This is a genomic window from Mangrovibacterium lignilyticum, assembly GCF_010882175.1.
GTDB lineage: Bacteria > Bacteroidota > Bacteroidia > Bacteroidales > Prolixibacteraceae > Mangrovibacterium > Mangrovibacterium lignilyticum.
Genome location: NZ_WKLH01000002.1, coordinates 1 through 57,671 on the forward strand (window position 1 = coordinate 1; position 57,671 = coordinate 57,671).

The 57,671-nt window shown below is 41.7% G+C and carries 48 protein-coding genes and 1 tRNA gene (1 of these 49 running past the window's edge); 26 read left to right on the forward strand and 23 right to left on the reverse strand.

Annotated elements, in window-relative coordinates:
• The first annotated feature begins 116 nt into the window (after positions 1–116).
• The 6 genes from ltrA to GJV22_RS07550 all read left to right on the forward strand — a co-directional run bounded on the left by ltrA (position 117) and on the right by GJV22_RS07550 (position 8,566).
• On the forward strand, positions 117–1,376 hold the full coding sequence (gene ltrA / locus GJV22_RS07525) for a group II intron reverse transcriptase/maturase (protein ID WP_205461783.1): 1,260 nt from the start codon (positions 117–119) through the stop codon (positions 1,374–1,376).
• A gap of 165 nt (positions 1,377–1,541) precedes the next feature.
• Complete coding sequence (locus GJV22_RS07530) at positions 1,542–1,946, forward strand: hypothetical protein (RefSeq protein ID WP_163711159.1); 405 nt, start codon at positions 1,542–1,544, stop codon at positions 1,944–1,946.
• Positions 1,947–2,382: 436 nt separating this feature from the next.
• Positions 2,383–3,501, forward strand: coding sequence for a serine hydrolase domain-containing protein (locus GJV22_RS07535; protein ID WP_163711162.1), 1,119 nt, complete (start codon positions 2,383–2,385; stop codon positions 3,499–3,501).
• Between the two features lie 193 nt (positions 3,502–3,694).
• The gene (locus GJV22_RS07540; protein WP_163711165.1) at positions 3,695–4,189 is read left to right on the forward strand and encodes a nuclear transport factor 2 family protein; all 495 of its coding nucleotides are present in this window, start codon (positions 3,695–3,697) and stop codon (positions 4,187–4,189) included.
• 645 nt (positions 4,190–4,834) lie between these two features.
• A complete protein-coding gene (locus GJV22_RS07545; protein ID WP_163711168.1) occupies positions 4,835–6,325 on the forward strand; it encodes a TlpA family protein disulfide reductase in 1,491 nt (496 codons plus the stop codon).
• Between the two features lie 648 nt (positions 6,326–6,973).
• Positions 6,974–8,566 carry a hypothetical protein gene (locus tag GJV22_RS07550; RefSeq protein WP_163711170.1) on the forward strand — a complete coding sequence of 531 codons (1,593 nt, stop codon included), beginning with the start codon at positions 6,974–6,976 and terminating at the stop codon, positions 8,564–8,566.
• Positions 8,567–9,011: 445 nt separating this feature from the next.
• On the opposite strand, the gene prmA is transcribed toward GJV22_RS07550, so the two are convergent.
• The 9 genes from prmA to GJV22_RS07595 form a co-directional block, all read right to left on the reverse strand.
• On the reverse strand, positions 9,012–9,842 hold the full coding sequence (gene prmA / locus GJV22_RS07555) for a 50S ribosomal protein L11 methyltransferase (protein ID WP_163711173.1): 831 nt from the start codon (positions 9,840–9,842) through the stop codon (positions 9,012–9,014).
• Positions 9,843–9,857: 15 nt separating this feature from the next.
• On the reverse strand, positions 9,858–10,592 hold the full coding sequence (locus tag GJV22_RS07560) for a TerB family tellurite resistance protein (RefSeq protein ID WP_163711175.1): 735 nt from the start codon (positions 10,590–10,592) through the stop codon (positions 9,858–9,860).
• Positions 10,585–11,172: a dephospho-CoA kinase gene (gene coaE, locus GJV22_RS07565; protein ID WP_163711178.1), complete on the reverse strand. Its 588-nt coding sequence runs from the start codon at positions 11,170–11,172 to the stop codon at positions 10,585–10,587. The genes GJV22_RS07560 and coaE overlap by 8 nt, the downstream gene beginning before the upstream one ends.
• Positions 11,165–12,121: a YbbR-like domain-containing protein gene (locus tag GJV22_RS07570; protein WP_163711181.1), complete on the reverse strand. Its 957-nt coding sequence runs from the start codon at positions 12,119–12,121 to the stop codon at positions 11,165–11,167. Before GJV22_RS07570 ends, coaE begins: the two co-directional genes overlap by 8 nt.
• Before the next feature lie 117 nt (positions 12,122–12,238).
• Positions 12,239–12,553, reverse strand: coding sequence for a preprotein translocase subunit YajC (yajC, locus tag GJV22_RS07575; protein WP_163711183.1), 315 nt, complete (start codon positions 12,551–12,553; stop codon positions 12,239–12,241).
• A 10-nt stretch (positions 12,554–12,563) separates the two neighbouring features.
• Entirely contained in the window at positions 12,564–12,989 is a 426-nt protein-coding gene (locus GJV22_RS07580; protein ID WP_163711185.1) for a DUF1573 domain-containing protein, read from the reverse strand.
• Positions 12,986–13,948 (reverse strand): transcription antitermination factor NusB, encoded by a 963-nt coding sequence (gene nusB, locus GJV22_RS07585; protein WP_163711187.1) that lies wholly within the window; start codon positions 13,946–13,948, stop codon positions 12,986–12,988. The genes GJV22_RS07580 and nusB overlap by 4 nt, the downstream gene beginning before the upstream one ends.
• A 70-nt stretch (positions 13,949–14,018) precedes the next feature.
• The gene (locus GJV22_RS07590; protein ID WP_163711189.1) at positions 14,019–14,759 is read right to left on the reverse strand and encodes a rhomboid family intramembrane serine protease; all 741 of its coding nucleotides are present in this window, start codon (positions 14,757–14,759) and stop codon (positions 14,019–14,021) included.
• Complete coding sequence (locus GJV22_RS07595; protein WP_163711191.1) at positions 14,760–15,785, reverse strand: threonine aldolase family protein; 1,026 nt, start codon at positions 15,783–15,785, stop codon at positions 14,760–14,762.
• Between the two features lie 224 nt (positions 15,786–16,009).
• Here GJV22_RS07595 and GJV22_RS07600 point away from each other — a divergent pair, with 224 nt between their 5' ends.
• A complete protein-coding gene (locus GJV22_RS07600; protein WP_163711194.1) occupies positions 16,010–17,317 on the forward strand; it encodes a cryptochrome/photolyase family protein in 1,308 nt (435 codons plus the stop codon).
• A 90-nt stretch (positions 17,318–17,407) separates the two neighbouring features.
• On the opposite strand, the gene GJV22_RS07605 is transcribed toward GJV22_RS07600, so the two are convergent.
• Entirely contained in the window at positions 17,408–19,249 is a 1,842-nt protein-coding gene (locus GJV22_RS07605; protein WP_163711195.1) for a YgiQ family radical SAM protein, read from the reverse strand.
• A gap of 181 nt (positions 19,250–19,430) precedes the next feature.
• Here GJV22_RS07605 and GJV22_RS07610 point away from each other — a divergent pair, with 181 nt between their 5' ends.
• The 7 genes from GJV22_RS07610 to GJV22_RS07640 all read left to right on the forward strand — a co-directional run bounded on the left by GJV22_RS07610 (position 19,431) and on the right by GJV22_RS07640 (position 28,870).
• Positions 19,431–21,221, forward strand: coding sequence for a GNAT family N-acyltransferase (locus GJV22_RS07610; RefSeq protein ID WP_163711198.1), 1,791 nt, complete (start codon positions 19,431–19,433; stop codon positions 21,219–21,221).
• Positions 21,222–21,302: 81 nt separating this feature from the next.
• Positions 21,303–22,172 carry a hypothetical protein gene (locus tag GJV22_RS07615; RefSeq protein WP_163711201.1) on the forward strand — a complete coding sequence of 290 codons (870 nt, stop codon included), beginning with the start codon at positions 21,303–21,305 and terminating at the stop codon, positions 22,170–22,172.
• 4 nt (positions 22,173–22,176) lie between these two features.
• The gene (locus tag GJV22_RS07620; RefSeq protein WP_163711203.1) at positions 22,177–23,514 is read left to right on the forward strand and encodes an NAD(P)-binding domain-containing protein; all 1,338 of its coding nucleotides are present in this window, start codon (positions 22,177–22,179) and stop codon (positions 23,512–23,514) included.
• A 58-nt stretch (positions 23,515–23,572) separates the two neighbouring features.
• The gene (locus tag GJV22_RS07625) at positions 23,573–25,156 is read left to right on the forward strand and encodes a cytochrome C (protein WP_163711205.1); all 1,584 of its coding nucleotides are present in this window, start codon (positions 23,573–23,575) and stop codon (positions 25,154–25,156) included.
• Positions 25,135–26,376 (forward strand): cytochrome c3 family protein, encoded by a 1,242-nt coding sequence (locus GJV22_RS07630; protein WP_163711208.1) that lies wholly within the window; start codon positions 25,135–25,137, stop codon positions 26,374–26,376. Before GJV22_RS07625 ends, GJV22_RS07630 begins: the two co-directional genes overlap by 22 nt.
• A gap of 80 nt (positions 26,377–26,456) precedes the next feature.
• Positions 26,457–28,052, forward strand: a complete 1,596-nt coding sequence (locus GJV22_RS07635) for a hypothetical protein (RefSeq protein WP_205461784.1) — start codon at positions 26,457–26,459, stop codon at positions 28,050–28,052.
• Between the two features lie 101 nt (positions 28,053–28,153).
• Positions 28,154–28,870 carry a GW dipeptide domain-containing protein gene (locus GJV22_RS07640; protein ID WP_163711213.1) on the forward strand — a complete coding sequence of 239 codons (717 nt, stop codon included), beginning with the start codon at positions 28,154–28,156 and terminating at the stop codon, positions 28,868–28,870.
• 438 nt (positions 28,871–29,308) lie between these two features.
• Here the strand turns inward: GJV22_RS07640 and GJV22_RS07645 are convergent, their stop codons facing one another.
• Positions 29,309–30,547, reverse strand: coding sequence for an S-adenosylmethionine:tRNA ribosyltransferase-isomerase (locus GJV22_RS07645; protein ID WP_163711216.1), 1,239 nt, complete (start codon positions 30,545–30,547; stop codon positions 29,309–29,311).
• Between the two features lie 140 nt (positions 30,548–30,687).
• On the opposite strand from GJV22_RS07645, the gene GJV22_RS07650 reads away from it, so the two are divergent.
• Positions 30,688–31,749: a Smr/MutS family protein gene (locus GJV22_RS07650; protein WP_163711219.1), complete on the forward strand. Its 1,062-nt coding sequence runs from the start codon at positions 30,688–30,690 to the stop codon at positions 31,747–31,749.
• Between the two features lie 66 nt (positions 31,750–31,815).
• Here GJV22_RS07650 and GJV22_RS07655 read toward each other — a convergent pair whose 3' ends face one another.
• The 8 genes from GJV22_RS07655 to GJV22_RS07690 form a co-directional block, all read right to left on the reverse strand.
• Entirely contained in the window at positions 31,816–32,790 is a 975-nt protein-coding gene (locus tag GJV22_RS07655) for a glycoside hydrolase family 5 protein (protein WP_163711222.1), read from the reverse strand.
• Between the two features lie 31 nt (positions 32,791–32,821).
• Positions 32,822–33,940 carry a glycoside hydrolase family 26 protein gene (locus tag GJV22_RS07660; RefSeq protein WP_163711225.1) on the reverse strand — a complete coding sequence of 373 codons (1,119 nt, stop codon included), beginning with the start codon at positions 33,938–33,940 and terminating at the stop codon, positions 32,822–32,824.
• A gap of 39 nt (positions 33,941–33,979) precedes the next feature.
• Positions 33,980–34,552, reverse strand: coding sequence for a DUF4369 domain-containing protein (locus GJV22_RS07665; protein ID WP_163711228.1), 573 nt, complete (start codon positions 34,550–34,552; stop codon positions 33,980–33,982).
• A gap of 134 nt (positions 34,553–34,686) precedes the next feature.
• Complete coding sequence (locus tag GJV22_RS07670) at positions 34,687–35,571, reverse strand: hypothetical protein (protein WP_163711231.1); 885 nt, start codon at positions 35,569–35,571, stop codon at positions 34,687–34,689.
• Between the two features lie 40 nt (positions 35,572–35,611).
• Positions 35,612–37,258, reverse strand: coding sequence for a RagB/SusD family nutrient uptake outer membrane protein (locus GJV22_RS07675; protein WP_163711234.1), 1,647 nt, complete (start codon positions 37,256–37,258; stop codon positions 35,612–35,614).
• 18 nt (positions 37,259–37,276) lie between these two features.
• Entirely contained in the window at positions 37,277–40,675 is a 3,399-nt protein-coding gene (locus GJV22_RS07680; protein WP_238480297.1) for a TonB-dependent receptor, read from the reverse strand.
• A gap of 211 nt (positions 40,676–40,886) precedes the next feature.
• Entirely contained in the window at positions 40,887–41,930 is a 1,044-nt protein-coding gene (locus GJV22_RS07685) for a FecR family protein (RefSeq protein WP_163711237.1), read from the reverse strand.
• A 102-nt stretch (positions 41,931–42,032) separates the two neighbouring features.
• Positions 42,033–42,608 carry an RNA polymerase sigma factor gene (locus tag GJV22_RS07690; protein WP_163711240.1) on the reverse strand — a complete coding sequence of 192 codons (576 nt, stop codon included), beginning with the start codon at positions 42,606–42,608 and terminating at the stop codon, positions 42,033–42,035.
• Positions 42,609–43,007: 399 nt separating this feature from the next.
• Here GJV22_RS07690 and GJV22_RS07695 point away from each other — a divergent pair.
• The 7 genes from GJV22_RS07695 to GJV22_RS22145 all read left to right on the forward strand — a co-directional run bounded on the left by GJV22_RS07695 (position 43,008) and on the right by GJV22_RS22145 (position 49,802).
• Positions 43,008–43,092, forward strand: a tRNA-Leu gene (locus tag GJV22_RS07695).
• A gap of 482 nt (positions 43,093–43,574) precedes the next feature.
• Positions 43,575–45,488, forward strand: a complete 1,914-nt coding sequence (locus GJV22_RS07700) for a transglutaminase-like domain-containing protein (RefSeq protein WP_163711243.1) — start codon at positions 43,575–43,577, stop codon at positions 45,486–45,488.
• A 5-nt stretch (positions 45,489–45,493) separates the two neighbouring features.
• Positions 45,494–47,683, forward strand: coding sequence for a hypothetical protein (locus GJV22_RS07705; protein WP_163711246.1), 2,190 nt, complete (start codon positions 45,494–45,496; stop codon positions 47,681–47,683).
• A gap of 272 nt (positions 47,684–47,955) precedes the next feature.
• Positions 47,956–48,198 carry an N-6 DNA methylase gene (locus GJV22_RS07710; protein WP_205461785.1) on the forward strand — a complete coding sequence of 81 codons (243 nt, stop codon included), beginning with the start codon at positions 47,956–47,958 and terminating at the stop codon, positions 48,196–48,198.
• Positions 48,199–48,331: 133 nt separating this feature from the next.
• Positions 48,332–48,514: an AlbA family DNA-binding domain-containing protein gene (locus GJV22_RS22380; protein WP_394367547.1), complete on the forward strand. Its 183-nt coding sequence runs from the start codon at positions 48,332–48,334 to the stop codon at positions 48,512–48,514.
• Positions 48,454–48,675 (forward strand): AlbA family DNA-binding domain-containing protein, encoded by a 222-nt coding sequence (locus GJV22_RS22140; protein WP_205461895.1) that lies wholly within the window; start codon positions 48,454–48,456, stop codon positions 48,673–48,675. The genes GJV22_RS22380 and GJV22_RS22140 overlap by 61 nt, the downstream gene beginning before the upstream one ends.
• A gap of 236 nt (positions 48,676–48,911) precedes the next feature.
• Positions 48,912–49,802 (forward strand): ATP-binding protein, encoded by an 891-nt coding sequence (locus tag GJV22_RS22145; RefSeq protein WP_205461787.1) that lies wholly within the window; start codon positions 48,912–48,914, stop codon positions 49,800–49,802.
• A gap of 251 nt (positions 49,803–50,053) precedes the next feature.
• Here GJV22_RS22145 and GJV22_RS07720 read toward each other — a convergent pair whose 3' ends face one another.
• From GJV22_RS07720 to GJV22_RS07730, 3 genes are read right to left on the reverse strand one after another with little or no spacing between them, the layout of a single operon-like run.
• Positions 50,054–50,677, reverse strand: a complete 624-nt coding sequence (locus GJV22_RS07720; protein WP_163711249.1) for a carbohydrate binding family 9 domain-containing protein — start codon at positions 50,675–50,677, stop codon at positions 50,054–50,056.
• A gap of 6 nt (positions 50,678–50,683) precedes the next feature.
• The gene (locus GJV22_RS07725) at positions 50,684–51,850 is read right to left on the reverse strand and encodes an acyltransferase family protein (RefSeq protein ID WP_163711251.1); all 1,167 of its coding nucleotides are present in this window, start codon (positions 51,848–51,850) and stop codon (positions 50,684–50,686) included.
• Positions 51,851–51,865: 15 nt separating this feature from the next.
• A complete protein-coding gene (locus tag GJV22_RS07730) occupies positions 51,866–54,091 on the reverse strand; it encodes a glycoside hydrolase family 3 C-terminal domain-containing protein (RefSeq protein WP_163711253.1) in 2,226 nt (741 codons plus the stop codon).
• 103 nt (positions 54,092–54,194) lie between these two features.
• Between GJV22_RS07730 and GJV22_RS07735 the strand changes: the two genes are divergently transcribed.
• The gene (locus GJV22_RS07735) at positions 54,195–55,067 is read left to right on the forward strand and encodes an AraC family transcriptional regulator (RefSeq protein WP_163711255.1); all 873 of its coding nucleotides are present in this window, start codon (positions 54,195–54,197) and stop codon (positions 55,065–55,067) included.
• Positions 55,068–55,337: 270 nt separating this feature from the next.
• On the opposite strand, the gene GJV22_RS07740 is transcribed toward GJV22_RS07735, so the two are convergent.
• Entirely contained in the window at positions 55,338–55,700 is a 363-nt protein-coding gene (locus GJV22_RS07740) for a helix-turn-helix domain-containing protein (protein ID WP_163711258.1), read from the reverse strand.
• A gap of 101 nt (positions 55,701–55,801) precedes the next feature.
• Here GJV22_RS07740 and GJV22_RS07745 point away from each other — a divergent pair, with 101 nt between their 5' ends.
• The 3 genes from GJV22_RS07745 to GJV22_RS07750 all read left to right on the forward strand — a co-directional run.
• Positions 55,802–56,116, forward strand: coding sequence for a Rossmann-fold NAD(P)-binding domain-containing protein (locus tag GJV22_RS07745; protein ID WP_163711261.1), 315 nt, complete (start codon positions 55,802–55,804; stop codon positions 56,114–56,116).
• A gap of 57 nt (positions 56,117–56,173) precedes the next feature.
• A complete protein-coding gene (locus GJV22_RS22310; RefSeq protein WP_262888214.1) occupies positions 56,174–56,305 on the forward strand; it encodes a hypothetical protein in 132 nt (43 codons plus the stop codon).
• Between the two features lie 488 nt (positions 56,306–56,793).
• Positions 56,794–57,671 carry the start of a hybrid sensor histidine kinase/response regulator transcription factor gene (locus tag GJV22_RS07750; RefSeq protein ID WP_163711264.1) on the forward strand. 3,223 nt of this gene lie beyond the right edge of the window, so 878 of the gene's 4,101 nt are visible here — the first part of the coding sequence; its start codon is at positions 56,794–56,796; its stop codon lies beyond the right edge, outside the window.

The following is a 57,671-nucleotide window of genomic DNA, read 5'->3' on the forward strand; positions in this document are numbered from 1 at the left end:
GAATAGCGATGCAATGTACTGGGACGGACTGAGCCGTAGTAGTGATGAAGCTCTTGTAATGGGAGTGGAGCGAAGGGTTCAGGTTATACAGTCACATAACATTTAACAACTCAGGCATGAGGATGACTTTATGGGATGAGACAAAATCAGTACCTGTAAGCCGCGAAATGGTTTGGCTTGCTTACAAGAAGGTAAAAGCCAATGGCGGCAGTTCCGGCGTCGACCAATTGAGCATGGATATGTTCGATTTGGAGCGTTCGCCACAGCTCTATAAGCTATGGAACCGCCTGGCGTCGGGCAGTTATTTCCCGCCACCGGTTAAAGAAGTTGAGATTCCGAAGAAAGATGGCAAAGTTCGTCAATTAGGTATTCCAACCATTGCCGACCGTGTGGCACAGGAAGTGGTCAAAGCATATCTGGAACCAAGGTTCGAGAAGATCTTCCACGTCAATTCGTACGGTTACCGACCGGGCAAAAGTGCTCATCAGGCACTTGCAACGGTACGGGAGAACTGTAAGATGTACGACTGGGTAATCGACTTGGACATCAAAGGATTCTTTGACAACATCGACCATCAGAAATTGCTGTTAGCATTGAAGAAACATGTGCCGGAGAAATGGTGTTTAATGTACCTTGAACGCTGGCTAAACGCACCTGTTCTGAATAAGAAAGGTGAGTTGATCCTGAAGCAAGGGAAAGGAACACCGCAAGGAGGTGTAGTTAGTCCGCTTCTGGCCAATTTGTTTCTGCATTATGCTTTCGATGTTTGGCTAACCGGACTGAGCAATACAGTGCGATTTGTAAGATATGCCGATGATGCAATCGTACACTGTAAAAGCCAGCGACAAGCGCAATGGATCATGGCCCGATTAGAAGAGCGAATGCAAAGCTGTGGGTTAGAGCTGCATCCGGAGAAAACGAAAATTGTTTACTGTCGGGATTATCGCCGTAAGGAGAACTATCGCACCGTGAAATTCGATTTTCTGGGTTACAGTTTTCAGCCCCGCACATGTAAATCGAAGAAAGACGGAAAGTTATTCCTCGGTTATGATTGTGCAATCAGCACGAGCTCTAAGAAACGAATTGCTGATAAGATGGAGGAATTGAATATCATCGGGCTCACCCACAAAAGTATTGTAGGTGTAGCCCAATTCCTGAATCCGTTCATCCGTGGTTGGATAAATTACTACGGAAAGTTTAGGAAAGGCGAAATGAATCCGGTCTTTCATCTTTTGAGCAAGCGTCTGGTCCGTTGGGCACGTAAAAGGTACAAACGCTATAAAACCAATCCGCGCCGGGCTTGGCTGTGGTTTAACCGGGTTCGGGAACAATTCCCCGGCTTATTTTACCATTGGCAAGTGGGCATAACTGGTTGAAACGTTTAGATTTGTATAACAAGAGCCGGATGACGGGAGACTGTCAAGTCCGGTTCTGTGAGAGGCTTAGGGTGAAACTCCCTTTGCCTACTCGACCCGCCACCGTTACCGCAAATTTTGAACGCAACCATTTCGCAAATGAAAACATCTTGATGAAAAACGGAAATGAAAAAAGTTATAGTATTTATCTTTTCATTACTCATACTGAGTTGTCAGAAAGACGATTCAGAAATTGAATTTTCCTTGCCGATACCAGATGGACTAACCCATTGGGATATACTAAAAGTAGGGGGAGAAAATTCGGTTAACGTGAATGACACATTGGTACTTGATGTTTATTGTCCACGAAGTAGTAGTTGTGATTACATATCGCAATTATTGTCAGATGACTATGGAAATAAGATTCTTATTGAAGCTTTTGGGCATACGAATACAGAATCACCTTGTTTAATGTTCGCTCTTCCACAAGTGCTTGAATATGAATTTATCCCAAACAAAAAAGGTTTCTACAGCTTGGAATTTATTAAAAGAGATGAGACTAAAATTATTTTCACAGTAGATGTGAAATGACAAGAATTGACCAAGACAAAAAACTTGCGGTAACAATTAAGCGTTCGAGCCGCGCGCAGCGCAGCGCTTGAACGTCCCGATAGCTATCGGGATGGACCTGAACCTTGTCCGGCCACTGACGGAACCGGGATTAATAGCCAAACAAGTATTATGGGTTTTTCGCTTTGGAATAAGATATCGGGCTCGACCTCAGCGGTCGGGCTTTTTTGTTTTTGGCGGTTCTTACGCTTTTGTTTTGCTGTTTGAGGGATGGATTTGCTTTCGGTTGCGTGGTTCTCTGAACTGACTTTTATCCATTCGCTGAACTCCATAGAATTAACTATATTAGAAGAGCCGGATGACGGGAGACTGTCAAGTCCGGTTCTGTGAGAGGCTTAGGGTGAAACTCCCTTTGCCTACTCGACTACCAACCGTTACCATCAATTAACCTAAAGAAATGAATATAAAATCAAAGCTATTTGTAGTTGTTATTTCGATATTTTTATCGAACTGCAATAGTGTAGTTCAAAAATCAGATTCCTCCCTTGTCCAGTCAATTGACAATATTGTTGCGCCTTATATCAATTCTAATGGCCCAGGCTTATCGCTATTGGTGATTGAAAAAGGAAGTGAGTTGATTCGGAAAGGATACGGTTTGGCAAGTCTGGAACTAAATGTCGAAAATGATCCGGAGATGATCTATAAAATTGGCTCTTTGACAAAGCAATTTACAGCTACGGCTATTCTAAAATTGGAAGAAGATGGTAAACTGAGTATTAAAGATGACATTCGGAAATATTTGCCTGACTATCCCGATCATGGATATATAATAACCATAGAGAATCTTTTAAATCATACTTCTGGAATACCCAGTTTCACTAACCGTGCTGATATTTCGAATATTGAAAAGACAGAATTGACACCTGATCAGATCATTGCACTATTTAAGGAAGAACCATTAGAATTTCAAAGTGGTGAGAAATACTCCTATAGTGATTCTGGCTATATACTTCTTGGACTATTAATCGAAAGACTAAGTGGTGTTACCTATGAAGAATTCATAACTCAAAATCTATTCAGTATCGCAGAGCTCAACAACACATTTTGTGACAATCCGGAAAAACTTATTTTGAATCGAGCTTCTGGTTACACATTAGATTCTTTAGAATATAAACCAGCGCAGTATATGACAATGAAAGTTCCATATGCGGCCGGCAATTTAATATCAAATGTAAATGATCTATACAGCTGGACTAAAACATTACACAATGGAGGAATCATTTCAAAAGAACAGCTTTCAAAAATGTTCACATCGGCAAAATTATCCTCAGGAGAAAATACAGGTTACGGATTGGGAACATTTGTAAAAACATTTACTAACCAACCTGTTTACTTTCATGATGGTTGGATTTACGGTTTTATTAGTAGTCAATTTTATTTTCCTGAATCTGATATATTTGTTGTGGTGATGTCGAATAGTACATCAATAGATTCGCACGAAATTGCATCAAAAATCGTAGCAAAACTTTTTAACATTGAGACGTCATTGGCTGTTGATCAACTCAAATGGTACTAAAAATGACACAGATGGTAACAATATGTATGAAATTATAGCCGCACAACACCAACGCAAAATCCAAAGCTACGATTCATACACGAGCCGTTGGCGGTAATGCTGACAGACCAAAACACCTATGTTCGTTTAAAATCATACTAAACACAGGGAAGCCAAAAACTGAATAGAGTAGGCAATTCTAAATAGTCGAAAAATGAAAAAAATAATGAAGTCCTTTTATCTATTTGCTGTATTGCTACTGTTTCATAACAGTCATCTCTTTGCCCAAACGCAAAATGACTCTTTACAAATAAGAGAAACCGTACTCAATTATATAGAAGGCATGGAAACCAATGACCCCAAAAGAATTGAAAAAGCCATGCATCCCGATTTGGCTAAACGGACCATCGCCAAAAACAAAGAAGGGATAGAATATCCAGCAAATATGACCGCAGCAAGTTTAATAGGATACGCCAAAGATTTTGATTACACCCTCTTCTATAAAGGTGACGTTGACCCCAAAGAACCTTTAAGATCGGATGTGACCATTTATGATATATCCAATGGTATTGCCTCGGTAAAAGCGGCAACAAACAAGTTTGAATTTGTCGATTACATTCATCTGGGGAAATTAGATGGAGAGTGGAAAATTATAAACATCCTTTGGGCTTGGACAGGTAGTACCAATAAATGGATGAATAGAAAGTAAAGATAATAAACACTACCGCCAACAATTAAGCGTTCGGCCAGTGCGCAGCACAGTGGCTGAACCGGGTGTTGACGTGAACCTTGTCCGGCCACTGACGGACCCGGGATTGATGACCGAAACAAGTATTATGGGTTTTCCGATGGAAAGTAAGATATGTAGCCTGACCACGATGGTCGGGCATTTTTGTTTTTGGCAGATACTGCTCCTGTTTTTAACTGTTTGAGCGAAGGAACCAGCTTTCCGAATTTGTGTTTAGGAAACCGGTTTACGGGTTTTACTTCGCTACCGGGCATAGCTCCGCCAGGCCCCGCCAGTCAGGGCTTTTTTACAAGATTTATCAAATAGTTTAGGATGTCCGTATTCGGAGGTGGCCCGCGTGAGTTAAAGCGCCAGATGGTGACCAGCTTTCCTTTGCGGCAGGCCGGACACAGCAGATGCACATCGGGGCGTTCGGGAACAATTCCCCGGCTTGTTTTATCATTGGCAAGTGGGTATCACTGGTTGAAAATGTTTAGATTTGTATAACAAGAGCCGGATGACGGGAGACTGTCAAGTCCGGTTCCGTGAGAGGCTTAGGGTGAAACTCCCTTTGCCTACTCGACCAAGTGACCGTTATAGCACATAATGAAAAAAGAATTAAAGCACATGAAGATTATAAAAAACATTTTATTACTAACCATCTTTTTTATTTCTATATCCTGTAATCACAAGGATAAATTCACTGAGAAAAAACAAATTGTCGTTACAGGGAAAATACATCAGTATAACGGAGAAAATGCCAAGTTGTATTTTATTTATTCACAGCCAGGAGGAAAAGACTCAAAAGAATTGATTAATATTGATAGTGTCGGTAATTTTCAATACGCAATTGAAGGCTACATTCCCTTAGATGCAATGCTTTTAGAACAAACAACATTTGCAAACATCAATTTCATTTACCACCCCGGAGATAGTATTCATTTGGAATTTAAAACAAATGAAAAACAATTACCTCTATTAAAAACAGTTAAATTCAGTGGAGACAGGGCTGAGACGAATAATCATCTGATTAATTTTCAAATTTTGAGAGAAGAAAACAATCTTGGGTACGGTGTAATAAATCCAAATGAGGCATACAAAAAAAATACTGATGATTTCATAACTCAAATGGATTCTGTTAAAGAAAAACAATTAAACATTTACAATCAATTTATTTCAAAATACACACCGAACCAAGAAACAAAAAACTGGGCAATCTATTTTGCCAATGAAACCTATTTCTACTTTCTTGATGATTATAGTATTGGCAAAAACGACCTTCCCTTAAATTATTTTGATTACAACAAGCAAATACTTCCTTTAACCATAGACAAGCTCGTTAGTTGGAGAGTTTTGACTTCAAGAATAAATAGCTATTGGAGGAACATCACAAAACCAGCAATTGTGCAACAGTTTTCTGACAAAATGGAAGAAATAAAAAGTGGGTCGATAAATACCGATTCACTTATAATAAATTTTATAAATACCGAATCTCCTGATAAATTACTTTCCGAATTATTATTGGCACATTATTATTCGGGACAGTTTGGAGCTAATATAATTAATGGTTATCAACAAAACCAAACACTATTAAATTCAAGTTTAGACAATTTTTTTATAAAAGAAGTCTTAACTGAAAATTATCAAGCAACTTATGACTTTATCAATAAACCAAATGAATTCACTAATGAAATTTTAGGAAAAATAGATAATACCCCTATTGAGAAAACATTTGCTAAAATCCTAAATGATAACAGAGGGAAAATAATTTATCTAGATTGCTGGGCAACTTGGTGTGCCCCTTGCATAAAAGCAATGCCTGACTCTAAGAAATTAATGAAAAAATTTGAGGGAAAAGACATTGCTTTTGTTTATGTCTGCATCGAATCAGAGGAGGATTTGTGGAAAAGATTATTATCAGAATTTAATCTTGGTGGAGGACAGCATTATTTATTAAATAAAGAGCAAAGTGAATTTTTCAGAAACGCACTTGATATACAAGGTATTCCAAAATATTTTTTAATTGACAAAAATGGAAATATAGTGGAACAGGGGTCACACCTTCATCCAAGTGAAAAATTGGCAGAAGAAAAAATAGATAAATTAATGAAAGAATAAAATTACGTGCTATAATAATTAAGTGTTCGAGCCGCGCGCAGCGCAGCGCTTGAACGCGGTGTTGACGTGAACCTTGTCCGGCCACTGACGGAACCGGGATTGATAGCCGAAACAAGTATTATGGGTTTTCCGATGGAAAGTAAGATATGTAGCCTGACCACGATGGTCGGGCATTTTTGTTTTTGGCAGATACTGCTCCTGTTTTTAACTGTTTGAGCGAAGGATTTGCTTTCCGAATTTGTGTTTAGGAAACCGGTTTCCGGGTTTTACTTCGCTACCGGGCAAAGCTCCGCCAGGCCCCGCCAGTCAGGGCTTTTTTACAAGATTTATCAAATAGTTTAGGATGTCCGTATTCGGAGGTGGCCCGCGTGAGTTAAAGCGCCAGATGGTGACCAGCTTTCCTTTGCGGCAGGCCGGACATTGTAGATGCATATCGGGGCGTTCGGGAACAATTCCCCGGCTTGTTTTATCATTGGCAAGTGGGTATCACTGGTTGAAAATGTTTAGATTTGTATAACAAGAGCCGGATGACGGGAGACTGTCAAGTCCGGTTCTGTGAGAGGCTTAGGGTGAAACTCCCTTTGCCTACTCGACCAAGTGACCGTTATGCGCAATAAGGTGTGTAAACGGCATAAATATTATTAAAAAATGAAGCGTAAAAAATTTTTGATTATAGCAGTTTCAAGCCTGTTAGTATTTTTTATTGCTTTTGGGATTTTTAGGGCTGTTCAAGTAAAAACACTAGTAAAAGAACTCTTTAAGCTGAATAAACAATTGCAAAAAGAAGGCTATTACATGGCTGATTTTGAGTTCAGGGGGCTAGGATTCTCATACCTGTTGGATAAAGGGGAATATTTAAAATCTATAAATAATTTATTGAAATATCATTCTAAACTAAAGAACAGAGAAGGATTGCTGAAAATTCCGGATTTCAATAATAAACAAGAAGAAATAGACTTTTTTCTTAATCTGCAAAATCCAAAAACGGGAGCATTTATTGATGAATCTGTTCCTTATTGCGTATACTGGGAGATTTCGCAAAATATAATAAATCACTTGGAATCATTAATGGATTCAACATCTGCCCCTTTACAACTTAAATATCCATTAAAATTTCTAGATGATATTAATACACCCGAGAAACTCTATGTTTTCCTGAACGACATTTCCTATGTTGGTTGGAAAGCTTCTAAATTTCCCCAAACTACCTTTCATTTTGCGCGTAACTTATTGGATTGTGCAAAACAAGGCAATATTTTAGAAAGAAATAATTTGTACAGTTTTTCGCCCGAATGGAAACATGCTATGTTAAAATGGATGTATGATTTTCAAGATAGTACAAGTGGCATGTGGGGACCCAAAAGCAAAAGTACAGGTGAAATAATCAAATATGACCTCAATAATACAGCCTCAATACTAAAAGCATATAGGGACAATGATGGGAATGACTTATATGAAGACTTTCCATTACGATATACCGATAGATTATTTTTAAAATCTCTGCAAATTCTTTCAGAACCATATCCTGACGAAGATGAATTAGATGAAATCCATGAATGGAATCTAAAGAAAGTAAAAGGGTTTAAAATGATTTTACGATATCTGTGGAAAGATGCATCAAAACAAGATAGGCAAGCTACAGAGAATTTATTGGAAGATTTTGTAAAAATAAGCTTTGATAAATACTACGTAAAATCAGAAGGAGCATTTAGTTATTATCCCCAATCAAAACATGCATCAGTAGATGGATTTTCAAATATGATTTTTGATGATATTGGAGCATTTTCATACACAAAACAAAAGAAACTGTTTGGTGAATCCATTGATTCCATTCAGAATCACGGAAGTATATCAATTGAAAATTTTAAGCCTTTTATTCAGGAAATTTTGAAAGGTGATATGAAAATTAATTCACTCCGCTTTTATAAAACTAAACCTGACAGTTCGAAATTAACAGAAAATGTTTGGGCCTTATATTATCCAAATAATTCCGGTATTTTGGATGTTACAGAGTTAGTCCCCAATTTAGTTGCATGGGCTGATTCTACCACGCTTTCAGTAGGTAATTGGACATCGGTAGCAGAGAAAAAGAAAGAACTGGAAAAGTTACATATTAAAAAGCCCATAATTTTGTTGGAAAATAATATTGAAAATGTGCTTGAAGCTGAAGATAATGTGTATTGTATTGGATTTAATGTTCTTCAGATACCGAAATTTATTATAAAATGCAATTCAAAGTAAAAGCGCATAACAATTAAGCGTTCGAGCCGCGCGCAGCGCTTGAACGTCCCGATAGCTATCGGGATGGACCTGAACCTTGTCCGGCCACTGACGGAACCGGGATTGATAGCCGAAGCAAGTATTATGGGTTTTTCGATGGAAAGTAAGATACTTAGCCTGACCATGAAGGTCGGGCTTTTTCGTTTTTGGCAGATACTGCTCCTGTATTCTAAGCTTTGACCGCAAGATTTGTTTCCCGATTTCGTTTTCCGAAAGCCGGTTTTAGGTTTTTGCTTCGCTACCGGGCAAAGCTCCGCCAGGCCCCGTTGTCAGGGCTTTTTCACAAGTTGCATCATAAGCTTTAGTGTCTGAATATGTTTTGGTAGGGACACTGATAAGCTTCACAATAGCTGTGTTTATTGGAATCGGAAGTCGTGCAATATTGAAGTTTTGAGCGTTTTATAAGCTATTTTTCAAAAGAACAAGCCACCCAATTATTTTTTTCCTTCAAGATCAGTTTACGAAGAAATAGCTCGGATGCTTTACCTATAATATCTTCTAAATCGTCTTTGTAAAATCCGCTAACAATCAAAATGCCATCTTCATTCAGCACGTTAAAATACTTTTCCATATCCTGCATGATGATATTCTTCTGAATATTCGCTAAAATCAGATCGTATTTCTTGTTACCCAATAAGGAGGCGTCTCCAATAAAGGCTTCCATATTTTCAACTTGATTTAGACGACAATTCTCAACAACACTTTCAAACGCCCAGCTGTCTATATCGATTGCAGTAACATTTTCACAGCCTTTCATTGATGCAAAAATTCCGAGGATACCGGTTCCACATCCCATATCGAGCACAGTTTGTCCTTCGATATTTAAATCATTGAGATGCTCAATCATTAACGAAGTTGTCTCGTGATTACCGGTACCAAAAGCCATATTAGGCTCAATAACGATTTCATATTGCGACTGAGGATATTCGGTATGAAAAGGAGCACGAATCAAGCAGTTTGTTCCGATTAGAAGCGGCTTGAAATAGTTTTTCTCCCATTCTTCATTCCAGTTAATGTCGGGCATTTCTTCGGTTTGGAAAGAAACGGTAAACGGAATATCGTTAATCACTTGATTGATCAGTTCTGCGGAGACTTTTCCTATCGGAAAGAACGCATTGAGTGACTCTTCAGTTTCGTCGAAACTCTCGAAATCAAGCGCAGATAAATACGCGGTCAAAATTTCCCGATTAACTTCGTTGTCAGGATTTAGTGTGAAAATCGCTTTTGTGTATTGCATATAATGTAAGGGGGACTAAACCAGGTTTCTTTCTTTTTTCAGTTGGTTGTACGCTTCATTCACCTTTTGGAATTTCTCTTTTGCAGCATTTTGGAAATCTTCTCCCAGGTAGCTGACTTTATCGGGGTGATATTTCACGGCCATTTTGCGGTATGCTTTTTTAATTTCCTCGTCAGTTGCCGATGATTCAATTTCAAGAATTTTATAAGCAGCATCGGTGTTGGCGACAAACATTGATTTGATGGACTCAAAATCTTTGCTTGTAATACCCATATTTTGTGCGATATGGTCGATTAGCTCCAGCTCCGAAACATCAACTTTCCCGTCGGCCTGTGCAATTCCAAATAAGAAATGCAATAATTGCAGGCGAGAAGAATAATCCATGTTCTTCTGGATTTGATGGCAAACATCGGTTACCGGAATATTTTGATTCAGCAGATCCCGAAGCAGTTTTATCGCTTCCTGAGCAGAATCAGCTCCAAAAGTCCGGACAAAAAAAGCTTTCACATAATCTAATTCCGATTTCAGTACTTTTCCGTCCGATTTCATGACGGCTGCAACCAGAACCAGCAGGCTCATCACGTATCCTCCTGTCGTAGTTGAAGGACCGTGTCCTGTTGTTGTTTTTGTTGTTGTAAGTTGGCTGTTATCTTCAAACATCGAACCGACCACAAATCCTAAAATCCCTCCAATCGGACCTAGAAAGGCCCAGCCTAACCCGCCGGCTATCCATTTTGTAAATTTACCCATGACTTCTAAATCGTTTATCTAATGCTATTAATTGTGGAATAATTAATTCCTTGTTATCGTTTTTAATAATAAAACCAGCCAGTTCTGCTTTCTGTTCATCTGTCCATTGTTTTGCCATCCTGGCCTTCACACCTTCTTCCGTTGTATTTTCGCGTTCCATGACACGTTTGATGCGGTCTTGTTCCGGAGCGGTGACCAAAATGGTGTAATCCATCATTTTATAGAAACCACTTTCAAACATGATAGCGGCTTCGTGGACAACATAAGGCGATTTTTGCAGGGTGACCCATTTCTCAAAATATTCTCTTACTTCCGGGTGAATAATCCGGTTTACTTTATCCAGTAAAGTTGGGGAATTAAAGATCAGTCCGGCTAACTTTTTTCGGTCAATGCGCTGATTGGGCAGGTAAATGTCGCTTCCGAACTCAGCGATCAATTGATTTTTTATAGCCTCCGAACTATTAATTAGGTTTTTTGCTTCAACATCGGCTTCAAATACGGGAATGCCGAGTGTTTTGAAGAATTGGCAAACAGTAGATTTACCACTGCCGATGCCACCAGTAATTCCAACTTTAATCATCAGATTTTTTTTCAATTAGGTATTCAACGTTTTCAGGCGAAACTGAAATAGAGAGTATATTTAGCGGTTTAATTTTCAAAGTTACGTTCAATATTTCCTTCTTGGCAACAACATCAGAATAGGGGACCGTCAGATTGAAGTCTGCTTCCTTTATTTCAGAAAAATGACTCAGCCCAACAAGGAAACTCACTTTGGCTTTGTCTGGAAATAGTTTGATCGTCATATCATCCGGAACATCGGTGATTTGAATCGGCACAAGAAGATTCTTTTCAGTATATTCTTCCAACGGGATTTTAAGAATGACCCGTTTGGGCTCAATATCGATTTTCTTGTACGTCTCCAATAGAACATTCCGTTGAATATTTTTATCCAAATCTTTATAATGTTGTTGTTTCGTGAGAACAGACTGAATTGTGTCGATTGTAGACTCGGCTCCGGAAACAACAACAGAATCAGGATCGGTCGCTATATCGCCACTTAAGAAATACTGTTGTTTTAAGGTGTAAGTAATATTGGGCTTGACTTTTACCTTGCGTTGAATAATACGGTCGAATTCGAAATAGAGCGAATCGGGCTGTATTTCGATAATTTGGAGCTCGTTGCTTACCTGGCCGGATATGCGATTAATAAACTGTCGGGTTCCGATTCGAAATTTCGAGTTCTCGGAGGCCTCCATTTTTTTACCGGTAAAATCGTTCACATTGAAAACTAAAGGGGAGAATGCCATGCTTAGCTTATGGCGCAAAATAGTGAACCCAAAAGATTTGACCTTCAATGTAAAATGGTCGGGTGGGGAATTGGCTAGTATCTTATTTTTTGGCAGGTTGGTATATTTTACCGGGAAAGAAAGGTCGACAGTGTACTCCTTGTTTAAGGCATTTAAAAACCAAAAGACGGTAGCTATTGCAAGACAAATCAGAAAGACCACAACCCGTCTGTCGTCTTTCATTCGCAATGCTTTGTAAAGCGCTTTAATCTTATTGAGCCATTTTTTTTCCACGAAACCAAAGATAAAAAAAAGGGCAGACTATTATGCCGGCCCTTTCGTATTTCTGATAATGTCAATTTATTTTTGCTGTGGAACGTCCGACATGTCTTTTACAACAGCCGACTTGTCAACGCGAAGTTTTACATTGTCATCAACTTGTAACAACACGTAGTTTTCTTTAATATCTGCTACTTTACCGTAAATACCTCCGGTTGTAACAACCTTGTCGCCTTTAGCCAGGCTTTCGCGAAACTTCTTCAGATCTTTCTGTCTTTTCATTTGCGGTCTGATCATAAAGAAATAGAACACCACGATAATTAAAATCATGGGCAGGAACGTCATAATCGGATTCGCCTCGGTTCCCTGTTGGGGTGCCATTAATAAGTAGTTCATTGTCTTTTGTTTAATTATATATATTTATCAGCTCGTTATTTACCCTTGCTGTAATCATTAATTTTTCTGCTTCTTTGCCGGCATTTGAGAAAACCTGAATTTGCTTTACAACATTTCCAACTTCTCCCGATGAATTAAACAACACTTCAATAAAGTTGTAATCGCCAGCAGGTACTGGTTCTTGTGGGAATGTTATTTTCAGGCATCCGCACTCAACATCCACGCTGTCAATAATCAAATCTCCGTCGCCCTTATTTGTAAACTTGAAACTGTATGAAACCAGCTCTCCGGCTTGAACGGTTCCAAAATTATGGATTTCTTCTTGAATCGCAAATTTTGGATTCCCTTTTGCCTCTACCGCAGAATTGTTTGATTTTTTGGCGCTGTTGCACGATAGTAAACCCATTAAAAACAGTATGAAAGCGATTGGTCTCATCCTTCCGAACTTTCTTCACCAATTAGCCCACGTCCTGCTTTTAAAACCAAGTTATCTTTCTTCAGTGCTTTCAATGCTTTGTCCAAAATACCATTAATGAAGTTGCGGCTTTTTTGAGTACTGTAGTATTTCGACAGCTCAATGTATTCATTTAGTGTTACTTTGGTTGGTATTGACGTGAAATGCAGGAACTCGGCAATCGCCATTTCCATAATCAGCTTGTCAATAAAAGCAATTCTTTCCACATCCCAGTTCTCGGTGTGTTGCTCAACTACTTTTCCTAAATCGTCGTGATTTAGCACACATTTGCGGAAAAGGTTCTTGACAAAGTCACTGTCCTCCTCGTCTTTAAACATGGGCATCAGCGCTGAATTCTCGTTGGAATAATCTTTGAATTTTTTGATTGTCTTGATAATCATGCTGACAACGAAGTCCAAATCATCGTTCCAATAAATACTTTCTTCTTCCAAAATAGAAGATAAGTCTTCCGATTGAAGGATAATCTCTGCCATCAGCAGTTCAAGTACTTTTTTGTCGTCCTGGTAATTTCTTTCCGGTTTTGTCATATACTCGGCGTAGAAATCAGCATTGATAAGTTCAGTGTACAATTTCTTGACCAATTCAGGCTCGTTTGACCAACTTAATTTCGACTGTTCGAGTTGTTTCAAAAGTGCTTTGTTGTGCCGAATTTGGAAAATCACTTGATTATTTACAAACCGTGTGTTTGGATTTAAATCTTCTGCAGTCGGGAAGTGTTTTTTCTTGCGGAGTTCGATGATCGAGTTGGCATGATCAGCAATTTCAACAACTAACTGTAATAAATAGTGGTAAAGGTCGAACGTTTTCTGAATACTGAAAAATAGTTCTTTCTCGGTACCATTGATTGATTTTTCCGGTGACGTATAATGGGCGTACAGTACCTGTAATACTTTAATTCGGATAATTCTTCTGCTAATCATTTTATAGAACTTGTTATCTTTTTAGAGGGGGCAAAGTTAAAAAATTTATTTACCGCCAATCATATGGGAGTCAGCTTTTTTTATTTTCTTCATCAGTGTCTGTTCTGTTCAGGTAATGAGACTCTTCCATGAATTCTTCATTTGTAGCAGGAACATCACCACTGTCAAGGTCATCGTCTTCTTCAAATTCCCATTCAAACTGACTCCGTTGCGGCCCCTGCTTGCGATAAAAAATGCTGAGAATAAAACCACTTGCGGCACCCCATAAATGACTTTCCCATGAAATGCCTTTTTCGATTGGGAACATTCCCCAAAACATACCTCCGTAAAGAAATACAACAATGATCGAGATCGTCAGCAGTTTTACATCGTTTCGGAGGATGCCACTAAAAAAAAGAAATGAGCCAAGTCCATAAATCAGGCCACTGGCTCCAATGTGCCATGCTTCGCGGGCACCGACCCAAACACAAACACCTGAAAAAAGATAGATGAGCCAGAATATTCGCCAGGCCAGGTTTCGATAGAAGTAAAACAAAGCTACCGATAAGACAAAAAAGGGAACTGAATTGGCAAACAGGTGTTTAAGACTTCCATGAATGAAAGGTGAAAATAGAATGCCCCTGAGGCCTTCGATCGTTCGCGGAAAAATGCCAAACTTCGCAAACTGATTGTCAAGCACATTCTCAATGATGAATACCAACCAAAATCCCAGCAAGAAAATAGCAGGGAAGACCATACTGTACCGGAAAATCTTTTTTTCCGTTTGGTGGTCTTGTGGGCTTCTGTTGGGATAATAGTTAAATAATGGCATCTATAATAGTTCTTTCAAAGCTTTTGCAAAGCCGTAAATATCTTCTTCAGTTGTGTCAAATGCAGTCATCCAGCGGACCTCTGAACGCGATTCATCCCAAGTATAAAAGAAATATTGTTCCTGCAGTTTGGGGATAATTTCGGCTGGGATAATAGCGAAGACCCCGTTCGCCTGCGTTTTTTGTGTTAGTGTTACGCCTTCAATTTTTGCTACTTCACTTTCCAGCAGCAGCGCCATTTTATTGGCATGAAGGGCATTTTGTTTCCATAGTTCATTTTCAAAATAGGCCAGGAACTGGGCACTCACAAAACGCATTTTCGAAAACAGTTGCATGCTTTGTTTCCGAATGTACTTAGTAAAACGGGCATGTTTTGTGTTGAAGAAAACAACGGCTTCACCCATCATCATGCCGTTCTTCGTTCCACCGAAAGACAATACATCAATGCCGGCGTCACGCGTAAATGATCGAAACGGTAAATCCTGAGCAGCCGCGGCATTCGCAATACGAGCGCCATCCATGTGTACAAATAATCCGTATTGGTGGGCAAGTTCAGTAATGGCTTTAATTTCGTCTACTGTGTATAACGTTCCCAGTTCAGTAACCTGCGAAATGGATATGATGCCCGGTTGAGCATGATGTTCAAAATCGAATCCGTGAAGATGTTTTTTAATTTCTTCGGGAAAGATTTTTCCTTCGCTGGTTTTTATGGGAATCAATTTGCACCCGGTTAGTTTTTCGGGTGCTCCGCATTCGTCAACCTGAATGTGTGCCGTTTCAGCACATAACACGGAATTGAAGCTTTGTGTGAAACTAGCCAGTGAAAGTACATTGGCGCCAGTGCCGTTAAAAGCAAAAAAGACTTCGATATCCTCTCCAAATTCTTTTTTGAAACGAGCAACAGCTTTTTTGGTAATCGGGTCGTCACCATAACCAACCATGTGTCCATCATTTGCTTTGCTTATTGCTTCCAGAATCGCTGGATGCACACCTGCATTATTGTCGCTGGCAAAACCACGTTTATTCATTTCAGGGTGTATTATCGGATTAATTGTATCATCATTGAAAGATCAAACTTATAAAAATTGCCCGCAATTTCATCTTTGATTACGGTTTGTTTTAGTGAAAAAAAGTGGGAGGGAAGAAGATCTTCCGGCATATTCATGTTGAAGTTTGCTTGTGCGATTTGCCTTTCTGCTCAACTTTTCAGGATTGGTAAATGTTTACAAATTACCCTAATTGAAATCAACTAATGGATAGACAGGAAATAGCGGTTTTTTGGTTCCGGCGCGACTTGCGCATCATTGACAATCACGGTCTGTATCAAGCCTTGACTTCCGGCAGACCGGTTTTGCCAATCTTTATTTTCGATTCTCAAATTTTGAATGATCTGGAACAAACCGATTCACGGGTCACTTTTATTCTGCATGAAATACAAAAGCTTCATGATATTTTTGAGCAACACGGGAGTACCTTTTGGATTTTTTATGGAAAACCCATCGAAGCTTTCAAGCGTTTGTTGACAGAGTTTCGGGTTGCTGAAGTTTTCACGAATCAGGACTATGAACCCTATGCTCGCGAGCGGGACAAAGAAATTTATGAGTTTTTGGCAACCGGGAATATTCGACTACGGGCATTTAAAGACCAAGTAATCTTTCACAAAAACGAGGTTGCGAAGGCGGATGGAAAGCCTTATACCGTTTTCACGCCTTATAGCAAGAAATGGCTGTCTTTATTCAGCGAACAAGATTATAAACCATTCCCGTCTGAACAGCATCTCGACAAGTTACATCAAACAGAACCTTTGCGGAAATATCATCATCCTGATCTCGGATTTAAGCATGGACCGTACGTCGTTCCGCCAAACGAATTAGATGCTTCGCTATTGGAATCGTATGCTCAAAATCGAGATTTTCCGGCAGTGTCGGGCACTTCGCGAATTGGTGTTCATTTGCGATTTGGAACAGTTAGCATTCGAAAAGTGACAGCCGAGGCTGCGATACATTCTACAACTTTTTTGAATGAATTGATTTGGCGCAACTTCTACATGGATATTTTGTGGCACTTTCCGCATGTTGCTCAATCATCGTTTAAACCGGCTTATGATTTTATTTTTTGGCAAAACTCGGAAAAAGATTTTGCCAGGTGGTGCGAGGGAACTACCGGTTATCCGTTGGTTGATGCCGGTATGCGCGAATTGAGCGCGACGGGTTATATGCACAATCGGGTACGCATGGTAACGGCCAGCTTTTTATGCAAACATTTATTGATCGATTGGCATTGGGGCGAAGCTTGGTTTGCCGAGAAGTTACTCGACTATGAGTTAGCTTCGAACAATGGCGGATGGCAGTGGGCAGCCGGCTCTGGTTGCGATGCGGCGCCGTATTTCCGGGTTTTTAATCCGTCGCTTCAGCAACAGAAGTTCGATCCGGAGTTTGAGTACATCAAAAAGTGGGTGCCTGAGTACGGAACAAGTGCTTATCCGCCACCGATGGTCGATCACAAAATGGCAAGAGAACGTGCTATTCGCGTGTACAAAGCAGCATTAAGCGAACGGTAAGTTGGAATGGTTTTCCCGCCTAAATAAAAAAAGGATGTTACTCATACGAATAACATCCTTCAACGAATTGTATTTTTTAATCGATAACGATTAATTCAAGATCTTTTTCAACAAATCTTTGCGGTTCAATCGTGTCAGTTCCTCGCGAATTTCTTTTTGGTATTCGCGCTTGTACCAGAAGAAGAACTTCCGCTGACTCAACTTCTCTTTCTTCGATTTGGCGGTGAATACCGGCTCCATCGTGTAGGGGTGAAATCCGGTGTAAAAGATTACAGTTGCCAAAGTCATCGGAGTTGGCGTGAAATCCTGTACTTGTTCCAGTTTGAAATCGAGTTTTTTGGTTTCTGCAGCCAAATTCGCCATGTCCTGGCTCTGACATCCCGGATGGCTCGAAATAAAGTAGGGAACCAATTGCTGATTCAAACCTTCCTGTTTGTTGACTTCGTTAAACACTTTATTCAATTTGAAGAAAAGGCTAAACGATGGTTTTCGCATAATGCGTAACACATCGTCGGAAGTGTGTTCTGGAGCAACTTTCAATCGACCGGAAACATGGTGTTTCACCACTTCTCGCAGGTAGTCCATGTTATTTTTGTTCACCTGCTTATCTTTGGTCTCGTGCAGAATCATATCATAGCGAATCCCGCTACCGATAAAGGCTTTCTTCACTTTTGGGTGTTTGCGAACTTCCTGATACAGGTCGAGCATCGGCTTATGGTCCACATTCAGGTTTTTACACACATCGGGCCAAATACACGAGGGCCGCTTGCACTTGTTACAAATTTCCTGGTGAATACCTTTCATTTGGTACATGTTAGCCGATGGGCCTCCCAAGTCTGAAATGTAGCCTTTGAAATCGGGCATTTCAGTTACCTGCTCCAACTCCCGCATAACCGACTGCTGCGAGCGGCTGGCAATAAATTTACCCTGGTGAGCAGAGATGGTACAAAAAGTACAACCGCCAAAACATCCGCGATGGATGTTGATGGAGTGACGGATCATTTCGTAAGCCGGAATGGTCCCCTTGTTTTTATATTTTGGATGTGGTAAACGGGTGTAAGGCAATTCATAAACCCGGTCAATCTCTTTTTCCTCCATTGGAGGCCATGGCGGGTTCACCACTACCATCTTATTTCCTGTAGGCTGAACTAATTTGTTGGCTTCAACTTTATTCGACTCTTCTTCGATGTGCATAAAGTTGTGCGCAAATTTTTTCTTGTCTTGCAGACATTCTTCATAAGAATACAAATCGAAGGTGTTCCACTTTTTCTGAGTGGCGTAATGCTCGTCTTTGTCCGTCAGAAAAACCGTTTGTGGTAAATTGGTCAGACTTTCCGGGTTTACTCCTTTTTGAACCAAACGGGCATAATCAACAATCGATTTTTCGCCCATCCCGTAAAAGAGCAAATCTGCTTTTGATTCCGTTAAAATCGAAGGTTTAAGCTTGTTTTGCCAATAGTCGTAATGGGTCACACGGCGCAACGAAGCCTCAATCCCACCAATAACCAACGGTGTGTCGGGGTAGAGTTTCTTTAGGATATTGCTGTAAACAATGGTTGCATAGTCCGGACGCTTGTCCGACTGGCCACCAGGTGTATACGCATCGTTTGAACGTTTGCGTTTGTTGGCTGTGTAATGGTTGACCATCGAGTCCATGTTGCCCGAGGTAACCGCAAAGAACAGACGTGGCTCACCCAGCTTCTTAAAGTCGCGCAAGTCGTCTTGCCAGTTTGGTTGTGGTACGATAGCCACACGAAGACCTTCAGCTTCAAGCACACGCCCAATCACCGCCGCACCAAACGATGGGTGGTCGACATAGGCATCACCTGTGAAAAGAATGACATCCAGTTGATCCCAACCTCTCTCTTCAACTTCTTTCTTGGTTGTTGGTAACCAATCGGTTGTTTTGTATTTCTGATAAAGTAAATTCACTCGTAATAGTCATTATATAATGTCGTGCAAAGGTAATTGGCTTTTAGTCATTTTAAAAGACTTTCGGGTCTTATTTTTGCGAAGTCTTCTGCTTTACGGCTGTTTTATCAAAAATTAAGTGGCGTTTGCGGTGAAATAGAAATATGATTTTTACATTTAGCACCATATTTTAACAATCTCAATGGAACTAGTAAATCCGAAGGATATTCTTAAAGCCAGTCCCTATCTCGCATATCTTGGGGGAGAAAATCTGGCTAAGTTTATTATGTATGTGCTGCGCTTCAGTAAACTGAACAAGATCTACCAACAAATTGCAGATAAAGAAGGTGTTGAATTTATTGATGCTTTGCTTGAGTTGTTAGAAGTAAATTATGAGTTCGACGAACGAGATCTTGAAAAAATACCCAAGGAAGGACCTTTTATTGTTGTGGCCAATCACCCCTTCGGTGGCTTAGACGGAATTTTGCTGATCAAATTACTAAGCATGGTTCGGCCGGATGTGAAAGTTTTAGCCAATTTTCTGTTGAAGCGGATTGAGCCCATCAGTGATTTCTTTTTAGCGGTCAATCCGTTTGAAAACCGGAAGGAAGCCGGATCGAGTATCGGTGGAATTAAAAATGCATACGAACATTTGAAAAATGGTGGGGTGCTGTGTATTTTTCCTGCCGGCGAAGTTTCAAGTTTCGATGCCGATAACAAAATTACCGATCGTCAGTGGCAATACCCGGTTTTAAAATTCATTAAAAAAGCAAATGTTCCCATTGTTCCTATCTATTTTGATGGTAAAAACAGTCGACTGTTTCATCTGATCGGGAAAATTCACCCTAATCTACGGACTGCTAAGTTGCCATCGGAACTGTTGAATAAGAAAAATAAGCTGTTTAAAATTCGCATTGGAAAGCCTGTTTCGGTGAAAGAGCAAGCCAATTTTCCGGAAGTGTACCAATTTGGCCGTTTTTTGAGGGCAAAAACGTATAGTTTATGCAGCAAGATCGAGGTCAGACGTTTTTTTAACTATTCACTGAAGCGTCTGCATAAAGTTGAAGAGATTGTGCCTCCGATCAATCCTGAATTGATTAAAGCTGAAATTGAAAAGCTGGGGACTGATTTTTTCCTTTTTAAGTTGAAGAGTTTTTCGGTGTACTGTACACCTTCCGAAAAGATTCCGAATTTGCTGAATGAAATCGGTCGTTTGCGTGAAATTACTTTCCGCGAGGTGGGTGAGGGTACCAACCAAAGCATCGATTTGGATGAGTTCGACTTGTACTACAATCAGTTGTTTATTTGGGACGATGATGCACAAAAGCTCGTGGGTGCATACCGTATTGGTAAAGGAGCCGATATTTTGCACGATTACGGAACGTCGGGCTTTTATTTGCAGAGTTTATTCCGCATGAAAGAAAGCTTTAAACCCATTTTACAGCAGTCGCTGGAGTTGGGGCGTTCGTTCGTGGTGAAAGAATACCAGCGCCAGCCCATGTCGCTTTTCCTGCTGTGGAAAGGAATTCTGTATTTCTTGCTAAAGAATCCGGAATACCGTTACCTGATTGGACCAGTAAGCATCAGCAATAACTATTCGAAAATATCGAAAGAGCTGATCATTAAATTCATCATGACGCATCATTTCGACTGGAATATGGCCAAATATATTACGCCGCGAAAAGCTTTCAAGTTTAAAAGCGAGGATTCCAATATTAATGTCATCATGGAAAATTTGGGTGACATCAATATGCTGGATAAATTTATCGGCGATGTTGATGGAATGAACACCGGATTACCGGTGCTTTTAAAGAAATATATCAAGTTGAATGCAAAGATTGTCGGCTTCAATGTGGACCCGAAATTCAACAATTGTTTGGATGGCTTGATTTTGCTGGATGCTATGGATGTGCCGAAAAATACCATTGAATCGCTATCGAAGGAAGTTAACGATGGATCTATTTTGAATCGCTTTTATACGCATCGTGAATAAGCTGGCATTTAAAGCTCTTCAATAGGTTTTAAGGTAGCCGACAGGCAATAAATAGATCGTTTTTCGTTTTATAAATAAAAAATGAGTCGAACCATGCGCACGGTATACCGGTCAATCATGGTTTTTATGGTTTTCTTCTGTTTGTTCTACTTATTGGCTAAAGGCTATTCGTATTACCGACTGGGAATTGAAGACCGTTTTTATCACGCCAGTCATCAACTGTTGAAGCCAAGTGGACTGGTTGGGCACGGTTTGGGGATCATTGGTTCTCTGATGATGCTTGTTGGCGTCAGCTTGTACATGGTTCGCAAACGAATTCGACGGTTTTCACGCGTCGGCATTCTCAAATACTGGCTCGAATTTCACATCTTCCTTTGTTCCTTTGGGCCTCTGTTGGTCCTTTTTCACACTGCATTCAAATTCGGAGGAATCGTATCTGTAAGCTTCTGGTGCATGGTGGCAGTGGTCATTAGTGGGATTATTGGCCGGTACATCTATTTACAAATTCCCCGCTCGTTGGAAGGGCGCGAGTATAGTTTGGCCGAGTTGGAGCATAAAAAAGAAGACTTTAACCGCATACTAATTGAAAAATACCAACTCAATCCGGAGTTTGCCGGGCGGATTCTGGCGGTCGTAAAAGCCCGACCAAACAGAGCCAAAGGCAACAGTATGCTGCGCTTCGTTCAAAAGTTCAGGTTCGAACTAAAATTGGTCGCGGAACTTAAACAACAACTGAAAAAGCAACAGCTCACGGGTGGAACACGCCATGAACTTATGCGTTTAATTCGGTATGAAATAAGTCTCAACAGGAAAATCGATCGGTTGATGACCATGCAGAACTTGTTTCGCTACTGGCATGTGGCCCATCTCCCTTTTGCTTTGATTATGCTTTTGATTATGCTGATTCATATTGGCGTGGCTTTAGCCTTTGGTTACCAGTGGATATTTTAAGTGAATGGAAGTCATTGTTGAAAATATTATCATCTACGGAATTGTTGTTCTAATCTTCGGATTGGTCGTGTGGTTTTATTTGCATCGGATGAACACGCAAAACCGTTCAGTTGAAGCTAAAATTGAAAAGGCAAAGTCAGAGGGTTTGTATGAGCCTGTTTCCCTGCATCCTGTTGTCGATCCAAATTCGTGCATTCAAAGCGGAGCCTGCATTGTTGCTTGTCCTGAAAAGGATATACTTGGTATTGTTAACGGCCGTGCAACTACGATTAATGCATCGCGCTGTATTGGACACGGAGCTTGTTTTCATGCATGTCCAACCCATGCTATAAGCTTGTGTATCGGTACCGAAAAGCGTGGTGTTGATCTGCCGCATGTCGATCAAAATTTTGAAACCAACGTGTCCGGTATATTTATAGCCGGCGAAATTGGAGGGATGGGCCTGATCCGCAACGCTGTTGAACAAGGGCGTCAAGCAGTTGAAAATTTGGCAAAAGGGATTAATCGAAAAGTTGAAGCCGATTACGATCTCATTATTGTGGGTAGCGGTCCGGCTGGAATATCGGCTTCGTTGGCAGCTAAAAAGCTTGGCCTTTCAGCTTTAACGCTCGAGCAGGATTCGCTGGGAGGCACAGTATTTTCTTTTCCCCGGAGTAAAATTGTTATGACTTCTCCAATGGATCTTCCGCTATACGGAAAGGTTCGTTTGTTTGAAACGAGTAAACAGGAATTGCTTGACCTGTGGCTTAAGTTGATTAATGTCCACGATATAGCTATCAGGGAGCAAACAAAGGTTGAAGCAATTAACCGGATAAATGAACATTTTGAACTGTCAACGCAGAGTGGGGATATTTTTCGTGCGAGGAAGGTATTATTGGCAATAGGCCGTCGCGGTACTCCTCGTAGGCTGAATGTTCCGGGGGAGGATTGTCCTAAAGTAGCCTACCGTTTGCTGGATCCGGAACGTATCCGGGAGCAAAAGGTAATGGTTGTTGGCGGTGGCGATTCGGCTGTTGAATCAGCCTTACTACTTGCTGAACAAAACCAGGTAATTTTGTCGTATCGGGGTGAGGCATTTAATCGGATAAAGCCGGCAAATAAACTGAAGATAGAAAATGCAGCAGCGCAGGGAAAAGTGAGGGTTTTATTTCGGTCAACTATTAAGCGAATAGAAACAAAGACGGTCACAGTTGAGCTTGGGCGAGATTTAGATATCGAGGAGGTGGAGAATGACTTAGTTTTCATCTTTGCCGGTGGAGAGCTGCCTACGGAGTTTTTAGCGAAAGCAGGTATAACTATTACGCGGAAGTTTGGCGATGCTATTTTGAAGCACGGTAAATAAGAGGCTTTGCTTCCTAATTTTATACGGGATTAATTGAAATTATTTCGAACAGAATGAATTGAAAAGACTAATCTGCATATTGTTGTTCTTTGTTATTCAAGGAGGTCTGTTTGCTCAGATTTCGCCGGGAGAATTAACAGTCGCCCATCAGAAACTGGAAGGGCTGAGTAACTGTACCCAGTGCCATGTGTTGGGTGAGAAAGTGACGAACGAAAAATGCATGAGCTGTCACAAGGAAATTCAAAGTTTAATCCGCAAGGGAGCAGGTTACCATGCATCCGAAGAAGTTGAAAACAAGGATTGTTTTACTTGTCACAGTGAACACCACGGGCGCAATTTTCAGCTCATCCGTTTGGATGAAAATAGCTTTAACCACGATCTTACGGGCTACAAGTTGGAAGGTAAGCACAGGACGACTGCGTGTGCCGAATGTCACCAGACTAAAAATATTCAGGAGGATGATCTGAAACACCGGAAAAACAGTTTTCTGGGGTTGACGCAAAATTGCCTTTCCTGCCACGAAGATTACCATCAGGAAACCTTATCATCTGATTGTGCTTCCTGTCATGGATTTAATTCCTTTAAACCGGCCGAAAAGTTTGACCACAACAAGGCGGATTTCATTTTAAAAGGAAAGCATCAGCAGGTGGAATGTTCAAAATGCCATCGGAACATCGAACGGGACGGCAAGCCCTTTCAACAATTTGCCGGTGTCGCGTTTGATAGATGCACAGCCTGCCATACCGATGTACATCAAAATAAATTTGGGCAGAATTGTACTTCCTGCCATAGCGAAGCTTCTTTCCACGAGGTTTCCGGAATGGGTGATTTTGATCATCGAAGGACGAGTTTCCCATTGGAAGGTAAGCATCAGCAGGTAAGTTGCCGTTCATGTCATCAACAATCATTAACGGCACCTCTGACTCACAATAAATGTATCGATTGCCACAGTGATTATCACAAAGGACAGTTTGCTTCGGAAACGGTCAGGAAGGACTGTTCCGAATGCCACGATGTAAAAGGGTTTAGCGTTTCCTCTTTCACGATTGAAGCGCATAATCAAACAACGTTCAAATTAGAAGGGGCACACCTGGCAACACCTTGTTTTGCTTGTCACCAAAAGGAAAAACGATGGGAGTTCAGACAGATCGGGAAGCAGTGTGTTGATTGTCATGAGAACATTCATCGCGGGAAAATTGCTGAAAAATATATGCCCCAACAAAATTGCGAGCTGTGTCATAACGTTACTCTTTGGCAGGAAGTGACTTTCGCACACGAAAAAACAGACTTTCTGCTGAGTGGTAAGCATCGTGATGTGAGTTGCCGATTATGCCATTTTAAACAGGAAAATGGCGTATCTCAACAGCACTTTACGGATTTGAAAACGGATTGTGAGTCTTGCCACAAGGATGTGCATCGGGGGCAGTTTCGAGTACAAGATAAAACCAACTGTGCCGACTGTCATGATCCGGAAGGATGGATTCCGAGTCGGTTCGATCATAACCTTAGTCTATTTAAGCTGGAAGGGCAACATGCTCAAACAGCCTGCGTAAAATGTCATCGGTTGGAAAAGGACGAGGCGGGAACATTCACTAAATTCAAACTTAAACCTGAAATAAAATGCGCCGACTGTCATTACTGATTTTGTTCTTAGGGAGTGTTTTAAACGCCGTTTCGCAATCACCCCACGGATCAGACTTTGAAATTGATTGTGCCGTTTGCCATTCTCCTGAAAGTTGGGACCTGTTGCAGCTGGATAAAACGTTTGATCATAGTCAGACCGCATTCCAATTGAAGGGGGCGCATACCGCTGTTGATTGCAAAAGTTGTCATCGCAGCCTGGTTTTTTCAGCGGTTGAAACTGAATGTGTATCCTGTCATCTGGATATGCACAATAATACTTTGGGGCAAGATTGTAGCCATTGTCACAATCCGCAAAACTGGATCATAACAAGTGTTACGCAAATGCACCGGCAAAGCCGTTTCCCATTGACAGGTGCTCATACCACAGCCGATTGCTTTGAATGCCATCAATCAGCAAGTAATTTGCAATTTGAAACGTTAGGGATTGATTGCTTCAACTGTCATCAAAGCGACTACCTGGCAACAACTGCTCCCAATCATCAGGAAGCCGGCTACTCGACCTATTGTGTCGATTGCCACAGCGCGCAGGCCGTTTCGTGGAATGCCGCGAATTTTGAGCACAATTTCTTTCCTCTCCGGGGAGGGCACGCCATTAGTTGTTTTGAATGCCATACAAGCGGTACTTTCGACAAGTTGTCAACCGATTGTATTTCTTGTCATCAGGCAGCTTATAATGCAACAACTGACCCGGATCACCTGCAAGTTGGTTTTTCGACCAATTGCATTGAGTGCCATCAGACCACCGATCAAAGCTGGGATGCCGCGAATTTCGATCACAGTACGTTCCCGCTTACGGGAGGGCACGCTCCGGTTAGTTGTGTTGAATGCCATTCGGATGGTTCCGGCGTTAAACCATCGGCCGATTGTATTTCCTGTCACCAGGCAGAGTACAATGCAACAACTAATCCGAACCATCAACAAGCTGGTTTTTCAACCCTTTGTACACAATGCCACACGATTGATCCGGGCTGGGAGGCTTCGGATTTTAAAGAACACGATAGCCAGTATTTCCCGATTTATTCGGGAAGCCATAACGGGCGATGGAGCTCCTGCATCGAATGTCACAGTAATAATTCGAGTTATGCGGACTTCACCTGCTTTAGTTGTCATGAGCACAATCAAACTGAAACTGATGGTCGCCATAGTGAGGTATCGAACTACAGCTATCAAAGTCAGGCTTGCTATTCCTGCCACCCAACAGGCAGAGCTGAAAATTAATAACTTAAAAAGCTGACATGTGTTTTAAAGGGCCAAGGAAAACAGGATTGAGAAAAAATACCTTCAGTCGATTGATGCTGATGACAATAATCCTGTGTTTGACGATTGCACCACAGGCTTGGGCTCAGGAAAGTCCGAAAGAGTACCATGGGAAAATTAGTTACATCACCAGCCAAAATATTTATGTTCGCTTCGACGGCACGAATGACTTATTGGCTGGCGATACGATTTTTATCCGGATTGATGGAAGCTTAAAACCATTGATGTTAATTGAATCGAAATCTTCGTACTCGGCAATTGGTAAACCATTTCCCACTGTAACAGTATCGCTGGGGCAGGATGTTGTTGGCCGTTCACACCGGATGAAAACCGCACAGGCAAAAGGTGAAACTCACGTGAGCGAATCCGGGCTGAAAGCGGTTGAAGCGGTCTCTGACAGCACGGGCCGGGAGCCTGAGGAGAGCATATACAAACAACGCATTCGAGGGCGAATGTCTCTTTCATCTCATTCGTCATTTTCCAATGCCACATCCTCCGACAGTCACCGGGTACGCTACAGCTTGTCCTTACAGGCCCAAAATATCAATGACAGTCGCTTATCGCTGGAAACCTATGCGAATTTCAGCTATCTAAGCTCCAACTGGGCTGCTGTTCAGGACAACGTGTTTAATGCGTTGAAAATATACAGTTTGGCCCTTCTGTACCAGGCCGGAGATCGATCGGACATTTGGCTGGGGCGAAAGATTAACCCCAACTTATCGAACATTGGAGCGATTGACGGGCTGCAATTCGAAACCGGGGTGAAGAATTTTCGCTTTGGTGCGGTGGTCGGCTTCCGACCCGATTATCTCGATTACAGCTTTAATGCGGATTTGCTCGAGTATGGATTGTACGCGGCACACCAGGTTAACACCGGGAATGGTTCGGTACGCAGCTCGCTGGCTATTTTCGAGCAAACCAATTCGGGTGAAACCGATCGTCGTTTCCTCTACATTCAACATAGCAATTCCCTGCTCGAAAATTTGTTCTTTTTCCTTTCCAGTGAAATTGATTTGTATAAAACCAACGATGGAACCGGACAAAATACCTTCAGCTTAACCAGCTTTTATACCGCTGTTCGTTACCGCATGACCCGTCGGCTTTGGGCTGATTTATCGTATGACAACCGGAAAAATGTAATTTACTACGAAACGTTTAAGAACCTGGTGGATCAGTTGACCGACGAGGCAACCCGGCAAGGCGTGCAATTCCGGGTGAATTACCGGCCAGCGGATTTGATTACGCTGGGAGCAAATACGAGCTACAGAAAGCGCGAGTCAGATTCCCGCGCGTCAACGTCATATTATGGCTTTGTGTCATTAAATCAGCTTTCGAAACTGGAGGCAACAGTCACCTTATCGGCTAATGTATTGAAGACTGTTTACCTTGACGGATCGGTTTTTGGGGCGCGGGTTTACACTGATCTTATTCCGGGAAAACTCTCCTCATCATTGGGATACCGCCATGTTGACTATCAGTTTGTAGGAGCAGAAAAATCGCTGATACAGCATTTGTCCGAATGGGATGTCAATTGGCAGATTGCCCGAAAATTGTCCTTTTCGGTGAGCGGTGAGACGACTTTCGAGAAATCGGACCATTATAACCGGATATATATCAACCTGACGAAACGCTTTTGATATACTGAATTATTCAAAGCTTTGACTAACTTTCCGGAGTTGTTTTTTGTTACTTCAAAAAATGAATCTAGATTTTGAATAAAATGATTAAAGAATTTACCATGAGACTTTTTGTAGTGATGATGTTGGGAGCCGTATTAATGACTTCCTGTATTAAGAAGAAGAAAGAAACTGTGCAACCGCTTGACACGAGTGTTGGCAGCGAATCAGTTCATGAGGTGACCGTTAGTAAATCGCTTCAGGCAAGTGCCTATACCTACCTTTTAGTTGCCGAAAACGACCAGGAATACTGGATTGCTGTTGAGAAGATGGATCCGGAAATTGGAGGAACCTATTTCTTCGCCAATTCGATGGAAATGAAGGAATTTAAAAGTAACGATCTGGATACGGTTTTTGCAAGCGTATTCTTTGTTCAAAAACTCACAACCTCGAAAGAAACAAGTACGCTGAGCATGTCAAATCCTCACGGAACTGCTCCCGGCCGTAAGTCTGTCGATTTAGACGAATCGATTGCTATTGAGCCGGCTGAGGGGGGAATTACAATCGCTTCGTTATTCGAAAACAAAGCAACTTACTCGGGCAAGGAAGTATTGGTTAGCGGAAAAGTCGTGAAAGTGAACAACGGCATCATGGGACGCAATTGGGTACACATTCAGGATGGAACCAATGCTGACGGTGCTTACGATTTAACCTTGACAACAGACGCCGAAGTTGCTGTTGGCGATGTGGTGACCATGCAGGGAACCGTGGCGTTGGACAAAGACTTTGGTGCAGGCTATTTCTACGATTTGATTGTAGAAGGTGCAGCTGTGAAATAAGAAGTGCATCTGCATTTTCGAGGCTAAAAGCCCGGCATCCCGGTACTGATTGCAATCAGTCGGGATGCCGGGCTTTTTTTAGCTGTTTACGTGGACTCATGTTGCGGATTGAGTGAACGTGAACCGTCGGCTTTCCGTCAATCTGCGGATTGAGTGAAAGTGAACCGTCAGCTTTTCTTTAATCTATGGATTGGGTGAAAGTGAATCGTCAGCTTTTCGTCAATCTGTGGAATGAGTGAAAATGAATCGTCAGCTTTTCGTCAATCTGCGGAATGAGTGAAAGTGAACCGTCAGCTTTTCGTCAATCTGTGGGTTGAATGAAAGTGAGCCGTCAGCTTTTCGTCAATCTGTGGATTGAGCGGGCGTGAGCCGTCCGTTTTGCCCGCACGCCGAAATGAGCCCGGGGTGGCGAGCACTTTTAACCCCAGCCAGCGTGGTCTATTTTTTCAGGTAGAGGTTGCTGTCGCCGTAGCTCAGGAAACGGTAATCGTTCGCCAGCGCATGTTCGTACACGCGTTTCCAGTCGTCGCCAATAAAAGCCGAAATCAACAACAGCAAGGTACTTTGCGGCTGGTGGAAATTGGTGATCATCCCTTCGACAATGCGGAACCGGTAGCCCGGAACAATAATAATTTTGGTATGTGCCCCAATGGTTTGCGATTGATGTTTTTCCATGTAGTTAAGGATAGCCTGCAACGATTCTTCTTTCGAAACCTGTTGTTCGTTTTCGTACGGAAGCCATTGCTCAATATCGAGTTCATTCAGCGCACTGTCGGGCTTATGAACCAGTTTGACACCCAGCCAGTACAAACTCTCCAGTGTCCGGATCGAAGTTGTCCCAACAGCAATCAACCGTCCCTGGTGCGACAACAGCTTTTCAACCAAATCGCGACGAACAACCAGCTGCTCGGCATGCATTTCGTGTTCGCCAATGGTATCGGCCTTCACTGGCTTAAACGTTCCGGCGCCAACGTGAAGCGTTACTTCAGCACAATCAATCTGCTTTTCGTTTAAGCTTGAAAACACCGCATCGGTAAAATGTAAGCCTGCAGTTGGTGCGGCTACCGATCCTTTTATTTTCGAATAAATGGTTTGATAGCGTTCCAGGTCACTTTCCTCGGTCTCGCGATGCAAGTAGGGAGGAATGGGCAGGATTCCGGCCGCTTCAATTAAACTCGAAAAATCAACTTCCCGGCAATCCCAGCTGAATTTTACCTGTACCGATCCATCGATCCGCGCAATTTTTTCAGCCTTGAAATCAATTTGTTTGCCGGCTACATTCAACGGCATAACAAGTACTTCATCTTTCCATTTCTTCAAATTACCGACCATACAATTCCAGCTGCAGCTTTCGGTTTGCTGAAACGCAATTTGGTAGTCGGCCGGGTGCAAGGGATCGAGGCAAAAAATTTCGATGTTGGCTCCGGTCGCTTTCTGAAACAACAAACGCGCCCTGATTACCTTGGTGTTGTTGAAAACCAACAGGCTTCCTTCTGGCAGATAATCAGGCAAAACGTGAAATTGAGAATCGGCAATCTGGCCATTTCGCCAAACCAGTAGTTTCGACCGGTCGCGCTTTGCCAGCGGGTATTTGGCAATGCGCTCGTCGGGCAGTTCGTAATTCAGTGCCTGTGCACTGAGGTTGAAAATTGTTGTTTCAGAATTAGTCGTACTCATGGGCGGCAAAAATACAAAAAAATGAATTAGGGATTCAAGGAATGAAAGATTGAAGGACAGACAGATTGTTTGGAACTTGGAAGCCGAAACTTGGAATTTGGAACTTGCTTTTGTTACTTTTGTGTCAAAATAGAAAAGCTATGTATCAAGTTGGAGATCGGGTTAAATTTATGAATTCAGTTGGTGGTGGTATCATCACTAAAATTGTCGGTAAAAATATGGTTCATGTGGAAAATGAGGATGGTTTCGAAATTCCGGTCATGACTACTGAAATTATAATGGACGAAATCGATCAGGAAGGAATCGCAAACAGCGATAAAAAACCGGATGTGAGCGATTTTATTCGTCGGGGCACGGCACAGCCAAAACCTGCTGAACGAAAAGTTAAGGTTGAAGAACCGATCACAATTATTCGGGGAAATGATGAGCCTGAGTTTTACCTGGCCTTTTTACCCGAGGATAGCCGAAATCCGCTGGATGGACAAACCAAGGTTTACCTGGTTAACGACAGTAACTTTTTCATTCTGTATCATTACAGCCATTTCGAAAACGAGCAATATGTAACCCAGGAAGCCGGTAAACTGGAGCCCAATACCAAATTGTTGCTGGGAACGCTTTCGCAAGCTGATATTGCAAGCTTGCCGGCATTTGCGTTTCAGCTCTTGTTTTACAAAGACCAGTCGCCGCGGCTGGAAAAACCGCTTCGCAAAAAGATTGCCATCAACCCGGTGAAATTCTACAAGTCGGGAAGCTTTAAGCAATCAGATTTTTTCAGCGAAAAGGTGATGCTTTATAAGCTGAATGAATCGGAAATGGAAAAGGCCCTGAAAGAATTGAGCTCAAAGGATGTGAAGAAAGCAGCTCGAGAAAAGGAACCAGCGCGCGAACCACAAAAAGCAAAAGTTGAGTTGCCCGAATTGTTGGAAGTTGATTTGCACATCCACGAATTGATTGATAGTACTGCCGGCCTTTCGAACAAAGATATGCTGGATTTGCAGATGAATACGTTCCGGGAGAAAATGCAGGAAGCCATCTCCGGCAATAAAGTGAAGAAAGTTGTTTTTATTCATGGTTTGGGGAATGGCGTGTTGAAGCAGGAACTGCGCCGCGAACTGTCAACCAAATTCAAGAAATATGCCCACCAGGATGCCAGTTTCCAGGAATATGGCTACGGGGCAACCATGGTAATTATTCGTAAGTAATCATCAATGGCAAAAGGGAACGGGGATGAAAAATAGTCATCCCCGTTCCCTTTATCTCAAACGTTCTTATTCGTTCAGTTTGCGCAGGAGCTCACGAAGGTATTTCCCGTTTGGCGTTAACTCCTCATCCGTCCAGTTGCCATCAATGTTGGCTCCCGGTTTCAAAAAGGCTGTCGTCTCTTCTTTGTCGGTAATGTTCCAGCAGGCCCAACTCAGTTTGTGGTCTTCCATCCATTTCAGCCAGATGCGGTTCCGAGCCATGTCAAATTTGCCGTCGCCATTTGCTTCGCCAACTCCCCATTCGGTCACAAATAGCGGTAATCCTTTTTCCAGGGCATAATCGGCTTTTTTGCGCAACGATTCCTGGTGATTATTATCGGATGCGTAAAAGTGAAACGAGTAGCAAATGTTATCGTACCCGGTAATTGGATCATTGGCAGCCTCGTCAACATTCTGATCCCAGCGCGGGCTTCCAACAACAATCAGGTTTTTGCTGTCGTATTTTCGAATGACCGGAATAATCTGCAAGGCATAATCTTTCACAACATCCCAACTTTGGTAATCGGGTTCATTGAATATTTCATAGATCACCTGTGGGTTGCCCGCATACTTTTGTGCCATCTCTGCAAAAAATGCTTTGGATTCCTCCACGTGTTTTTCTGCATGGTGGTCGTGCCAGTCGATGAGCACGTAAACGCCGTTGTCTAAAGCCTTGTCGATGACAGTCGTTACCAATTCCTTTTGAAATTCGGGTTTGTCCAGGTAGCCGCCTTCAGGTTCGATACCCATCGACACCCGAATCAGGCTGACTTTAAAATCGGAGCAAATCCAATCAACAACAGCAGGATTATAGTATTTCTGTCCGTTCCAAATGCTCCACGAGAAACTGAGTCCCCGCAATTGTGGTGCTTTGTTGTGCTCGTCGACAATTTGCCCATTCGCGATTTTTAGTTGTCCGTGGTTCTCGACCGGTGTTTGTGCTTTTGCAGTATAAATTCCGGCGAAGAGCATCAACACCAATGCAATGCTTATAATTTTCATAGTTCGCTAGGTTAAATAATTGAAATAGAATTTAGTTATAAAGTTTAGCAGCCGTTGCTTCCTGCTGAAAAATTGTTTCCGGATCGTTGTAAAACTGGATAAAATCGGCTTCGCTTGGATGACCGGGATAGGGGGCAAAAGCTTCCCATATTTTATTCGTTGGGTTCCGCCAAACCAATACGTAGGATAGGCCGTAAGGTTTAAGCGTCTTCAGGATGGTTACTGTCCACCATTCGGTATCCGTTTCTATTGGTCCTCCGGCTTCAGTCATCGCTGCTATTTTCCCTTTCTCCTTGGCTAATCTTGACACTGTTGCCGCGCATTTATCCAGTAGATCCCTGTAGCCCGGAGAGCGGTCGTACATATCGAAACCAAGCAAGTCAATAACATCATCGCCGGGGTAGCGCTCCAGGTATTTTTCCTGAGACTTAAAACGATCGGTAGAGTAGGAGTAAAGCAGGTGATGAATGTTTTTCGTGTCGCGCAAATAAGTTTGGGTGAACCGCCAAAGAGCTTTATATTCTTCGGGGGTACATAAATCTTTCCCCCACCAAAACCAACTTCCGGTATGCTCGTGAAAGGGACGGAACAGAATAGGTACATAAGTACCATTATCAGTTTTTAAACTCAAAAGGAAGTCTGCCAGATGGTCGAGATACTGAGTGTACAATTCGTGTTTTTCTCCTCCGGGCAGAACTGAAGCGACTACACCGGGCGTAGAAACGTCCCAAGCCGTTCCGCCGGTTAATGGGTTGCGCAAATGCCAGCTGATGGTATTGACTCCACCGCGTTCATAAGCTTCTAGGATCCAATCACGGATTCGATCAAAGTATACCGAATCCAGGCTGTAAGCGTTGCCCAGTTCCAGATGTCCCAATTCCCATCCGTACACAGCGGGATAATCACCGCAAACTTCTTTCACATCCGATCGCCCCGGTTCATCAATCCAGCCTTTACCATAAGCCAGATCATCCTGATGGCCAAACATCATTCCTTGTTGTTGCTGCTTTAAAAGATGGTTATACAGGTGAACGGTTTCCTCAGTAGCCTGTTTGTCGGTTGGAAGGAGCAGCTCTTTTGCTGGGGTGATTGTACAAGCGGAAGTCGCGGCAAGTGCAAACAAAACCGCGATGTAGATTTTCGATTTCATTTAGTTGGTTTTTTATTGAAGCAGAAAAATGAGGTTGTTTTACTCCGTGTCAGACGGTGATTGTTGAAGCATTTTACGGAGCATTTTCCCCAGGGCATTATCTTGATTTAATTCGGCTGTACGGAAATGGAAGTTTTGACCGATTGCAATCAAAGAATCAAGCTTTGCCTGTGCGGTTTCCTGCAGGCTGTCGGGTGAATTCCTTCGTTTAAGCTGAAGTTCATAAACTTGTTGATCCAATTTGATTTTCTGCTCTTTCCAAGCCTGAATCGAATCGTTGGTGGCAGTTCCCGTAACAAAGCTGTTTTGATTCATTTCAACCCAAATTATCCCCTGTTCTTTAATCACCAATTGATCCTGAGCTTTTAATCGAAGCATTGGTTTCGTGCGAAGAATAAAAACTTCGTTGGGAGTAGGCGTTCCTTCAAATTTAAACTTTCCTTGCTCAATGGTGCATGAGTCAACGTTTTCGACAGTTGCTCCGAACACAGGAACCAAATAAACTTGTTCCCCATCAAAGGTGGTATCGGGCATTTGTCCTTGAATCGAAAAATGAGAATTGGGTTGGCAAGCAACGATCAGAATGATGAATAAAACAACGAAGTGACGCATGATTTTTCTGTTTTTTTGAGTTGGTCAGAAGAAAATGATACCGGTAGCGATATGCTTTCTTCAAAGTTAGTGGATAAAAAGAAACCACCTGTTACAGTGGTTTCCTCTCAATGATTGAAAAAACACGGCAATGGCTAATAGGTATAGCCTTTACGTTTAAACATATAGAACCAAGCAGTTCCCCAAGCATAGTTAACACCCGGCTCGGGGAAAGCCAGTTGCAGTTCATCTTCGGTCAGTTTCAGAATGTCGAATACATAGTGCAGTGGTTTACCTGAGCTGTTGGGTTCAAATCCCAGCGGAATTGTGTGGTTGGTAAATGTAATTTTACCATACGACCATACGGCCGAACCGTCAGAGTTCATCAGGTGGTTTGCTTCACCAAGATCCATGTTGAAGGTTCCTGTGCCATTTCCCGGAACAGCTGTGTTCTCGCCTTCATCAACGGAGTTAATGACTTGGAAATTTAATCCTCCGTTCAGGTCGAAAATGATTTCATCTGTGGCAGTTCCACCTTGGCTGAGAATGTCAGCGACTCCCAGTGCCCACCATTCTGGCTTCACACTGGCCAGATAGCCACCGTTACCCCAAATTTTTCCTCCGGGAATATCGGTTGCCCAAACCCATGATTTACCAGCTACATCGTTGGTTAGTAAGTTCCAGAACGGGTCACTAAAATATTCCGGATCATTTTGCTCAATAACGAACTCTTTGCTCACGGTTACCGGTCCGCCGGCACAATAAGCGGTTAGCGTTGCTGTGTATGTATTTTGTAGTGGGATGTAAAAATCCACGGCGTTATTATTGGATTGTTGCCCAAAATCGGTTTTCCAGAATGAAACTACCCCGGGAGCCGTATTGGTGCAAGTTGCTACGTTGCCGGTAATTGTGACATCCATATAGCTCATCAGCTCTGCTTCAGTGAGCACTTCCCCCGCGTCATGGCGCTCTTCAATGGGGTCGCATGCTACAAACAGCAACATTGCGGCAACCATCAGATATAATATATTATTTTTCATTGTTGATGTAATTTAAAATTTAACATTCAGGTGAAATTGCTTATTCCCAACCCGGACTTTGCTCCAGATTGCCATTTGACAGACGAATTTCAGTATCCGGAAACGGCAGGAACACCCGGCCAGCATTGAATGTGATTTTATAGGTTGTGTCTACATTGTCGGTTTTTACAGGAACACCGTTACAACCAGTAATCGCAGCTTCTGCATCTCCCCAACGCAATAAGTCGAACCAGCGAATACCTTCCAGTGCGAATTCATGGCGGCGTTCTGCTTTCAGAGCGGCTAAAGAATAGGTTACTGATGGCAGACCGGAACGGTCGCGAATATCATCCAGATAATCCTGAGAATGGCTTCCCAATTCAGCAGCCATCAGCTTGACATCAGCAAATCGGATCAGGATGTCATCCTGCATGTTCCACAATTGCATGTTGTTGGTACCTCCAAATAAATCGTAGTACATACCGGTATAAGTTCCGTCACCATCAACATCGCGAATGATGGCCGAGTATTTCTTATTCCACAAACCGGTTTCATCGCGGCAGTTCCATCCGGCCCAATTATAATTGTCGCCATAGGTTGGTTCATTCTCGTCGGTGTTGTCGATTATTGTTGATGTTTTACGAGGATCGCCAGATTCAAAACTGTCTCGCAACTGTGGGTTAACAGCTCCAATTCCCCAGCCATAACCAAACGGAGGGTAGTCGTATGCTCGAGGACTAGTGTATAAAACATGTTCGTTAGCGTATGCTAAGCGGCCGGTATTGCCCCAGTCTCCACTGTTGGTGTATTTTACCGCAAATACCGTTTCAGCACATCCATCGCCAGCCCAGGTGACGTCTTGAGCATATAAATATCCGTCGTCGTGCCCATCATCACTCAGTGAAGAGAAGGGCCAAATGCTGGCGTAATTGGGGATCAACGAATGGCCGCTGTTGGCAATACAATCTTCCAACCAGGCAACAGCCTGATCTTTTGTGATGGCTGCGCCATCAACTGTAGGCAGCTCAGTTTTATTGTAAAAACCGGTGTAGAACAGGAAAACACGGCCCATTAAAGCTTCGGCAGCCCATTTTGTTGCACGCCCTGACTCGAAATTCAGGTACGACTTGCTACTCATACTGTCAATCGCCATTTTTAAGTCGCTGGCAATTTGAGCATAGATTTCATCACTGCTGGCCCTGGGAAGGACATCCATCGCAGAATTCAAATCCAATGGAACCTCACCGAAAAATTTGGTTAAGCGAAAATAGAACATCGCTCTTAAGAAGCATGCTTCGCCGCGGTTTTGCTTGCGCAGTTCTACATCTTCGTAAGTCGCTTGATCGAAGTGTTCGAGTAAACTGTTCAGAATTAATATTCCTTCATAATTACGCTTGTAAAACGGGTAATAAAGGTCTTCAAGTGGTTTTTCAAATTTATCGGTACCACCAACTTCGATATCGTTTGTACCTCCACCACTGAAACAATCATCACTCAATAGGTTCGCCATTAATACCGGATGGTTCCCACCTCCGTCAATAGCCAGACAGGAGTAAGCTCCAATTAATGATTCGTCAACATCATTGGGATTACTATAGTAGTTTTCCGTGTTTTTTTCGTACAGGTTCTTTTGATCCAGAAAGGTATCGCCGCAACCTGAAAATACAGCAAGGATCGCAATCAATGCGGGTAATAATATTTTTTTCATTTCAACTTTCATTTAGGATTAAAACTTCAGGTTTACACCAATTAAATAGGTTCTTGCAGCAGGATACAACCCCAAATCGATACCCGATGCCCAGCTGGTATCGGATCCATATCCAACTTCAGGATCCATACCGTCATAACCGGTAAAGGTGTACAGGTTTTTTGCAGTCAGGTATATTTTGGCTTCACTAAGGAAGAGCTTCTTAACGATTTTCTTCAGATCATAACCAATTGTTAAGTTGCTGATGCGCAGGTAGTCGCCATCCTGAATGTAAAGATCGGAGAGGTTTTGTGTATTCCGGTGAGGAGAGGACAATAGCCGTGGGTGGGTGTTTGAAGTTCCCTCACCATGCCAGCGTTGAAAAACATCTGTTGTGTAGTTGTTCTTATAACTGTCGGCAAATGAACGATAAGACTTGGCAATTTGCTGACCAAAGGCTCCGTTCGCAGTTGCATTCATAAAGAATCCTTTATAGTCGGCACTCAACTGAACACCCAAGATGTAGTCAGGATTTGGATTACCGATCGATACTTTATCGAGTTCGTTAATTGCGCCATCGTTGTTTTGATCTACCCAACGTAAGTCACCCGGTTGTTGATCTTCAAAATATTTTGATCCATCAGGACCAACCCATGCGTTTGCTTCTTCTTCATTTTGAATGACACCGTCGGTCTGGTAGCCCCAGAAATAACCTATAGGATGGCCAACCTGTGCCCGGAAGATTTCACCTGTACCTTGACTTAATACATTGGAAGCACCATGTATAATTCCTTCAGTATTGTTAATACCTGTAATTTCGTTTTTGTTGTGAGCGACTGAAACATTAATACCATAGTTAAATTCGCCGGCTCTGTCGTGCCAGCCCAAAGCAATTTCAACCCCTTTGTTGGTTACCTGACCACCATTAATGGTAACACCATCTTTCCCGTTGTGTGCTTCAATCCCGGTCCAGACCAACCAGTCTTTGGTGTCTTTTTTATACCAATCGAAATTAATGCTTAAGCGTGATTTCAATAGATTGGCATCAAAACCGATGTTTAACTGTTCTGAGGTTTCCCATCCAATGTTCGGATTGGGGATTCGGGCAGGGCTCGACCCAATTGAGCGTGTCGTTTTATCTGCACCAAAACCATAGGCCCAGTTGTAAAAGTTGTTTCCGTCATCTAAATAAGCCAGCGTTGAAGCGTGAAGGAAGCTACTCACACGTTCGTTACCCACTTGGCCCCAGCTGGCTCTGATTTTCATGAAATCAAGAAAGTTATTGGTTGAATTCATGAAAGGTGCATTCGTGAGCACATAACCTGCCGAAACTGAAGGGAAGTAACCCCATCTGTTGCCTTTTGTAAATCGGGAAGATGCATCACCGCGAAGCATAGCAGAGAACAAGACGGTTTCTTTGAAGTTGTAAGAAACCCGTCCGAAGTAAGACATCATTGCCCAACCGTAATCATCTCGACCACCGATTGATGTTGTGCTGGATGCACTTGGTGTATTGTCAATATAAGCATGTTCAAAATCCTGGAACAGACTACTTTTGTTCGTGATGCCTAAGCTGACACTTTGTACAGACTTTTCAATGCTGTTACCGATCAGTGCTTCAAAGTTATGATCATTATTGATATTGAATGTGTAGCTCAGTGTGTTATCCTGAATGATGCTCCGATTTGTCCAAAGGTTTTGCGATACTTGGTCTGCATCGGTTGTGTACCGAGGTCCAAGATTATATTGTGGAGTCCATTGGCGGCTATTTCCCCAACCCATATTAAAACCAAAGCTTGAGCGTAATTTTAGATTTTTGATCGGTTGAACGACCAGATAAAATGACCCAACCAGTTGATTGTTGTCGTTTTCACCATTTTTGGTCGAATAATCCATCATTGCAACCGGGTTTGGGTCCGATGAATTCCATCCAATGGTTTTGTGGTAGTCACCGTTCTCGTCGTATACCGGCATAAAAGGGGCGGCTACCAAGGCATTGTGTACATCGTTCCAATAGATGTTACCTTGACGAATAGAATTGTTTTGGCTATTGGTGTAAGTTAAGTTTTCACCGAATGTTAAAGCATCAAAACCAGAATTTGAAATCAGGATGTGTTCTGTATTCAAACGAAAATTAAGACGTTTGTAGAAAGAGTTGGATTGTTTACCAACGATACCTTCCTGGTCGAGATAAGAAACACCGAAAGAATAGATTGATTTTTCAGAACCTCCCTGAATGCCAATTGCATGACTCTGTACCGGCGCGTCGTTAACCATCATTTCCTTAAACCAATTGGTTCCTTCCCATTCGCCACTTTGAATTTTATCCCAATCGGGTACCATTCCTGCAAAATCATGAGGTGCATTCCCAGCATTAACCACAGCTTCGTCCATAATATTGGCGTACTCTTTTGCCGTTAGCAAGTCGGGCAACTTGTATACATTTTGTACACCATAATAACCATCGTAAGTAATAACCGGACGCATATTTTTGCGACCTTTCTTGGTGGTTACCAAAATAACCCCGTTAGCACCACGCGAACCATAGATGGCTGCAGAAGCGGCGTCTTTTAAAACATCGATGTTCTCAATATCGCTTGGACTTAAGTAGTCAATATTTCCCTGGATCACACCGTCCACAATATAAAGAGGGCTTGAATCACCTGTCGTACCGATACCGCGAATATTAATCTTGTTCGAAGCACCCGGTTGGCCGTTGTTTTGAGTAATGGTGACCCCTGGGGTAATCCCTTTCAGGGCGTCCATGGCCGTAGTTGTATTTAAGGATTGAATGTCTTCACCTTTGACGTTAGTATTTGCACCAGTTAACAATTTTTTCTTCTGTACACCATAGCCGATGGCTACAACTTCCTCCAACCCAATCGATTCTTCGTCCAATGCCACATTGAAAATACTTTGGTTTGCAACAGGCATTTCAATGGTTTTCATTCCAACAAAAGAAAAGATTAAAACGGCATCTCCGGGAACATTAGTAAGCACGAAATTACCGTCCATATCGGTAACTGCACCCGTGGAAGTTCCTTTAACAATAACGGTTGCTCCGGGAATAGGCTCCCCCCCTGAAGAGGTAATTGTACCAGTCACCTTCTTTGTTTGTTGCATTTGGTTGGCAGCTGCTGTTTCGCTTAAGGCAATCTGCCGGTCATCGATCCGGTAGGTAATCCCAGTATTCTCAAAAAGGTCATTTAAAACCTCTGTGATTACCTTGTCCTCTGCATTGATGCTGACGACACGTTCGACATTGACAAATTTGCCATTGTACATGAAGTAATATTCTGTTTTGTCTTCAATATCCTGAAGGACTTTTCGAATCGTTGAATTCGAATGGTTTATCGATAGTCGGTTGCTTTGGGAGTAGGTATTTACAGCAAATACCTGAGACACCAATAACAAGCATAAGGCTATTGTTATCCTCATAGTTTTCAATAGTTTGGATTTCCAGAGCGTATTTAGTCCGGAAACCATCGTTAAATAGTTTTTTTTCATAATTTCGTAATGATTTGAATTAGAAGTTCAAGTTAAATGGAGCCCAGGTGCTGGAAACATGACAGGCTCATCGCGAAAGGAGATGTTGGAGCATCTCCTTTTTTTCATCGAATTAGGTTAATTCATTGGCAAAAAGTTTTGATCATTTCGTACTATATTTTATTAAAATTGTGGGTTTATAATTCTGATAGCCGTTGTCTTTAACGACTTCATATTCTAGTTGAGAGGTAAATTCCAGCAATTCCAGAATTTTCTTGAGACTTTCGGTTTTTATGGTTGCAGTGAAAAGGTAGTTGTTGATTTGCGGGTCACTCACTATAATTTTGACATTGTACCAGCGTTCGAGCTGCCGAAACACATCCGACATCAGTTCGTCTCTGAAAATGAGCTCGCCATTGATCCATGAGGTGATTCTTTGAACGTCGGCGGGCTGAATATTGAATCCCGGGTGTCCTTTGGTATACCGGGCACTTTGTCCCGGATTTAACTCAGAAAAACTGGTTGCATCTTCGTAGGGTCCCTGAAACAAACTGACTTTTCCTTCTTTTAACACAACATCGATGGTTGCATCTTCTTTGTAGTTGCTGGCGTTAAAAGAGGTTCCCAGAACTTTCAGCCCGATGTCTCCCATTTGGAGGATGAACGGCTTCCTGGCATTTTTGGCGACCTTAAAATAAGCCTGTCCCCATAACCGAACATCGCGAATCTTTTCTTCGTTCATATCTTCCGGATAGATGATCGATGATCCCGGATTCAACCAAACTCTAGTGCTATCGGGTAGTGTGACAATTTTAATTTTTCCGTTTGGTGCAGTAATTTCCGTTAAAAGGGTATGCGTGTCAGTCTTCCATCTAACTTCCAGAAAATAAGAAGCAGAAATTAGAAAAGAAAGAAGAAGCGCGGCTGCAGCAGCAATGCTCCATTGGTATAACTTTCGTACTGCCTTTCTTTTGGGGGTGTTTTTTTGAATATTCTTTTGGATGGAAGACAATATCTTACGTGATGATTGGGGTCTGACGTCATCGAAATTATTGGTCTCCCATTGTTCGTCCATCAATTGGTGCAGTTCTGTCAACTTCGATTGGCTGTTGAAGTTTGTATAGAGTTCTTTCAGTTCTTCGCTATTAAGTTCCGGTTTGTTAAACAGGCTTCGTAACAGTTCGAACAGTTTAGTGTTGTTAGGCATTTTACTCCGTTTTATACAAGCAATACACTTCTGCTTGGAAAAACTATGAGTTGGATTGGCTTTTTTTTTGAAAAATAATTTCGAATTTAAGTAATGTGCAGTTTATGAGACAAATAGAGTGATGGCTAAAATGCTAAATTTCTTCAGTCCTTCGAGTAATTCCTTGTTGGCTTTCGACAAATGGCTGTCAATTGTAACTACGGAGATGTCGAGTTTTTCACTGATTTCTTTGCGACTCATGCCGTCGAATTTCTGCATCCGGAATATCTCTTGTCGTTTTGGAGGCATCGCTTTTACCAGCGCTTCGATTATTGTGCTTGTCTCCTGAAGCATCAAGTAATCATCAACATTATTTTCCAGTAATTCGGCATAAAGCTCAAAATTATTTTCTACAATTCGTTGATTGATCTTTTTGCGACTGTGATTCAAAAAAGCATTCTTCCCGACTTTAAACAGAAAGGCATCAAAAGGGTAGGACTCATTAAAAAGCGCCCTTTTTTCCCAAATTCTGATGAATGTATTTTGAAGTATCTCTTCGCTATCGCTATGCGAGTGGGTTAAGCTAAATAAAAATGCATAGAGCCTCTTATGGTAAGTGTTAAAGAGATATTCGAAGGCGTGTGCATCACCTTTTTTGAAATCTCGAATAATGGCAATATTAGGCTTGCTGGTTGTCAAGAGCTCTCAGTTGGGTTTATAAGAAGGCTCAAATATAAACAAAGCTTTAAAATTCAAGATATTAATCAATTGAAATTTTATTGTTTCAGGATTAATAAAAGATGTTTTGGATATGCACATTTTTTCACCGTGTTTATTCTCAGAATTTTAGCTTGCAATTTTCCTGAATTATTACCCAGAAACCGGCGTGATATTTTAAAACATAAAAATAATAAGAGAATTAAACGATTGTATGTCAATGCACAATTGTGCTTTTGTTCGCTACAGCGAATATTTTTTTAATGGAAGGAGCTGCGTTTTGATTATTTTTTTAGTTTTGCACTCACATTTGAAGGGGATAGCCCAATCACAAGATGTTCTTTTGATTCGTTTCTAATCTTCAATGTTCCGAAAGGAAATGCCCAGGTGGTGAAATTGGTAGACACGCCAGCTTGAGGGGCTGGTGCCCGTTTAGGGCGTGCAGGTTCGAGTCCCGTCCTGGGCACAAAAAGCCGCGGTTTCCGCGGCTTTTGTCGTGTATGGGGGATGCAAGGGGGGATGGAAACGCACATTTCCTTCAACGCTTGTTCGTTTGATTCAACTTTTCAAAATACCCAAAGCAATATTAAGAAGCTACTCTACTTCATTATTTGATACTGAATAATTACGTACATATTCGATTTATAATGATTTAGAAGTATGTTGAGATTATGAATTTATCCAATATGGAAGATTAATAACTTCAACAAAAATCAATAACAGAACATCTTGTTCGTACATCAATTCCTGAGAATACAATAAAAAAAGCTTTCCAGCTCAGAAGGTGGGGTGTTATTTAAAACTGTTCAAAATTAGCATGCGTTGCAATTTTAATTAAGTAAAATTCGTAAATTGTATTTCGCGAGAAAATCCCGAAAAGGGATAAGATTTAAAAGCGATAAAGACTGGATTCTAAAAGCCCCAAAATAACCTGACCTTATTTAAATTATGAGAAAAATTCTAATTATTCCACTTTTGCTGGTGGTCTCCAGCTTTGATGTGTGCGCAAAAAAAGATGATGAAAACTACCAACTTGCAACAAGATTAGCCAAAGAGTATCCCAAAGAAGAAGCTGTTATTTTAAATTCGACAACCGAAATTTCGTTCAGCGCAAGCGTGAATGGAACCATTTATGCCATGGAAAAAAATTCGGAAGAAATAATGAGTCTGAGAATGAACGCGCGGATCTCGCGTTTTGTTTTTTATGATTCGTACTCGGAAATTCAAGACAGCAGGTTGGCTGATGAAAAAGGAAAGCGGATTTCAGTTTCTCCGGTTTGTGGAAACTATGAGCAGGAAGACCTTTTCCACTCGGACGTGAAGGTATGCAGCTATGCGAGAAGCCTGGATTTGATCGGAGATATCTTATGCTTTGACCATACAAAAAAGTATTTGGACCTGAAATATCTTTCGCGGCAATATTTTAGTGACCCCATGCCGATCCGAAATAAAACCATTACGCTGTTGATCCCCGACTGGCTTGAATCGGACATTCTGTTGGTGAATGCAGAAAACTACCAGATTGAAAAACATTCGGAAAGAATCGCCAATAAAGAATTGACAAAGGTTAGCTACCATGCAGTAAACTTGAAGGGGTACGAACATGAAAATTTCAGCTTAGGTATGCAGAGATCTTATCCGCACATTTTGATTCTTAATAAGAAGGTTAAATTGGATAAATCGAACCAGGATTTATTGGCAGATTTGAACGACAAATATGCTTGGTGCAAAAAACTAATTGACGGGCTGGATACGGATTATTCTGAGATTGGGCCCCTGGTGAATAAATTAACCACAGATGCAAAAACCAATCTGCAGAAAATTGAGCGCATCTTTTATTGGGTTCAGGATAATATTAAATACCTGGCTTTCGAAAATGGGATAGCAGCTTATCAACCTGATGAAGCACACCAGGTTTTGGCAAAGCGCTATGGCGACTGTAAAGGAATGGCAAATCTTACCAAAGCGATGCTGAAAGAGGCCGGTTTAGATGCCCGTTTAAGTTGGTTGGGGACAAACTCGATTAATTACGATTATTCGCTACCGACGCTGGCGGTTGACAATCACCAAATTTGCACGGTTTTTCTGGATGGTAAAACTTACTTCCTGGATCCGACCGAGAAGTTTATTGGAATTTCGTCGGTGGCTGAAAGGATACAGGGGAAGCCTGTTATGATAGAAAACGGAGAGCATTGTTTGCTGGATACCATACCGGTACTATCGAGCGAGCATAACCTCGAACAATATAAAATAGACTTCGCCGTCAACAAAGACAGGCTGGAAGGAAACTATCACGCCGAGTATGACGGCAACAGCATGCTCGACTTGTTTCGTTTTTTAAATTCCAATGAAAAGAACAAGGAGGCAGAGCTTTTGGAAGACTATCTTGATCGTGGGCACAGGAACGTGGGATTTTCTTCGTTATCGTACGAGAATCTGTATAAACGTTCTGCTCCCTTCAGTATTGACGCCAACCTTGATGTAGAAAACAGCGTCAATGCCTTTTCGGACGAGCTCTATATTGAAATTGATCCTTATAAAGAGTTCAATTTTTTTTCGATAGAGGAAGAGCGGGTCGATGATTTCTATATCGGTGAGAAAATTGACCTGACAGCCGAAATTAGCTTGCAAATTCCGGCCGGCTGCCAGGTTAAGCATCTACCGGACGAACTTTCATTATCCAATGATTACTATTCCATACAGTGCTCCTACGAGCTTGTCGGAAATAAAATCAAGTACCTAAAGGCATTTCGCTTCAATCAATCCATTATTCCGGTCGAAGAATTTGAAAACTGGAACGATGCCATAAAGCGATTGGATCAATTTTACGAAGATCAAATAGTACTAACACTTAACAAATAAACGATATGAAAAAACGAATCTTGCTGAGCTTTGTTTTCCTGTTGTCAGCCGGCCAGATAATCTTCGCTCAAACTAAAGAGGAGCAGGAAGTCAAAGAGCGGATGTGGGGTGATCAGTTCGAAGGGTTTCAACAGACAAAAGCCCCGGAAAAATGGAAGGACGAATCGGCCGTAATTCTGGGGCGGACTTTCGATTATGAAGTGAAAGCACTCCCGGTTGTTCCCAAATTATATGAGGGAACCTTTTTTCACGAAAGAGTGCTGTTGCAGGACAAAGCTGCCATCGAAAAATATTCAGAGTTCAACACGGGCGTTATTTTAGGGAAAAAAGGAATTTTTAAATATTCTAAGGACAAGGAAATTTATATCGGCATTAAGATTATTAAACCAGATGGAAAGGTTGAAGAGGTAGATACAACCGAGGGCGTTGTAAAAGAAATGGAATCGGACAACAAAAAAGCGGAATACAAAAGTTTTGCAGTCCCAGGCATAGATGTGGGTGATATTTTGGATTTCTACTATGTCGAAAAGAGGATAGTTCCAAGTGGGGTTATTGCGAAGTTAGAGACACAATACATCCCGGTTGCTTCTGAATATCCTGTAGTCATTCAACGTATAGCCTTGAATCATAAGAAATGGTGCTTCTTGCTGGCGAAATCTGTAAATGGAGCTCCGGAACTTAAATTTGATCGAGAGTCTGAAGAAGGATATCGAACCTATTCACTTGTTGATCGGGATCGGGAAAAGATTGATTATGACGACTACCATTGGTTTTTTCCTCGCAGGGAAATCCCAATGATAAAGTTTGAAGCTTATTTTTCTACAGCTCGTGCAAGAAAGGTCTTTGGTAGTTATGGCTTTTTTCTAACTCAGAATCAAGAAATGAAGAGCACCTTAAAAGACGAAGAGATTCTAAACCTAATATCGTGGGCAAAAAGGGTTTCGAAGTCACAATACTCTGGATTGGATAAGTTTATATCTGAAAACTACAAAAAAGAAAAGGACATCAATGTGTTTTTGGAAGAAGCTTATTATTTCGCTCGACAAGAGTCTTATAGAAAGGGATTCGAGAATGCTTATTTGAATGATTTAAAACAGCCCAATGGCATTATCGATTTAGCCTTTGCTGCTAAAATGTCCAATTTCCTGGATAAGAAAAAAATCAGTTATGATTTTATCGTCACCCCTAAGCGCTGGGATACGGGCTTGGACGACATGTTACTCTATGATGAACTTGCTTTCTTGCTGCGCATAAACACGCCTGACCCGATCTATCTGACAAACTTCAACCGGTTTTCCCTTTACAACGAAATTGATCCGGGATTTCAAGGCAATGAAGCTTACAAGATCAGCTTCAAGAACAAGAGCCTAATAAAACTGAACAAGAACATTCCTGTGTGCCCGGATAACTTCTCGGTTAGTACAACCGAGTTGAATGTGCGCTTGTCGGATTCAAACCTCCAGCAAATGGTGGTTAATGAAAGCACATCAATGACCGGAGCTCTTCGGAATAAGTATATTTCCAGCTTTGTAACGCCTTACGAATACATCGATGCCTGTAAAAACGATAAATATGAAACGCCACTACTTGTCGATGTCTATAAATCTAAGGGTAAAATAGAGGAGTTAACAAAAATGCGGGAGACAAAAGTCAACGAAGATAATACAGATCGAAAGACAGAAGTCCAGGAGTTGATAAAGGGAGAGTTGGGCTTGAAAAATGATTTTGACATCGATTCTATTCGTATTGTTTCTCTGGGGATGTGGAGTGAAGCTTCTGAGTTGAAATACTCAGTTGATTACCGGATTAATGAGTTTGTGAATAAAGTTGGCCCCAATTACCTGCTCGAAATCGGGAAATTGATGGGAGGACAGATTGATATTGATGACAAAGAAGTAAAACAACGTAAGCTGGATGTATATTTTCCATACGCACGGGCTTATGAAAATGAAATCTGTTTCGAGATTCCGAATGGTTACACAGTTAACGGTATCGAAAATCTGGTTAGTGATTTTTCAAACGGGTATTGCGAATTCCACTCGAGTGCCGAGATGGTTTCAAACAAACTGATCTTTAAAACCCGAAAAGCCTATAAAACCAATTTTATGAAGGCCGAAAACTGGAATGATTTGCTTGATATGCTAAATGCAGCGACAAAAATATCGGAACAAAAAGTTCTACTTAAAAAGATATGACAATACTACTTGGATGGAAGAGCCCTGTTTAACAAGGTTCTTTCTTTTTTGAAATTTTATCCATGTAGAATAAATATATGTAACTTGTAAATACGCATATTTTATCATAAATATTAGTGAATTGTACGATTAATTTCCAGCGAAAAAGGAATTCCGCAGAGAACTGGCAACGGTGGGGAAGAATTATAGATATCTTTGGATGTTGAATCCGGAACAAATAGAAAATCGCGAAAAAGAATGGAAACGGAGCTGAAGAAAAGCTCGAACAAAAATTGTGGAAAACCGCAGATATAGGCACAGTTGCCGATACCTTTCATAACTGGCTCAATCAAACCTACGACTATGAGAATGTAACAGGCTTATGTAAATCGGCCAGCCTAGCCGATATTAAAAAACACAAGTTTGTTATGACACCTGGCCGTTATGTCGGTATTCAGGACGAGGAAGACGATTATATTCCTTTCGAGGAAAAAATTGAAAACCTAACAGGAAAACCGGGCGACAGATGCAACTAGTTGCGGAGCTGAATCAAGAAATAAAGATGCAATTGGCTAAAATCAGAATTGAATTATGACACTGGCCGAACAAATACAAAAAGGAGAAAGCAAGACGCTGGAGTTAAAGGAAACTTTACCATAGGGTGAGCAGATCGCCAAAACAGTGATTGCCTTTTCGAACACCAGTGGTGGTAAGCTGATTATTGGTGTGAACGATAAGCGCGAGGTGGTGGGTATTGACGACAATGCCCCCTGTTTGAGTTACAGGATCGGGTGGCTGCTATTATTTCCGATAGCTGTTCTCCCGGAATCATCCCCGAGATATACAGTGTAAATATTTCCGGCAAGGTGGTGCTGGTAATTGAGCTCGTTCGCGGGAATCTAAAGCCATATTTTCTGAAAAGTATGGGGAAAGCCGATGGCACCTTCATTCGGATTGGTGCAACAAACCGACAGGCCGATCTGGAAACACTTACCGAGCTCGAACGGCAATAACGAAACATCAGTTTCGATGAGGAAATTTGCTACGACGAAGAATTTAAGGACCTGGACATTGCTTCTTTGCTTAAAAATTTGAAGAGCATGGTAAGCCACTAAATAAAGAGCGACTGAAGAATCTCAAGCTCATCAAAGAAGAAAAGGGCAAGCTGTATCCGACCAATGCACTCATGATTATTCTCGGAAAATTTTGGCATTGCACCGTTAAATGTGCTCGTTTTAAAGGTACCACGATGTCTGTCTTTACTGATAAAAAAGAATATGGCGGAGATATATTCACGATGCTGGAAAGCACACAGAGTTTTGTGTTAAACCATATCAATTTAAAAGGCGAAATTAAAGGGCCGTACCGGACCGATACTTGTGAAATACCGGTTCCGCCTATTCGCGAAGCCTTGATCAATGCAGTCATTCACCGCGACTACGTGAATTGTGGCCGCGATATTAAGGTCGGAATTTACGACGACATTGTAAACATTGTGTCGCCGGGCGGTTTGCCCAATACGATTACTATTGAAGATGCACTGAACGGCCGGAGTGAAGCCCGCAACCGTGTTGTTGCCCATGTTTTTAAAGAGCTCGGACTGATAGAGCAATGGGGCAATGGAATTAACAGGATTGTTACCGCCTGTGTGGAGCACGGTTTACAAACGCCTACGATTGCCGAAAAGAATGATTTTTTTGATGTGGAACTGATTCGTCCGCGAACGATTACGACCGATTCTCAGCCTGAGACAAAAGGCGAGCAGTCCGAGTTGCAGCTCGAGTCTAATTTAGTGCAGCCTGAGTTTAAAAACCTTTTGGAACAGGGGATTGAGCGGGAACAGCAGGAGTTGCAGCAAGAGTTTAAAGACCGACAGCCAGAGTTACGGCCCGAGTCATTATACGCAGCCATAGTGCTCAAGCTGGCCGAAAATAATCTCTCAAAACAAGGCTTAGCTGATGCGTTGGGTCACAAAAGCATTTCTGGACAGTTAAAATTGATACTTAGTAAATTACAGGAAGACTCATTGATTGAATGGACAATTCCTGAAAAGCCAAATAGCTCGAAGCAAAAGTACAAGCTCACCAAAAGGGGATTAGCGTTCTATGTTTTGGTGAAAAGGAGGGGAAGGAATGAGTGAGTGGACGGAATTTCAAATAGGGGAACTGTACAACGTTTCTTCAGGACTTTCTAAAGCAGCAGACCAATTGGCTTTGGAAATACATTTATCAGTTTCAAAGATGTTTTCAATAATTGCTTTTTACCTGAAAATCCAAATGGATTAGTTAATTCAAATGAGAAGGAACAAACAAGTTGTTCCGTTAGGGCTGGAGATATACTTTTAACGCGAACAAGCGATGAAGTTGGAATGTCTTCAGTAGCCTTGACAGATTACTGCTCGTTCGATTTTCCATAGCGTAACTGGCATAATGGAATCTGAAATTCGGCGGTCCATGCTGAATCCTCATAAGCCACCTTGGCGTACCACACGGCATTCCAATTGGTATCCCAACCATCATTGGCTACCCAAACGTCGATTTTTTGACCGGCAGAGGTAATATCGAAAACGAAAGCTGTTCTGAGGTCGTGATAACTATCGAAATGGACACCTACCACATCGCCGTCGTAATTGTCTCTTCGGCCCAGTCGGCGAGTTATTTCACTGCGATTATCATAGGCGCGAATCGCGACAAACACATTCTTGTCGTCGTAAAGAATCTTCAAGTCGGTTGGGTGTGTGGCTTTGGCTTTATAAATAGGTGCATATTGTATGTAATCGTTTTGCCACTCGCCAAGCTTCCAGCAATCGTCATCCAGCTTCCCGTCAATTTTAGGAGGATTGGAGATCCGTATTGTGGTGTACACTCTTTTTTTGTGCCTGGTTGAATCCTGAGCTGAACTTCCTCCGAAAGAATTTTCAGAGGAAGTTCTAACCCCGAGGGAATACGAGCTGTTTTGCAAACCTATTGCAAACCACCCCAGCAATAGAAGCCAGGCCAATGTGAATCGGTGCATTGCCTTTTATTTAGCTGCCTTTGACATGAATTTCTTCGACAGCCATTTCCGAACCGGGACATCATAGAATTTAAACAGTCCATGTGCCAGTGCAACTGTAACAACGAGCAAAGCTGCAGATATCAAAACCAAGGTTGTTTTAGCATAAGGTGAAGTATTTATAAACTCCTGGTTCTTCGCAATCCATGTCATATACATGTATATGAAAGGGTAATGAATGATATACAGTGGGTAGGAAATGTCGCCAAGGAAACGACTTAGTTTGGACGCCATTTTTGTTTTCAAGTCTCCGCTTGCGCCAATATACACGATAAGGGGAAAAATCAAAATAATCGTTAATGAATCGTAAAGTCCATTCATCCAAACTGTTTCATGTGTCCCAACTCTTGGGATAGCCAAAAAGACAAACAGAATTAAGCTGGCCCATGTAAAGGCATTTTTAATTTGCCCGGGTTTCACAATGCGCGATAATAAAAGACCTGCAAGAAACGGATATAGCAGTCGGGTAAAGCCAATTCGCAATTGAGCGGGGTCAATGGACCAACCTCCAATTACATCGCCATGAGGACTGGTAACGGCAAGATGAATAAGCGCTGCTCCGGCGATGAACACCAGGATAGCCAAAACAGTATTTGACAGTTTGCGAATGAACAGCGCATACAGGATGTTTCCGATGTACTCGAAAAACAGTGACCATGCGGGGCCATCTAAAGGGTGCATTTCAGTCCAGCCCCTGATATCCAATGAATTGCCAATAGGTATTAAGGTGAAACCAATTACCATCACCAACAACATTTTCCACACAGGCGTTTGCGCGATCGCAGGGAAAAAATAGGAATCTTGCAAATAGAACGTTGCCGCGCCAATGAGCATACCCACAATAATCATCGGGTGCAGGCGGACTAAACGTCTCTTGAAGAAATCCTTCAAACTCATTTTCCCCCAACGGTCGTCATAGGCATAGCCGATTACAAAGCCGGAAAGAACAAAGAAAAAGTCAACGGCCAAGTAACCATGATTGATAATTTGTTTGGCATGGTCGCCGTCGGTAAATGTTTCGAGAATGTGAAACAACACCACGATGATTGAAGCAACACCACGTAGTCCATCCAGAATCTGGTAGTGCTTTTTTGTATCGGTGAAGCCGATACCAGAGTTTTTTAGAAGTTGCATATTCAGAATTTGAGTTTATTGTTTTAGACTAAAATTTACCTTACCTTTTACATCCAGCGAAGACGCTCCTACAATTGCTGCAAATTTGCCAGGCTCGGCTACCCACTGGTGCTTTTCCGGGTCGAAAAAACTTAAGGCAGATTTGTCGACCGTAAAAGATACTGACTTTGTTTGGCCGGGCATTAGTTTAACTTTTTTAAACGCTTTTAATTCTTTCACCGGACGTGGAAGCGAGGACTCCAGATCGCTGATATAAAGCTGTACTGTTTCTGAGCCACTACGGTTTCCGGAGTTGCTGACATCAACTGTAAATGTTATTTTATCGGAACTGGTTAGTTCTTTTTTATCGGCCTTCAGGGCTCCGTATTTGAATTGAGTGTAACTCAAACCGTGACCGAAACAAAATAGGGGGGCAATGTTTTGACTTTCATACCAGCGATAGCCAACGAAAATACCTTCATCATAATGCACCTGACCGTTTGCGCCCGGGAAGTCTCCTTTTGAATGGGCACTACAATCCTCTAGTTTCTTCGGAAAACTGAATGGTAATTTGCCCGATGGATTGATATCTCCGACAAGAACTTCAGCCAAGGCATTGCCGGCTTCGGAGCCGAGATACCAACCCTGAAGAATTGCAGGGACCTTGTCAACCCAAGGCATGGCTACCGCGTTACCAGAGATGTTGACAACAATAAGATTTGGATTTGCTTGGCATAGATACTCAAGTAGCCGATCCTGATTGTAAGGCAGTTCATACCATAGCCGGTCGTAGCTTTCAGCATCCTGCTGGTTGCTTTTATTCAATCCGCCAAAAAAAATGACACAATCAGATTTTTCGGCCAAGGCACAGGCCTCAGCAATTAACTCTTCCTCACTGCGGTTGTCAGATAAATCCTGACCGGTAACTACACCGTTATAGGCACTTCCGATATCACCAACATAACCACGGGCATAAGTGATTTCGGCCTGTGTTCCAATTCTGTTTTTCAATCCCTGGAGTGGTGAAATTTCGTATTTCACCTTAAGAGAAGAACTCCCGCCGCCAACAGTCATCATTTTGATGGCATTTTCACCAACAACTGCAATTCGCTTGACTTTATGCAGGTTGATAGGAAGTGTATTGTTCTTGTTTTTCAAAAGGACTATACCTTCTTCTGCTATTCCGAGTCCTGCCAGAACATGTTCGTCAGAGACAAGCGAGCCAAACGGCTTATTTCTGTTCATGGCCGTGAGAAAGGTCAGTCGCAGTACGTGGCGTACTTTATCGTCAAGTTCTGTAGTGTCAACTTGTCCTAATTTAATCAAGTCCAGATATGGTTTTGCCAGGTAATAATTATCGTAGGCGTTTGTGACACCAGCTGCCAATCCGTCGGTCCAAGTGCCAAATTCCATATCAAGACCGTTTGTGATGGCCTGTCTCGTGTCGTGCGTTCCGCCCCAATCGGAAATCACAGTTCCCTCGAATCCCCATTCTTTTCTAAGAATATCTTGAAGTAGGTATTGGTTATGGCAACCATGCTGTTTTTTATATTTGTTATAGGATCCCATAATGGACCAGGTACCGCCCTCCTGAACCGCTGCTTTAAATGCTGGCAAGTAAATTTCATATAATGCACGATCGTCAACGTTCACATTCACCGTAAACCTGTCCGTTTCCTGGTTATTCAGCGCAAAATGTTTGACACAGGTAGCCACCCCGTTTTGCTGTACTCCTTTAATATAAGGAACCACCATTTTGGAGGCGAGAAAAGGGTCTTCACCCATGTATTCGAAATTTCGACCATTTAACGGTGAACGATAAATATTGACACCGGGGCCAAGTAAAACATCTTTTTCGCGATAGCGTGCTTCTTCCCCGATACTTATTCCATACAAAGATGCCATATCTTCATTCCAGGTTGCAGCCAGGCAGGTTAATGCCGGAAAAGCGAAGCAAGAGTCATTTGTCCAACCGGCTTGCTCCCATTCATCCCAGAGTACCTCGGGGCGAATGCCATGTGGTCCATCGGTCATCCAAAGTTCAGGAATACCAAGACGGGGAACCCCAGGAGAACTAAATTTGGATTGGGCATGTAGGATCGCAATTTTTTCTTCTAAAGTCATACGAGATAAAGTATCTTCCACTCTGTCTTTCATTGGCATTGAATCATCCTGATATACACGGATAGCTCTTTGGCCAAACACACTAATTGACAAGAAAGCAACTAGTATCGTTGCTATTGATCTTCTGTAGTTTTTCATATCAATCTAATTAGAATTACAAAGAAAGGTTACAGTGAATTTCTTCCTTGTCGTTTATTGAATATCAATTGTCTTATATTTGTATTTTTTAATAATATCATTTATGGAAGCAATTGAAAATGTAAAATATTGTCATGTTGAAATTGATGATGATAAATCATTTTTCTTTGACCATGTTCATATCGTATGGAATGAGCAAATTTCATTTCATCAAAGTGATGATTGGGAATTATCGTATGTTATAACCGGAAGTGGTACCCGTGTGGTAGGAGACAATATGGAGACATTTTCCAAAGGAGAAATTATTTTACTTCCACCCAACCTGGCACACGGATGGTATTTCGATGAAAATGTACATGATAAACATGGTAAGATTGAAAACATAACCATAATTTTTCCTGATTCATTTCTTGATAAATGTGCCATTTCATTTCCTGAATTAAAACTTCAGGTTGGTAGGTTGAAAGAAATATCCAACGGCATGAGTATAAAAGGAGACATTTTGCCTTTGATGCAGAAGCTAATGCGCTCAATGACAAGCCAAAATAACATCGAGCAACTTTCGACTTTACTGCGAATAATACCACATATTTCTTCAGCAAACGAGATGCAAGTTGTTGGTTTTGCAAAAAAACAAACTCGTATGTCAGGTAAACTGCAAGAAGTACATCGTTTCATGTTGACTCATTATCAGGAGAAAATTACACTGAATGATGCCGCCAAATATGTTGGCATGAACAGCTCTTCATTCTGTTCATTTTTTAAAAGAGAAAAAGGAATATCATTTTTTACAGCTTTGAATGAGTACAGAATAAAATGTTCATGCATCATGCTGCGCGAAACAGACATGTCTATTGCTGAAATATGTACGGCTGTTGGATTCAATGATATTCCTTATTTTAACCGGACATTTAAGCGAATTAAAGGTGAAACTCCCCAAAGTTACAGGTCGAGAATGCGCGCAGTTGAAGCTTAAAGTTGACATTGTAGAGTCCATCAAATCCTTGCTGAAAGTCTTGCAGTTAAGCAGAGAGGATGACTAAAAGTTACTCCTCAAATTTACCGAAAAATATTGATCGCTTCCCGGAACAAGCAAGGGTATATGAATCCCGCTGCCGCGTTCCCCTTGCCTTAATCCGTGACAGCTCAATGGTGGAAACTCAAAATTTGAGTTTAACCGGCGAGCCAGATGCCAATAAAAATCCCCAGGGCAAGGGTATTTCACATGTCAAAAGAGTTTCAAATTCTACTTTTTCATCTTTTTTTTATACTCCGAAGGAGTCGTCCCAAATTGTTTCACAAAAGCCTCACGGAAATATTTCAAGTCGTTAAAGCCAGCTTGGTATGCAGCTTCTGATATGGTAATATTCTTTTGGGCAATCAGTTCGGCAACCTTTTTTATTCTTACTGAACGAACAAATTCATTGATGGACAGGTCTGTGTGCATTTTGATCTTTCGATAAAGCGAAGAACGACTAAAATTGAGATCTTCGGCCAGCTGAAACACGGATGAATCTGAGTCTAAGTATTTTTCGAGGATTAGATCCTCTATTTTTTGAAGAAACTCGTGTTCTTTATTTTCTTCATCTACCGGAGGGGGATTCAGCACTTCTGTGTTGATGTTTTGACTATTAAAATAATTGTGAAGCTTAACCCTGTTCTGGAGGAGTGTATTTATTCGGGCTTCAAGTATTCGGAAATTGAATGGTTTTGAAATATAGTCGTCAGCACCTGTTTGCGGCATTGAATTTTCTAATTTCTTCGAAAAATAAATCTTTATATGAAGTATTTAATATCGGAACAGGGAGTGGCAATTCCGTTTTAGAGCTTATTCAATGCTTTGAAGACGCAAATAGCGTGAAGCTCAACTATGAGTTTGGATACCGGAGAGAAGGAGATATCGAGAAGATTTATGGTAGCGCAGATAAAGCTAGAGCCATTTTAGGTTGGCAGGCAAGCAAAACGTTGCAAGAAGCGCTCGTAGATCCTTACCGGTGGGAAAAACGATTGTTGAAGTCTAATTGAATTGTTGCCGTTAGGGAGAGTTGAGATAATGATAGAAAAAATAAAAAGCTATTGGATATGGAAGAACATGTAATTGTTTTAGATCAGGAAACAGGTGAAAGAAATGAAATGTCCAAAGTCGCTTTTGAAAGTTTGATTTATTATGATGACAAAGGCCGATATCTTGTATTAATGCCAATGTACGAATGATAGATATGAGTATGGTATTTGGGTGGGGGACAAGGTATGGTTCGTAAATTTTGGATACAATTTGATTTAGTCTTATGTTTGATAACATCGAGGCGCATCCAATAGCGATATGACATTCAGTAACATTAGATTGAGGAAACCATTAGATAGTGTTTGTGAATAAATTTGAGTCTATTAAAATAAATAGAAGATAAATATGATGAGCCGACTTTTCATAGTCGGCTTTATTTATCCATTGGGGACTACTTAAAATTCTTAATTATATTGTCCGTTTAAGTATGTTAAGGTATTTTTCAGTTAGAAATAGTCAAGCTTTTCAGTTCTGCACTTTCACTGATTGTTCATAATTTGAGTCCCTCGAGTCGACATGAAAAAGTTTCATTGCAAGCTATCTGTACCGTTTTTTGTTGCATATTCTCAAAGTTTGAATATTTGAGTTAATCCCAACAAAAAGCTTTTCTATCTTTACGGGAGCCAAACTAGACTGAATGAAAAGTATTGTCCTCTTTTGTTTTTTGCTAATTATAAGTGGCGCTGTACGCGGGATCGGGACGGAAAAGCTCTTTTTGGAAAGTATCAATGAAAAACTGGGACTTCCTCTGACTTATTCTACATGTATCACCCAGGATGCCGAGGGCTTTATATGGTTCGATCATGAGGGACTTTCCCGGTTCGATGGCGAGGATATTCTTAGCTTCTCGATGATCTTGGGCGATTCGACTTCGATTGTTAGTAACGTTTTATGCAGCTTGACTCCCGATGAAAGCGGGAATATTTGGGTTGGGACTCAAAATGGTTTGTCTTTTTTTGATGCTTCCACATACGCATTTAGAAATTTCGTCGGTAAATATCCACAAACAATAGGGACACAATTTACCAATGATGTTTGCCTGATGGATCATGACCGGATATTTATCGGGAGTAGCACGAACGGAGCATTTATTTTTGATCCGGTTGAAAATTCTCTGGTTCAGTTCTCGCATAAAAAGAATGACGAAAACTCCATTAGTTCTGACTGCGTCTACCGCATATTGAAAAATAGGAACGGTCAGTTTTGGTTGGCTACAAGTTCCGGGCTTGATTTATTTTATCCCTCCGATCAGTCCTTTCGGCATTTTTTCGCGGGGCAGGACGTACGCGATATTCAAACAGATAACTCAGGGAGACTTTGGGTATCATTTTATTCTGATCCCGACTTTGTTGTTCTGGATGCGATCACAGGAGATTTCATACAGAAAGTTGAGATGCCTGCAACGTTCAAGGAGAAGCAAAAACGATTGTTTTTTGATAGTACAAATTTGCTCTGGATAGCCGTTTTGGATCGAGGTGTATATACCTATGATCAAACAAAAAGCGGGGGGCTAAA

What these genes read in the sequence shown, in the direction of transcription:
- ltrA (WP_205461783.1), top strand. Translation starts at nt 117, where the DNA reads ATGAGGATGACTTTATGGGATGAGACAAAATCAGTACCTGTAAGCCGC.
- GJV22_RS07530 (WP_163711159.1), top strand. Translation starts at nt 1,542, where the DNA reads ATGAAAAAAGTTATAGTATTTATCTTTTCATTACTCATACTGAGTTGT.
- GJV22_RS07535 (WP_163711162.1), top strand. Translation starts at nt 2,383, where the DNA reads ATGAATATAAAATCAAAGCTATTTGTAGTTGTTATTTCGATATTTTTA.
- GJV22_RS07540 (WP_163711165.1), top strand. Translation starts at nt 3,695, where the DNA reads ATGAAAAAAATAATGAAGTCCTTTTATCTATTTGCTGTATTGCTACTG.
- GJV22_RS07545 (WP_163711168.1), top strand. Translation starts at nt 4,835, where the DNA reads ATGAAGATTATAAAAAACATTTTATTACTAACCATCTTTTTTATTTCT.
- GJV22_RS07550 (WP_163711170.1), top strand. Translation starts at nt 6,974, where the DNA reads ATGAAGCGTAAAAAATTTTTGATTATAGCAGTTTCAAGCCTGTTAGTA.
- prmA (WP_163711173.1), bottom strand. Translation starts at nt 9,842, where the DNA reads ATGCAATACACAAAAGCGATTTTCACACTAAATCCTGACAACGAAGTT.
- GJV22_RS07560 (WP_163711175.1), bottom strand. Translation starts at nt 10,592, where the DNA reads ATGGGTAAATTTACAAAATGGATAGCCGGCGGGTTAGGCTGGGCCTTT.
- coaE (WP_163711178.1), bottom strand. Translation starts at nt 11,172, where the DNA reads ATGATTAAAGTTGGAATTACTGGTGGCATCGGCAGTGGTAAATCTACT.
- GJV22_RS07570 (WP_163711181.1), bottom strand. Translation starts at nt 12,121, where the DNA reads ATGAAAGACGACAGACGGGTTGTGGTCTTTCTGATTTGTCTTGCAATA.
- yajC (WP_163711183.1), bottom strand. Translation starts at nt 12,553, where the DNA reads ATGAACTACTTATTAATGGCACCCCAACAGGGAACCGAGGCGAATCCG.
- GJV22_RS07580 (WP_163711185.1), bottom strand. Translation starts at nt 12,989, where the DNA reads ATGAGACCAATCGCTTTCATACTGTTTTTAATGGGTTTACTATCGTGC.
- nusB (WP_163711187.1), bottom strand. Translation starts at nt 13,948, where the DNA reads ATGATTAGCAGAAGAATTATCCGAATTAAAGTATTACAGGTACTGTAC.
- GJV22_RS07590 (WP_163711189.1), bottom strand. Translation starts at nt 14,759, where the DNA reads ATGCCATTATTTAACTATTATCCCAACAGAAGCCCACAAGACCACCAA.
- GJV22_RS07595 (WP_163711191.1), bottom strand. Translation starts at nt 15,785, where the DNA reads ATGAATAAACGTGGTTTTGCCAGCGACAATAATGCAGGTGTGCATCCA.
- GJV22_RS07600 (WP_163711194.1), top strand. Translation starts at nt 16,010, where the DNA reads ATGGATAGACAGGAAATAGCGGTTTTTTGGTTCCGGCGCGACTTGCGC.
- GJV22_RS07610 (WP_163711198.1), top strand. Translation starts at nt 19,431, where the DNA reads ATGGAACTAGTAAATCCGAAGGATATTCTTAAAGCCAGTCCCTATCTC.
- GJV22_RS07615 (WP_163711201.1), top strand. Translation starts at nt 21,303, where the DNA reads ATGAGTCGAACCATGCGCACGGTATACCGGTCAATCATGGTTTTTATG.
- GJV22_RS07620 (WP_163711203.1), top strand. Translation starts at nt 22,177, where the DNA reads ATGGAAGTCATTGTTGAAAATATTATCATCTACGGAATTGTTGTTCTA.
- GJV22_RS07630 (WP_163711208.1), top strand. Translation starts at nt 25,135, where the DNA reads ATGCGCCGACTGTCATTACTGATTTTGTTCTTAGGGAGTGTTTTAAAC.
- GJV22_RS07635 (WP_205461784.1), top strand. Translation starts at nt 26,457, where the DNA reads ATGACAATAATCCTGTGTTTGACGATTGCACCACAGGCTTGGGCTCAG.
- GJV22_RS07640 (WP_163711213.1), top strand. Translation starts at nt 28,154, where the DNA reads ATGAGACTTTTTGTAGTGATGATGTTGGGAGCCGTATTAATGACTTCC.
- GJV22_RS07645 (WP_163711216.1), bottom strand. Translation starts at nt 30,547, where the DNA reads ATGAGTACGACTAATTCTGAAACAACAATTTTCAACCTCAGTGCACAG.
- GJV22_RS07650 (WP_163711219.1), top strand. Translation starts at nt 30,688, where the DNA reads ATGTATCAAGTTGGAGATCGGGTTAAATTTATGAATTCAGTTGGTGGT.
- GJV22_RS07655 (WP_163711222.1), bottom strand. Translation starts at nt 32,790, where the DNA reads ATGAAAATTATAAGCATTGCATTGGTGTTGATGCTCTTCGCCGGAATT.
- GJV22_RS07660 (WP_163711225.1), bottom strand. Translation starts at nt 33,940, where the DNA reads ATGAAATCGAAAATCTACATCGCGGTTTTGTTTGCACTTGCCGCGACT.
- GJV22_RS07665 (WP_163711228.1), bottom strand. Translation starts at nt 34,552, where the DNA reads ATGCGTCACTTCGTTGTTTTATTCATCATTCTGATCGTTGCTTGCCAA.
- GJV22_RS07670 (WP_163711231.1), bottom strand. Translation starts at nt 35,571, where the DNA reads ATGAAAAATAATATATTATATCTGATGGTTGCCGCAATGTTGCTGTTT.
- GJV22_RS07675 (WP_163711234.1), bottom strand. Translation starts at nt 37,258, where the DNA reads ATGAAAAAAATATTATTACCCGCATTGATTGCGATCCTTGCTGTATTT.
- GJV22_RS07680 (WP_238480297.1), bottom strand. Translation starts at nt 40,675, where the DNA reads ATGAGGATAACAATAGCCTTATGCTTGTTATTGGTGTCTCAGGTATTT.
- GJV22_RS07685 (WP_163711237.1), bottom strand. Translation starts at nt 41,930, where the DNA reads ATGCCTAACAACACTAAACTGTTCGAACTGTTACGAAGCCTGTTTAAC.
- GJV22_RS07700 (WP_163711243.1), top strand. Translation starts at nt 43,575, where the DNA reads ATGAGAAAAATTCTAATTATTCCACTTTTGCTGGTGGTCTCCAGCTTT.
- GJV22_RS07705 (WP_163711246.1), top strand. Translation starts at nt 45,494, where the DNA reads ATGAAAAAACGAATCTTGCTGAGCTTTGTTTTCCTGTTGTCAGCCGGC.
- GJV22_RS22145 (WP_205461787.1), top strand. Translation starts at nt 48,912, where the DNA reads ATGTCTGTCTTTACTGATAAAAAAGAATATGGCGGAGATATATTCACG.
- GJV22_RS07720 (WP_163711249.1), bottom strand. Translation starts at nt 50,677, where the DNA reads ATGCACCGATTCACATTGGCCTGGCTTCTATTGCTGGGGTGGTTTGCA.
- GJV22_RS07725 (WP_163711251.1), bottom strand. Translation starts at nt 51,850, where the DNA reads ATGCAACTTCTAAAAAACTCTGGTATCGGCTTCACCGATACAAAAAAG.
- GJV22_RS07730 (WP_163711253.1), bottom strand. Translation starts at nt 54,091, where the DNA reads ATGAAAAACTACAGAAGATCAATAGCAACGATACTAGTTGCTTTCTTG.
- GJV22_RS07735 (WP_163711255.1), top strand. Translation starts at nt 54,195, where the DNA reads ATGGAAGCAATTGAAAATGTAAAATATTGTCATGTTGAAATTGATGAT.
- GJV22_RS22310 (WP_262888214.1), top strand. Translation starts at nt 56,174, where the DNA reads ATGGAAGAACATGTAATTGTTTTAGATCAGGAAACAGGTGAAAGAAAT.